The 56257-nt window shown below is 53.2% G+C and carries 55 protein-coding genes and 4 pseudogenes; 43 read left to right on the top strand and 16 right to left on the bottom strand.

The annotated features are described in order from the left end of the window. The first annotated feature begins 12 nt into the window (after nt 1–12). The 4 genes from ACRZ95_RS22045 to ACRZ95_RS22030 all read left to right on the top strand — a co-directional run bounded on the left by ACRZ95_RS22045 (nt 13) and on the right by ACRZ95_RS22030 (nt 3335). The gene (locus ACRZ95_RS22045; RefSeq protein WP_170355752.1) at nt 13–186 is read left to right on the top strand and encodes a hypothetical protein; all 174 of its coding nucleotides are present in this window, start codon (nt 13–15) and stop codon (nt 184–186) included. Nucleotides 187–306: 120 nt separating this feature from the next. Beyond that, nucleotides 307–951 (top strand): protein-tyrosine phosphatase family protein, encoded by a 645-nt coding sequence (locus ACRZ95_RS22040; protein ID WP_170681742.1) that lies wholly within the window; start codon nt 307–309, stop codon nt 949–951. A 19-nt stretch (nt 952–970) separates the two neighbouring features. Beyond that, nucleotides 971–2404 (top strand): hypothetical protein, encoded by a 1434-nt coding sequence (locus ACRZ95_RS22035; protein ID WP_170681744.1) that lies wholly within the window; start codon nt 971–973, stop codon nt 2402–2404. Continuing rightward, nucleotides 2394–3335, top strand: a complete 942-nt coding sequence (locus tag ACRZ95_RS22030; protein ID WP_170681746.1) for a metallophosphoesterase — start codon at nt 2394–2396, stop codon at nt 3333–3335. The genes ACRZ95_RS22035 and ACRZ95_RS22030 overlap by 11 nt, the downstream gene beginning before the upstream one ends. Here the strand turns inward: ACRZ95_RS22030 and ACRZ95_RS22025 are convergent, their stop codons facing one another. Next, nucleotides 3336–4094: a DUF4956 domain-containing protein gene (locus tag ACRZ95_RS22025; protein WP_170465773.1), complete on the bottom strand. Its 759-nt coding sequence runs from the start codon at nt 4092–4094 to the stop codon at nt 3336–3338. Between the two features lie 354 nt (nt 4095–4448). Here ACRZ95_RS22025 and ACRZ95_RS22020 point away from each other — a divergent pair, with 354 nt between their 5' ends. The 3 genes from ACRZ95_RS22020 (at nt 4449) to ACRZ95_RS22010 (ending at nt 6287) form a co-directional block, all read left to right on the top strand. Further along, on the top strand, nt 4449–5243 hold the full coding sequence (locus ACRZ95_RS22020; protein WP_170556650.1) for an SdiA-regulated domain-containing protein: 795 nt from the start codon (nt 4449–4451) through the stop codon (nt 5241–5243). Between the two features lie 252 nt (nt 5244–5495). Further along, nucleotides 5496–5789 carry an antibiotic biosynthesis monooxygenase gene (locus tag ACRZ95_RS22015; RefSeq protein WP_170681748.1) on the top strand — a complete coding sequence of 98 codons (294 nt, stop codon included), beginning with the start codon at nt 5496–5498 and terminating at the stop codon, nt 5787–5789. A gap of 39 nt (nt 5790–5828) precedes the next feature. Then, nucleotides 5829–6287, top strand: a complete 459-nt coding sequence (locus tag ACRZ95_RS22010; RefSeq protein WP_039522548.1) for a GFA family protein — start codon at nt 5829–5831, stop codon at nt 6285–6287. Between the two features lie 193 nt (nt 6288–6480). On the opposite strand, the gene ACRZ95_RS22005 is transcribed toward ACRZ95_RS22010, so the two are convergent. Then, entirely contained in the window at nt 6481–8358 is a 1878-nt protein-coding gene (locus ACRZ95_RS22005) for an adenylate/guanylate cyclase domain-containing protein (RefSeq protein ID WP_170681749.1), read from the bottom strand. Between the two features lie 1238 nt (nt 8359–9596). Here ACRZ95_RS22005 and ACRZ95_RS22000 point away from each other — a divergent pair. Together ACRZ95_RS22000 and ACRZ95_RS21995 are read left to right on the top strand one after the other, a co-directional pair. Further along, nucleotides 9597–9875, top strand: coding sequence for a hypothetical protein (locus ACRZ95_RS22000; protein WP_170474689.1), 279 nt, complete (start codon nt 9597–9599; stop codon nt 9873–9875). A gap of 57 nt (nt 9876–9932) precedes the next feature. Then, nucleotides 9933–10640: pseudogene (locus tag ACRZ95_RS21995) on the top strand (IS6 family transposase). Between the two features lie 125 nt (nt 10641–10765). Here the strand turns inward: ACRZ95_RS21995 and ACRZ95_RS21990 are convergent. Beyond that, nucleotides 10766–11512, bottom strand: coding sequence for an IclR family transcriptional regulator (locus tag ACRZ95_RS21990; protein WP_170681662.1), 747 nt, complete (start codon nt 11510–11512; stop codon nt 10766–10768). Nucleotides 11513–11728: 216 nt separating this feature from the next. On the opposite strand from ACRZ95_RS21990, the gene ACRZ95_RS21985 reads away from it, so the two are divergent. From ACRZ95_RS21985 to ACRZ95_RS21930, 12 genes and pseudogenes are all read left to right on the top strand, one after another. Continuing rightward, nucleotides 11729–12565 (top strand): cyclase family protein, encoded by an 837-nt coding sequence (locus tag ACRZ95_RS21985; protein WP_425083499.1) that lies wholly within the window; start codon nt 11729–11731, stop codon nt 12563–12565. A 61-nt stretch (nt 12566–12626) separates the two neighbouring features. Beyond that, nucleotides 12627–12971: a cupin domain-containing protein gene (locus ACRZ95_RS21980; RefSeq protein ID WP_170681660.1), complete on the top strand. Its 345-nt coding sequence runs from the start codon at nt 12627–12629 to the stop codon at nt 12969–12971. Nucleotides 12972–12982: 11 nt separating this feature from the next. Beyond that, nucleotides 12983–13768: an SDR family oxidoreductase gene (locus tag ACRZ95_RS21975; RefSeq protein WP_170681658.1), complete on the top strand. Its 786-nt coding sequence runs from the start codon at nt 12983–12985 to the stop codon at nt 13766–13768. 3 nt (nt 13769–13771) lie between these two features. Beyond that, nucleotides 13772–14695, top strand: a complete 924-nt coding sequence (locus ACRZ95_RS21970; RefSeq protein WP_170681656.1) for a 3-hydroxyacyl-CoA dehydrogenase family protein — start codon at nt 13772–13774, stop codon at nt 14693–14695. A gap of 43 nt (nt 14696–14738) precedes the next feature. Next, complete coding sequence (locus ACRZ95_RS21965; protein WP_170681654.1) at nt 14739–16019, top strand: ABC transporter substrate-binding protein; 1281 nt, start codon at nt 14739–14741, stop codon at nt 16017–16019. 50 nt (nt 16020–16069) lie between these two features. Next, nucleotides 16070–16798, top strand: a complete 729-nt coding sequence (locus ACRZ95_RS21960) for an ABC transporter ATP-binding protein (RefSeq protein WP_170681652.1) — start codon at nt 16070–16072, stop codon at nt 16796–16798. Next, nucleotides 16791–17498, top strand: coding sequence for a branched-chain amino acid ABC transporter ATP-binding protein (locus ACRZ95_RS21955; RefSeq protein WP_170681650.1), 708 nt, complete (start codon nt 16791–16793; stop codon nt 17496–17498). Before ACRZ95_RS21960 ends, ACRZ95_RS21955 begins: the two co-directional genes overlap by 8 nt. Nucleotide 17499: 1 nt before the next feature. Further along, nucleotides 17500–18363 (top strand): branched-chain amino acid ABC transporter permease, encoded by an 864-nt coding sequence (locus tag ACRZ95_RS21950; RefSeq protein WP_170681648.1) that lies wholly within the window; start codon nt 17500–17502, stop codon nt 18361–18363. Then, a complete protein-coding gene (locus ACRZ95_RS21945) occupies nt 18360–19388 on the top strand; it encodes a branched-chain amino acid ABC transporter permease (protein WP_170681645.1) in 1029 nt (342 codons plus the stop codon). The genes ACRZ95_RS21950 and ACRZ95_RS21945 overlap by 4 nt, the downstream gene beginning before the upstream one ends. A 4-nt stretch (nt 19389–19392) precedes the next feature. Next, nucleotides 19393–20331: a 3,5-dioxohexanoate:acetyl-CoA acetone transferase gene (kce, locus tag ACRZ95_RS21940; RefSeq protein WP_170681643.1), complete on the top strand. Its 939-nt coding sequence runs from the start codon at nt 19393–19395 to the stop codon at nt 20329–20331. A 73-nt stretch (nt 20332–20404) separates the two neighbouring features. After that, the gene (locus tag ACRZ95_RS21935) at nt 20405–21349 is read left to right on the top strand and encodes a YHYH protein (RefSeq protein WP_170681641.1); all 945 of its coding nucleotides are present in this window, start codon (nt 20405–20407) and stop codon (nt 21347–21349) included. 100 nt (nt 21350–21449) lie between these two features. Then, nucleotides 21450–22156, top strand: a pseudogene (locus ACRZ95_RS21930) (IS6 family transposase). 204 nt (nt 22157–22360) lie between these two features. On the opposite strand, the gene ACRZ95_RS21925 reads toward ACRZ95_RS21930, so the two are convergent. Further along, a complete protein-coding gene (locus tag ACRZ95_RS21925) occupies nt 22361–23044 on the bottom strand; it encodes a GntR family transcriptional regulator (protein ID WP_170642894.1) in 684 nt (227 codons plus the stop codon). 274 nt (nt 23045–23318) lie between these two features. On the opposite strand from ACRZ95_RS21925, the gene ACRZ95_RS21920 reads away from it, so the two are divergent. The 8 genes from ACRZ95_RS21920 (at nt 23319) to ACRZ95_RS21885 (ending at nt 29613) form a co-directional block, all read left to right on the top strand. Next, complete coding sequence (locus tag ACRZ95_RS21920; protein WP_480542938.1) at nt 23319–24320, top strand: TRAP transporter substrate-binding protein; 1002 nt, start codon at nt 23319–23321, stop codon at nt 24318–24320. Between the two features lie 80 nt (nt 24321–24400). Further along, nucleotides 24401–24934 carry a TRAP transporter small permease gene (locus tag ACRZ95_RS21915; RefSeq protein WP_170474681.1) on the top strand — a complete coding sequence of 178 codons (534 nt, stop codon included), beginning with the start codon at nt 24401–24403 and terminating at the stop codon, nt 24932–24934. Nucleotides 24935–24936: 2 nt separating this feature from the next. Beyond that, the gene (locus ACRZ95_RS21910) at nt 24937–26223 is read left to right on the top strand and encodes a TRAP transporter large permease (RefSeq protein ID WP_170375920.1); all 1287 of its coding nucleotides are present in this window, start codon (nt 24937–24939) and stop codon (nt 26221–26223) included. Between the two features lie 18 nt (nt 26224–26241). Beyond that, nucleotides 26242–26676, top strand: coding sequence for a heme-binding protein (locus ACRZ95_RS21905; RefSeq protein WP_170474677.1), 435 nt, complete (start codon nt 26242–26244; stop codon nt 26674–26676). A 9-nt stretch (nt 26677–26685) separates the two neighbouring features. After that, nucleotides 26686–27567 carry an NAD(P)-dependent oxidoreductase gene (locus tag ACRZ95_RS21900; protein ID WP_170474675.1) on the top strand — a complete coding sequence of 294 codons (882 nt, stop codon included), beginning with the start codon at nt 26686–26688 and terminating at the stop codon, nt 27565–27567. 56 nt (nt 27568–27623) lie between these two features. Beyond that, a complete protein-coding gene (locus ACRZ95_RS21895) occupies nt 27624–28367 on the top strand; it encodes a glucose 1-dehydrogenase (RefSeq protein WP_170474672.1) in 744 nt (247 codons plus the stop codon). 17 nt (nt 28368–28384) lie between these two features. Continuing rightward, the gene (locus ACRZ95_RS21890) at nt 28385–28696 is read left to right on the top strand and encodes a cupin domain-containing protein (protein ID WP_170474669.1); all 312 of its coding nucleotides are present in this window, start codon (nt 28385–28387) and stop codon (nt 28694–28696) included. Between the two features lie 5 nt (nt 28697–28701). Then, entirely contained in the window at nt 28702–29613 is a 912-nt protein-coding gene (locus tag ACRZ95_RS21885) for a sugar kinase (protein ID WP_170474666.1), read from the top strand. Between the two features lie 123 nt (nt 29614–29736). Here the strand turns inward: ACRZ95_RS21885 and ACRZ95_RS21880 are convergent, their stop codons facing one another. The 3 genes from ACRZ95_RS21880 to ACRZ95_RS21870 all read right to left on the bottom strand — a co-directional run bounded on the left by ACRZ95_RS21880 (nt 29737) and on the right by ACRZ95_RS21870 (nt 30946). Then, nucleotides 29737–30102, bottom strand: coding sequence for a GNAT family N-acetyltransferase (locus ACRZ95_RS21880; protein ID WP_170474663.1), 366 nt, complete (start codon nt 30100–30102; stop codon nt 29737–29739). A 402-nt stretch (nt 30103–30504) separates the two neighbouring features. Further along, complete coding sequence (locus tag ACRZ95_RS21875) at nt 30505–30732, bottom strand: DUF1127 domain-containing protein (protein WP_170642888.1); 228 nt, start codon at nt 30730–30732, stop codon at nt 30505–30507. After that, nucleotides 30722–30946, bottom strand: coding sequence for a DUF1127 domain-containing protein (locus ACRZ95_RS21870; protein WP_170375908.1), 225 nt, complete (start codon nt 30944–30946; stop codon nt 30722–30724). The genes ACRZ95_RS21875 and ACRZ95_RS21870 overlap by 11 nt, the downstream gene beginning before the upstream one ends. Nucleotides 30947–31076: 130 nt before the next feature. Here ACRZ95_RS21870 and ACRZ95_RS21865 point away from each other — a divergent pair, with 130 nt between their 5' ends. Next, nucleotides 31077–31970 carry a LysR family transcriptional regulator gene (locus tag ACRZ95_RS21865; RefSeq protein ID WP_170662727.1) on the top strand — a complete coding sequence of 298 codons (894 nt, stop codon included), beginning with the start codon at nt 31077–31079 and terminating at the stop codon, nt 31968–31970. Between the two features lie 286 nt (nt 31971–32256). On the opposite strand, the gene yghX is transcribed toward ACRZ95_RS21865, so the two are convergent. Both yghX and ACRZ95_RS21855 read right to left on the bottom strand, forming a co-directional pair. Then, nucleotides 32257–33144, bottom strand: a complete 888-nt coding sequence (yghX, locus tag ACRZ95_RS21860; RefSeq protein WP_170681639.1) for a YghX family hydrolase — start codon at nt 33142–33144, stop codon at nt 32257–32259. A 90-nt stretch (nt 33145–33234) separates the two neighbouring features. Then, the gene (locus tag ACRZ95_RS21855; protein WP_170681637.1) at nt 33235–34398 is read right to left on the bottom strand and encodes an aminotransferase class V-fold PLP-dependent enzyme; all 1164 of its coding nucleotides are present in this window, start codon (nt 34396–34398) and stop codon (nt 33235–33237) included. Nucleotides 34399–34530: 132 nt separating this feature from the next. Between ACRZ95_RS21855 and ACRZ95_RS21850 the strand changes: the two genes are divergently transcribed. Together ACRZ95_RS21850 and ACRZ95_RS21845 are read left to right on the top strand one after the other, a co-directional pair. Continuing rightward, entirely contained in the window at nt 34531–37407 is a 2877-nt protein-coding gene (locus ACRZ95_RS21850) for an FAD-binding and (Fe-S)-binding domain-containing protein (RefSeq protein ID WP_170681635.1), read from the top strand. 9 nt (nt 37408–37416) lie between these two features. Beyond that, entirely contained in the window at nt 37417–38094 is a 678-nt protein-coding gene (locus tag ACRZ95_RS21845) for a GntR family transcriptional regulator (RefSeq protein WP_170681633.1), read from the top strand. 42 nt (nt 38095–38136) lie between these two features. On the opposite strand, the gene ACRZ95_RS21840 is transcribed toward ACRZ95_RS21845, so the two are convergent. The 5 genes from ACRZ95_RS21840 to ACRZ95_RS21820 form a co-directional block, all read right to left on the bottom strand. Beyond that, nucleotides 38137–39213, bottom strand: a complete 1077-nt coding sequence (locus ACRZ95_RS21840; RefSeq protein ID WP_170681631.1) for an Ldh family oxidoreductase — start codon at nt 39211–39213, stop codon at nt 38137–38139. Next, nucleotides 39203–40075: an ABC transporter permease gene (locus ACRZ95_RS21835; protein ID WP_170681629.1), complete on the bottom strand. Its 873-nt coding sequence runs from the start codon at nt 40073–40075 to the stop codon at nt 39203–39205. The genes ACRZ95_RS21840 and ACRZ95_RS21835 overlap by 11 nt, the downstream gene beginning before the upstream one ends. Then, a complete protein-coding gene (locus tag ACRZ95_RS21830) occupies nt 40072–40881 on the bottom strand; it encodes an ABC transporter ATP-binding protein (RefSeq protein ID WP_170467807.1) in 810 nt (269 codons plus the stop codon). Before ACRZ95_RS21830 ends, ACRZ95_RS21835 begins: the two co-directional genes overlap by 4 nt. Further along, complete coding sequence (locus ACRZ95_RS21825) at nt 40878–41819, bottom strand: ABC transporter substrate-binding protein (protein ID WP_480555586.1); 942 nt, start codon at nt 41817–41819, stop codon at nt 40878–40880. Before ACRZ95_RS21825 ends, ACRZ95_RS21830 begins: the two co-directional genes overlap by 4 nt. Nucleotides 41820–41964: 145 nt before the next feature. Further along, on the bottom strand, nt 41965–42879 hold the full coding sequence (locus tag ACRZ95_RS21820) for a fumarylacetoacetate hydrolase family protein (RefSeq protein ID WP_170681625.1): 915 nt from the start codon (nt 42877–42879) through the stop codon (nt 41965–41967). Between the two features lie 141 nt (nt 42880–43020). Here ACRZ95_RS21820 and ACRZ95_RS21815 point away from each other — a divergent pair, with 141 nt between their 5' ends. The 4 genes from ACRZ95_RS21815 to ACRZ95_RS21800 all read left to right on the top strand — a co-directional run bounded on the left by ACRZ95_RS21815 (nt 43021) and on the right by ACRZ95_RS21800 (nt 47157). Continuing rightward, nucleotides 43021–43701: a FadR/GntR family transcriptional regulator gene (locus tag ACRZ95_RS21815; protein ID WP_170467803.1), complete on the top strand. Its 681-nt coding sequence runs from the start codon at nt 43021–43023 to the stop codon at nt 43699–43701. A gap of 194 nt (nt 43702–43895) precedes the next feature. Then, nucleotides 43896–44579 (top strand): fumarylacetoacetate hydrolase family protein, encoded by a 684-nt coding sequence (locus ACRZ95_RS21810; protein WP_170681623.1) that lies wholly within the window; start codon nt 43896–43898, stop codon nt 44577–44579. A gap of 60 nt (nt 44580–44639) precedes the next feature. Next, entirely contained in the window at nt 44640–46175 is a 1536-nt protein-coding gene (locus tag ACRZ95_RS21805; protein WP_170681621.1) for an acyl--CoA ligase, read from the top strand. A 4-nt stretch (nt 46176–46179) separates the two neighbouring features. After that, a complete protein-coding gene (locus ACRZ95_RS21800) occupies nt 46180–47157 on the top strand; it encodes a 2-dehydropantoate 2-reductase (protein WP_170681620.1) in 978 nt (325 codons plus the stop codon). 132 nt (nt 47158–47289) lie between these two features. Here ACRZ95_RS21800 and ACRZ95_RS21795 read toward each other — a convergent pair. Continuing rightward, a pseudogene (locus ACRZ95_RS21795) lies at nt 47290–47511 on the bottom strand (IS3 family transposase); the annotation flags it as partial. Nucleotides 47512–47569: 58 nt separating this feature from the next. Between ACRZ95_RS21795 and ACRZ95_RS21790 the strand changes: the two are divergent. From ACRZ95_RS21790 to ACRZ95_RS21765, 6 genes and pseudogenes are all read left to right on the top strand, one after another. Continuing rightward, nucleotides 47570–48277, top strand: coding sequence for an IS6 family transposase (locus tag ACRZ95_RS21790; RefSeq protein ID WP_170681618.1), 708 nt, complete (start codon nt 47570–47572; stop codon nt 48275–48277). Between the two features lie 74 nt (nt 48278–48351). After that, nucleotides 48352–48771, top strand: a pseudogene (gene terL / locus ACRZ95_RS21785) (phage terminase large subunit); the annotation flags it as partial. A 585-nt stretch (nt 48772–49356) separates the two neighbouring features. Further along, complete coding sequence (locus tag ACRZ95_RS21780) at nt 49357–50382, top strand: ABC transporter substrate-binding protein (protein ID WP_117872863.1); 1026 nt, start codon at nt 49357–49359, stop codon at nt 50380–50382. 90 nt (nt 50383–50472) lie between these two features. Then, a complete protein-coding gene (locus tag ACRZ95_RS21775) occupies nt 50473–52599 on the top strand; it encodes an ABC transporter permease (protein ID WP_480555598.1) in 2127 nt (708 codons plus the stop codon). Beyond that, nucleotides 52596–53669 (top strand): ABC transporter ATP-binding protein, encoded by a 1074-nt coding sequence (locus tag ACRZ95_RS21770; protein ID WP_170681612.1) that lies wholly within the window; start codon nt 52596–52598, stop codon nt 53667–53669. The genes ACRZ95_RS21775 and ACRZ95_RS21770 overlap by 4 nt, the downstream gene beginning before the upstream one ends. Before the next feature lie 2 nt (nt 53670–53671). Continuing rightward, on the top strand, nt 53672–54238 hold the full coding sequence (locus ACRZ95_RS21765; RefSeq protein ID WP_170660750.1) for a histidine phosphatase family protein: 567 nt from the start codon (nt 53672–53674) through the stop codon (nt 54236–54238). Between the two features lie 6 nt (nt 54239–54244). On the opposite strand, the gene ACRZ95_RS21760 is transcribed toward ACRZ95_RS21765, so the two are convergent. Beyond that, on the bottom strand, nt 54245–55012 hold the full coding sequence (locus tag ACRZ95_RS21760; protein WP_170681610.1) for an inositol monophosphatase family protein: 768 nt from the start codon (nt 55010–55012) through the stop codon (nt 54245–54247). Between the two features lie 395 nt (nt 55013–55407). On the opposite strand from ACRZ95_RS21760, the gene ACRZ95_RS21755 reads away from it, so the two are divergent. Continuing rightward, nucleotides 55408–56115, top strand: a complete 708-nt coding sequence (locus tag ACRZ95_RS21755) for an IS6 family transposase (RefSeq protein WP_170681608.1) — start codon at nt 55408–55410, stop codon at nt 56113–56115. The last annotated feature ends 142 nt before the right edge of the window (nt 56116–56257 follow it).

Genomic DNA, 56257 nt, shown 5'->3' with positions numbered 1-56257 from the left:
AGGAGCTCAAACTTGCATTTCGACCTGGCACACGCGGCGGTCATCGTAGTCGCCTTGATCATCACTAACCTGGCATTGAAATCGGCTGGCGTGATCAACGAAGAAAACAAGCACCAATGGAATTGGAAAGTTTTTCTAGCCTACTTCGTGGTCGTCGTTATCATCAATCTGGTGTGGCCTATTTAAAGTTCCACAGCGGAAAGCTAACTGCCCACTTGATATGGTCGTCGTGAATTAGCCTTTCCGAGAGACTATCAGGTCGCAAAGGTTTGGGCATCAGAGGTTCAAGAATAGAAAGGAGTTGGCATGCGGTTTTTTGCGTCCCTCATATTCATTGGTTTTCTCGCAACCGCTGCGAACTCTGACGTGACCAGTCGAAATGGCGGTCCAACCAACAGTCAAATGCTTTCAAAGGGGGGTGACGGAGGCGTTGATGGTGTCGCTTTCTTTCGCCCAGTCTTAAGCGGAGTGTTGTATCGATCCGGTTTCAAGGGCGGCGACAAGGATCGAACTGGCCTGAGTGAAGGTCAACGCGAAACTCTGTGCAATGAAGGGTTTTCAACCGGTTTTTATGCCGACTTTGGCAAAAACACCGAATACGGTCGCACCAGTTGTGGAAACGGGTCCCTTGACTATCAAAGCGCCAGATCCTCCCGACCCGGTGCTGTCATGGCGTCCATACACGAGGTGATTGAAAACCCTGGAAAGGGCCCTGTTCTGGTGCACTGTATGTGGGGGGTTCATTCCTCAGGTGCATTGTCGGCGATGGCGCTCGTTCAGTTTTGCGGTTGGACAGAAGAAAGGGCCAAGGAATATTGGAATGATGCCCGAAATGGGGCCCCATGTTCAGGCGGGTGCGACCAGTGGATCGACTCAAAATTCTCCAACTTTAGTGTTGACCCCAAGTTGAAAATCTCCACCGAACAACAGGCAGCGATTTGCCCTAAATGATACCGGGAGGACTATCCAAATGAAGTTCAATCTTCTGGGGTCACTTGCTCTCATTGCACCCACTGTCTTGTGGGCGAACGACGATGTTCTAGGTGAAGCCACGACATTTGATAGTCCCAATGGTGTTATGGAACGCTGTATTCGGATCGAAAAAGTTCCAACGGGCGAGTACAAGAACAGCGATCTTGAAGAAGAAACTGCCTATTGCGAGATCGATTTCTATGCCTCCGAAATTGCCATTTGCCCGAAAACCTGGAGCACCAGCCCAGGAATGGCCGTCTACAATATTTCGGAAGGACCTTACATGGGGAACCGTTCTGAATTCGAGAGAAACGCTTGCAAAGAGGGGAAGGCAGCAAAAGATCTGGCCATGGACAGGGTGGCTAAATTCAAGTCCACCATGAACCAAAAAGGCACCAGTGGAACGTTTTCCACGTCTTCACTGCTTTACTATCATTTCTCCAGATATTTCGACGCGACTGTCAAAGTTCCAGTCGCCGTTTGGCGTAGCATGGACGCCCAGGCGCATTTCTCCGAGGTCGCCGAGCCTGGCCTTGCGATTTCTGGTGGCTCTCATGGCGGGCGCATGAACCACGAAGGCTGGCGGGTCTTCGCAGCTGCGGATGCTGACCCGAACTCATACCAGCCAACCGACGATCTGTTCACCGCAGATCGAACGCAAATATATGGTGTGCTGCTTGATAGCCCTGGGCATCGATACGGCTCGGAAATCAACGGCACCCGTAAATCTGGTTGGGGGAAAGGTCAGAACCGCGATTTTCAGGAAACCCCCGCTTTCTTGGCTTTGCGGTCTTCAAAACCATTGTCAGAGGCAATCGCAGAGGGCGTCGGAGAAGGCAGAAAAGACCGGATGATCAACAAGGATCTCGGTCCCGATGTCAGCGACCAACAGATGGCATTTTGGATGCAAGAACTCTCCGAAATTGTTCTCCTCGACTTCATCTTTAGCCAGCAGGACCGCGTAGGAAACATAGACTTCTCACCCTATTGGTATTGGGTCGAAGACGGAATGCTGAAGCATAAGAAAGCGAAGCACCATCAGCCAAAGGATGGAGATGTTCCTGCCCACGCGCTTTTGATCCGTCGAAGCAATCTAAACGACAACGATGCTGGGGGGCGGGTCGAGTATGCCAACTTCTCGAAATCTACTCAAATGCTGGAGAAAATGCGGCACTTCTCTCCAAGCACCTACCGGCGCTTGGTTGCTTTGAATAATGATCTTCAATCTCAAGGTCCCGTCTACGGCTGGTTGTCGCAAAGCTTTGGGTTGTCAGACAGTCAGATTGCCCAAGTTGTGAAAAACACCGAGCTGGCAACGTCCATTCTCCAGGACAATTGTTCTAATGGTGATTTAATGTTCGACTTGGATCCTGTCGCATTCTTTTTGAGAAACGACACCGAGGTAGAGGCAGTGGACTGCAATGCCCCGTGAGCTTTCCACCCTTTTTACGGCGTTCATTTGGACCGCTCTGATCGCCTGCAAAGCGGTGGCATTGGATGTTATCGTCATATCGGATCTGAACGGAAGCTATGGTTCGGTAAGATACGATGCCCGCGTCGACAAAGCGATTGAGCGGATAGTCGAGATTGATCCCGATTTGGTTATTTCGACCGGAGATATGGTTGCGGGGCAGCGCATCCCCAACTTATCCGACAAACAGGTCAGGGAGATGTGGAAGGCGTTTCACGAGGCCGTATCAGACCCTTTAGAGGCTGCCGGCATTCCATTTGCGGTCACGCCTGGGAACCATGATGCCTCTGCGTACCGTGGGTTCGAGCGTGAAAGAAAAATATACGCAGAAGAATGGGAACCAAGAAAACCAGACGTCGACTTCCTGGTTTCGGATGACTACCCGTTCTTCTACGCGTTTGAGATGCAGGGCGTAACGTTTGCATCTTTGGATGCTACGACCTTAGGGCCGCTATCCGGTGATCAACAGGACCGACTTGTGGAACTGGGTGCAAATGGAGACCCGATTGTGACTTTCAGTCATCTTCCGCTTTGGCCCTTCGCGATCCAGCGCGAACGCGAAATCATCGGTGACTCAACACTTGAGAAAATCTACCTGGAAAGCGGTGTCGTTCTGCACCTGTCAGGCCACCATCATGCCTTCTATCCCGGTTGGAAAGACGGTGTGGCCTACGTCTCTCAAGCTTGTTTGGGAGGTGGTCCGCGTCGGCTTATTGGCGATAGCGCCAGATCACCTCACAGCTTCACTCATGTTAAGTTCCAGCCGAACGGAGAGTTTGGGATAGCAGTATATCGAGGGCCTGATTTCGAAAGGTCGGTAAACTTCAAGTCGCTCCCGAAAGAGATCAGATCTCCGAATGCTGTTTTGAAACGATTAGACCTTGTGAAATGACTAGAGGTTGAGTTTCAGTTCGACTTTTTCTGGGACCAGATCGTTTACCATCTCTTCTATCCGGGCTTCTGAAAGTCCTCCCGAGGTGATGAAAAGCAACGAAACGCGAGATTTTCCTGGGACGTGGTGTTTTCTGACAAGCTTCCAGCCAGCGTCTGCGGCCATGGCTTCAATGTCTCGGCTGACTTTCAATGAGTGTTCTTCATCCGAAGCCTTGAGCGAAACTTCCACGCCCTTGTTTCGCCCTCCGAGCCAAATGAAGCACCAACACACAATCGCCACCAGAGTGGCCATCAGCGGTAAGCCCAAACCGACGGCAAGACCAAGAACCGTTACGATTATCATTTCGACTGTATCGACCGGATCATCCAGATTGGAGCGGAACCTGAGCAACGCGCCGATGCCAAAAATAACGAACCCAATCATTGACCCGTGCTGGACTACCAGGAATCCCACAGCCATTCCAATTAGCGCGTAAAGGAAGAACAGTCTGGGCATAACCAGATCGCTGACACTTCGGCGTGCTTTACGTCGAACGGGATGATAAACAATCAAAGCGGTCAAAATGATCGTTACAATGACGTCTAGCGTGAAAAAGTAGAGTTCCTGCTTGCCGCGGAACTGAGTCCAGCCTCTTTCAATCACTATCTCTGATTCGGACGTTCCTGCGAGCAAGGAAGCAGGATCAATTTGAGAATAGCCAATACTAGGCAAAAGCACGGCCGAAAGGACCGATGCTATTGAAAACAGCTTACTCAAAAGTCTTTCCCTCCCGCTGTACCGTCGAATAGTCGCTCCAAAGTGCGTAACTTGAAGCAATCACTCCACACCTCTCGACCAAGTCGCACGCCCATAAACTAATTCAACCCTATGAATTTACATTCGGTAAAGCCTTGCGGGATCAAACATCATACTTCCGCAAAATACTGTGTTAGGTTGGACAACATCGATTTTTGATCGAATATGAACCAGATCCACACAAGCGCAGATTTATCTCGAATGAACCAGTCAAATGACCGGCACAAACGAAGAGTAGCGAAGGTAATTTGCGCGAGCCTTGCTGTGGTCGCCAACACTTTGGCGTTAACCAGCCCAGTGAGAGCGCAGACTGATATGTTGGAACTTATTGAGTCTTACAAAGTGGCAGACAAATCAGAGGGCTTTTCTGAGCCATCCGGATTGTCGCTTTCCAGTGTTCATGGATTCTTGTGGGCAGTAAGCGATGAAGCATCGAAGCTGCACCTTCTGGGAGTAGATGGAGAGCTAAAGAATTCGTTCAAACTTCCAGAACATCTAGGTGCAGACTTGGAAGGTGTCGCTGGAAGAAATGATGGGTCTGTATTGCTGTTACAAGAAACTGACCGATCTATTGTAACGGTCCAACCTACGGACCCAATCAAAGTCAATTCTACTCCACTTTCTTCACTCAGGGGCTACGGCAAAGTTGCGGAAATGCTTGCTGAGAACCCTTTGAACAAGGGACCGGAAGGGATCACTGTAGATCAAGACTCTGGGCAAGTATTCGTAGTCATTGAGGGCCAGCCAAGGCTTCTGCTCGTCATTTCCTCGGAAATTGATGAAATTATTGGAGTAGTTCCATTAACGGCTGAAGCTGGTTTTGTTTCATCTCGTGCCGACGATGACGAATTAGACATCAGCGGGATCGCCTGGTCCGGCGAGACCAAGTCTTTATGGATACTCAGCGATGAAGGGCGCCGAATATTCGTTTTTGATCCTGAAGTTCTGACGGTCAAAACTATCGACTTAATTTACTCCAAAAAGGATGAAGTAAAGGAAGTGAAGAACCCTGAGGGGATAGCTTTGGATGAAAGTGGTGGCGTTCTATACATCTTGACCGATGATGGAAAAAAGTCACGCCTCTACGCATTTGTCTTACCGCAAGTTTGATTCCCGAAACAAACTCGCATTGGCTTGTCGCATTCAATTGTACAAAAAGGAAATGGCCACCTCTTCCCGCATCTCGGGAGTTGCGAATCCCAGTTTCGAATGTCCGGTTTGGGCTGCGACCAGCTATTCATGCAGGCCGCGGAGAATGGCCACGTCGGAGCCCAAAGCAGACACACCCGTAGCAAAATGATATGGTCATAGAACCAGAGGCGCTCATACATTCAGGAACCGTACTTTACGGAGGTAGGACGAATGATAATGCGCATCTTTCAGGTCGTGACTCGGCCAGGCAAAGAGGAAGAGTTCTGCAAGTTCTTCCATGAAACAGCTATACCCTTGATGAGAGGTACTAAGGGCATCGTTCAAGTGTTTCCTGGTACCGCACGTGCTGACACACCACGAGAATTCAGCTTTGTCATGGTGTGGGAAAACCTAGAGGCTCTAAAGGCTTTTGTCGGCGAAAACTACCAGAGCCCGCATATCGATCCGGCGAAGGCGGAATTGGTCGAGTCGCGTTCTATCAAGCATTATGAGCTGGTCCAATAAGGGCCATGGCTGAACACAAGGAAACAACTCGGGGGAAAAATGATCAAAGGGAAATGCGGCTGCGGAGCCGTAACGTATCAGATGACATCACAACCCATGTTCGTGCATTGCTGCCACTGTAGCGAATGTCAGCGACAAACCGGAGCAGCCTACGTCTTGAACGCCATCATTGAGGCTGATCGCGTGACGTGCAAAGGGCCAATCACCGAAAATGAGCTCTCCACTCCAAGCGGGAAAGGTCAGATTATTACGCGCTGTGGGGATTGCGGCGTCGCCGTTTTTAGCAGCTACATGATCCGCCTTGGAAAGCTAAGGTACGTGCGCGTCGGAACACTGGACAACCCGGATCAATGTCCTCCGGATGCACAGATTTTCACGAGCAGCAAACAGGCCTGGGTGCCACTCAGCGAGGACATTCCTATCTTCGAGGAATTTTACAAATTCGATGAGGTGTGGCCGCAGAATTCGTTGGAACGTTTGGAGACTGCTTTATCCTGACGGATCAGTCGCTGAGGCTGAATGGCGGCGTTTGTCCGCAAATAGGCGTTTGCAAAGCCCGACGAGCAAGGCCCGTTTTGGGCTGAAAACACTACAAAGCCACAGCCGCAAATCGCAGGATTAAAGTTTGTCGCGATAGTTGTGGGTGTCTGAGTCTGGTAGCGACATCCGCAAAGCAAACTCGAAAAATCGTTCATTCTTTGGTATCAGGCACACCCAATTTTTGCAGATCCTCTACCCACCGATTGAGATACGCCTCACTCTCGAATGGCGCATTCATCGCCTCTTGGATAGTGAATTCGGGATTGGCCGCTAGAAACTCATCGATAATAGTCTGCGCATCACTGGGAAGACCAAGGCGTAAAAGAATTGGCGCGTAGGTGCGTTTCAAGCCGTCGGGTATTTCGTTCATTTGTTCAACGGAAGCCTTTGCATCTTCATACTCCTCGGTGAAGTACTGAGCCCAACCCAGATTCCAAAGATACCAGTCTTGGTGATGTGGGTTCAGCCGGATCGCCAGTTTCATGCGCTCAACGGCTTCAGGCGCCTTGCCGCCATAGACGAGAGGGTCGATGGAATCTGCCAGAACGGATGCCGAATTTGGATTCAGAGCAATTGCTTTGTCGTAAAGCGAAGCAGCCCGCTCAAGGTTACCGCTTTGAGTGGTTGCATTGGCTAAGACCCAATGACCTTTGAAATTGAAGGGTTCCAGTTCAATGGCTTTCCGCGCCATCTCAAACGCGCGCTCCAGTGATTCCTCGCGCGTTAAAGAGTTCGTCCACCCCCAACGATACCCGTTAATATGTGCCCAAGCGTTTTCGACATACGCCCCGGCATAGTTCGGATCGAGAGCAATGGCTTTTGCGCTAAGCTCTTCCGCCCTTATGTTTCCTTCTTTTGTGAAGGTAAACCACTCCTCCTGCGCGCGTTTGCGCAATTCGTAAGCGCCAAGACTATCAGTAGGCTGATGCTTAAGACGGCTGTACTCTGCCAAATCGATATTCGTGGAGAGAAGCGAAGCTATGGTTCGCGTTATCTCATCCTGTACTGAAAATATGTCCTGTAGGTCTCGGTCATAGCTGTCTGCCCAGATATTCTGGCCCGTCGTCGCATCAATGAGTTGGGACGTCACGCGCAAACGCTCACCGGCAATTTGAACGCTCCCCTCAACAATATAGCGAACACCCAATTCTTCTGACACTTTCTGTATATCTGCCGGAGTGTCCTTATATGAAAATGTCGAATTTCGGGCGACTACGAAGAAGTCTGAAAAACGGGACAAGGCGGTCAAGATGTTCTCACTCAGTCCGTCGCTGAGGTAATCTTGGCTTGGGTCGTTGTTGAGATTGTCGAACGCCATGACCGCGATGGAGGGTTTGCCAGACAGGGCTGCGGCTTGTTCATCCGTGTCCGGGGATTGCACCACGGACCAAGGTTGAAGCCATGCCGCGACTACTAACGCCAGTACAATTGCGGTGCAACTAACCGTGGTTAGGCGATTTTTCCAAGGCTTGTTCGTAAGTGGCACGATAGGAGAAACGATGGCTTTCGCCTTTTTATCCATTGCAAGGCAGTAGATGTGAACGGGTTCGGAGATATTCTTGACCTCTCGCATCCCCAAATCTTCGATGGTGAGATCGAGCTTGGTATGGACCTGTTCGAAAACGCTAGCCGACATGTAAATGCCATCCGGGACAGCCAGGCTTTCAATGCGTGCGGCGACATTTACACCATCCCCGTGAATGTCATCCTGATCGACGACAATGTCGCCAACATTGAGACCGATCCGGTATCGCACCTGCGAATCTTGCGGCAGGTCCGCATTAGCGACGCTTACATAGTGTTGCATGTCCAACGCACACCGAACGGCCTCAACTGCACTTGCAAACTCAAGAAGCAAGCCGTCGCCCATCAATTTGACGATGCGCCCATGTCGCGAAGCGACAATTGGTTCAAAAAACTGCTCGCGATGGGATTTGACCCTTGCAAGCGTGCCGGCTTCGTCATTTCGAATAAGACGGCTATAGCCAACCACATCGGCGGCAAGTATCGCTGCTAGACGTCTTTCCAAAGACTGAACTCCCACAGTGGGCACCACGCTAAACGCAAAATTGCTTCTAGGCCAGATGCGCTAACCGAACACACATTTCCAAAAAGAGCGATTGTTAAGTCTAGATAAGGCATCAGCCTTGAAGCTGTGCCTGACTGCGAAGTGCAGTAGCTCATAAAATGTCCGCTTGGGGCTGCGACCCGCCAACCATGCAAACCGCAGAGAACGGCAATACTGAGCCCAAACCGGCAGATTTCTGCACCTATTTCGACTGTCCGCTTCCGGACTGCCGCCCAGGATAAAGAAACAGACTATCTCGATAATGCGGATAACGGCATCAAAGTTGGCCTGACAAAGTGGCAACGCTATTGGAGTGCTTTAGTCAATGCAGAGACCAGCGCGTTCGGATCTTCCTCCATGCGGGGGAGTAGTACTGTTCTCACGACGTCGTTCAATGCCCTATCCGCTCGGGCAGCGGCTGGGTCATCGTGATCGACGAAGACTTCGAATGCTTCAGTGGCGGCTAAGACTGCGCCCGGCACATGCGCCACGCCCTGTAGCAATGCGCTAATGCCCAAATGTTCCACTTGGTTGCTATTAGTAGGGGGGCCGACGAACGCGGGATTGAACCCGTCAACTCCCCAAACCTGGCTCGCGGTTAGGCCTTCGCCCGTTGCATATTGATGGATGTGCGGCACACTAAAGTGGCCGATGTAGCCGTGGCTCCACAGGGGGCGGTGCGTTAAGGGATTGTACCTGCTTGTGCCTGATAACAGAGCTTGCCAGATCAACAGAGTGGCCTGTCCCTCTGTCTTGGCATGGCGTTCACGCTCTGCTCGCGCACTCTCTGGCAGCGTTTCGACATAGTTACGGGAAAGCGGCAGCAGCGCCAAGCGACCCGGATTAGGCGCAGTGCAACCAAGATGGCACAGAACTATTCAGAGGGTTGGTACTTTGCCGATTGCGACGATCTTTTACTCGAGTGAAAACGAGTGGACGCGAAGTACTACAAGGAAGTGTTGTTGCAAGATCTCAGCGTGTAAATGCAAACGTGTTTGTTTCCAATGCGGCAAGGAAAGTTATTGAATGCATCGCAAAACGCTGTTTCGAGAACCGCAGACGAAACGAGCCAATAGTTGTTCCATCGCAAAGTGCCTACTGATTAAGAATAAATAATGTTCGCGTAATCGTTACCAAAGCTTCGAGCACCAAGTCCATTGTACTTCATATCACTGGGTTAAAAGGGTGTTTTAGTAACAATGGTTTATGAAATCGGTGTAGACATGGCGCTCTCGGCCATGAAGGTATCTTCGGTTGTAAGTGAAAGAGATGACCAACTCTACGCAATGGGAGTCTGTGAGGCGATGGGACTTACACCTCGTGAGGCCGCCTTAGTAATTTTGGCTAAAGAGAGTGAATTTGTTAAGCCCAGAGAAACGGAAATATGCATCAAAAAATGGGCACGCGAAGGAAGTCTGAATCCGACAGAACCCGCGGTCGCCAGTGCCCTTTCGAGGCTCGGCTATAACGAGATTTAGGTTCTTGTCAGAAGGGCTTTGCTTGAGCGGGGTGGGGGTGTTGCCTAGCGTCTGGGAATGACCAAACCTGCCTCTTTCAAGTACTTCAAAACCAGTCCCGAGATCATCCGCCTTGCGGTGATGCTGTACATCCGTTTCCCGCTCTCGCTTCGGAATGTCGAAGACTTGTTGCACGAGCGAGGCATCGATGTGAGTCACGAAACTGTTCGGTATTGGTGAAATAGGTTTGGCCCAGTGTTTGCTGCTGAATTCCGAAGAAAGCGTGTTCAGCAGCTGAGCGCATTCTCCAAATGGAAGTGGTACGTGGACTAGCTTTTCGTGAAGTTGAGTGGCAAGAGACACTACCTCTCGCGGGCTGTTTATCACGAAGGCGATGTATTGGAAGCCGTTGTTACCAAACGCCGAAACAATGCTGCAGTACTGAAATTCCTCAAGAAGTAGATGAAATGACACGGTAAAGCGAAAACCGTCGTCACGGATCGCCTCGCATCGTACAAGGCCGCTCTCAGAGAGCTTTGCGCTACCAAAAAACAAAGGACGGGTAGGTGGCTCAACAACGGAGTCGAGAATTCACACCTTCCTTTCCGACGACTCGGACGCGCGATGCAACGTTTCAAACAGATGCGAAGTTTGCAGAAGTTTGCCGCCGTCCATTCCTCAGTATACAACCACTTCAAACAGGAAAAATCGCTGACCCGCAGAGATACATTCAAGCTAACACGCACCGCCGCTCTTGCCGAGTGGCGTCAACTTTGTTCCGAATAGGTACGCAATTTACGCGGCAAACAAAGACTGGTTCGAATTCATCTGACAGCACCTTCGCGTCTATTGCAGACACAAAAGCTTGACCCGTCCCGAGCCTAAATCGAGCCACAGTCGTTTTCATGTATTCAATGGAAGGTTTGATGAATACTTGAGGATGTTTCCAGCAGAGCTCTTTCGATGCTTTCTTTTTGTCGCGCAAATCGCGTCGTTGGCACTGGAATTGAGATCGCGTGCAGGTCTCCGACCCAGTCGACGAAAGAAAACCCGATCGCCGACACGCCGGCGGAATGCTCGTCCAAATCATAGGCAAGGCCCTGTTCGCGGACCGTATTCAGTTCGGAAAGGAACTCATCCAAATTCCTTTGTATACCATTCCGTTCCCATTCGTTTTGAATGAGCTTTGTCGCATCTTCTTCATCGAGTTGAGCGAGACAAGCTTTCCCATTTGCAGTGGTGGTCAGTGGAAAAACCTCGCCCACTTGCGAAACGGTCGTCAACCGATAGACACCTGGGACCTGATCTAAGAAAACCATGCCGATACCGCGCATGACGGCGAGGTCTGTGGTTTCCCCGGTCTTTTGGGTCAGTTCTGTCAAAAGCAGCCGGCAGTGTTCGACGATGCTGTACTGCGCGGCACCCGCGAGAGCGCTTAGTTCGGGGCCGAGCCTCAAGCCACCTCCATTTGCATCTGCTATGACAAGTTTTTCTTCAGCAAGTGCACTTGTGATTCTCTGTACCGTAGAGCGGGGCAGGTCAACACGCTCGGCGATTTTCCCCAAGCTCATTCCGGATTGGCTTTCTTTTAGAACACGCAAAATAGAGGCTGCTCTGGAAATGACCTGAATGCCACCTTTATCCGGTTTTTCAGACATTTAACCTACCCCATTCTGTCTTGGCATCGTAGCTTTGGATGCCTGGCGATTTTTTAGTGTTGTATCACAATGCGGTGCAAGTCAACCGTATAGTGAGTTTTAAGTTGACCGTAATGCGGTGCGCGTGCATCATCATACGGGACAGGTGGGGAGGCCACCCAGACAACTGAAAAGCGAACACCGCCGCGTTGCCGGCGAACAAAGGAGATATGCCCAATGGTCGAAATCCGCGGCATTGAGTTTCAGTCAAACACCGACAATGACATGGGGCTCGAGTTTTACAACCTTAGCCACAGATACGGGTTCCAGTGCCCGAACTGGCCCTATTTCAAAGACGTCCAAATCGACCGAAAGCACTATATGGCCAAGTCCGGCGTGTTGTCTCAGACGATTACCACAACGATGCATGTGACAACGCACATCGATGCTCCAGCGCATGTCGTTCAGGGAACGCCGTTCATCGACGAAGTTCCGCTGCCGCATTTCTTTGGTTCGGGATTGGTCGTCTCGGTTCCCAAGAAGAAGTGGGAGCAAATCACAGGAGATGATCTGGAGAAGGCTTGCGGGCACGCAATCCGCACGGGCGACGTTCTGATCATCAACACTGGTTGGCATAAGCAGTACGAAGACGGTGACTACTTTGCTTATTGCCCGGGGCTTGTTCCTTCCGCTGCCGAGTGGATGATCGAAAAAGGTGTGAAAGTCGTTGGCCACGACACCCAGGCAAACGATCACCCTCTGGCAACGGCCATTGGCCCGCAGCGTAACGGTCCAATTTTGCCACACCTTGAAAAAGAATATCTTGAATGGTCAGGGGGGACACCGTGGGAGGTTGATTTCCCCGAGTGGGAACCAGTGCACAACATGCTGTTCTCCAAAGGTATTCTCGGTATTGAAAATGTCGGTGGGGATCTGGATGCGGTGACAGGCAAGCGCTGCACATTCGCCTTCTTCCCATGGAATTGGGACCGAGGCGACGGCTGCATCATCCGACTGGTTGCGATGATCGACAAGAACCAGTCCTACCGCATCGAAGCTGGCGAAGAATTCTGAACACTCACGGACCGGTCGCCGGTTCGCCGGCGGCCGCCAATAACCTTGAGCGGAGACGGACATGCATCTGAAGCGCTTTCAAGACGCCCAACCCTACGAAGCACCGAACCATTTTGGGTGTCATGGGCTTCGCTTGCAAGGGTTTGAGGAAGGCGGGCCGACAAATCAGTGGATTGGCTTCAGCCAGTTCCTACCGGGTGGTGGTGCCGGGCCGGACTCCACACCTTTTGAGAAAGTCTACGTCGTCTTGGAGGGTGAGATGACCGTCATCGTTGACGGCACAGAAACCATTCTTGGGCCGATGGATAGTTGCACGATCGTACCGGGCGAAGTGCGCAAAATTGAAAACCGCGCCAACCACACCTGCAAAATGCTGGTGGTCATTCCGTATCCGCCAGAAAGCTGAGGACGAAAAGAATGTCTGATCCACTCAAGATGTTTGACGTAAAAGACAACGTCGCACTGATCACCGGAGCATCCGGCGCGTTTGGCACGGTCGCAGCGCGCGTCTTGGCCGGAGCTGGGTGCAATCTGGTTCTGGCTGCGGGCAATCAGGACGCGCTCAACGAGATCGCCAAAGAGTGCAAGTCGCTTGGTGCGATCGTCGTTGCGGTGAATACGCGCCCGTCCGACGAGGCATCCTGCAGTGCGCTGGTAGAAGAAGCAGTCAATAATTTTGGTAGGCTCGATATTCTCGTTGTCGCGTCCGGTATGAACAAAGTTGCGCCGATCAACGAAATGGCGCCAGAGACCTTCGACGCAGTGATGGACGCCAATGTGAACCAAAGCTGGCTGTTGGCACGCGCGGCGGCGGCGCACATGAAGCAAAGCGAATACGGCAAGATCATTTTCGTCAGTTCCGCGCGCAGCATCCTGGGTCACCCAGCTGGCTACACGGCGTATTGCGCGTCAAAGGCTGCTGTGAATGGGATAACCAAAGCCTTAGGATGTGAGCTAGGTCCAACAGGGATCACCGTCAACGCGATCGCGCCAACGGTATTCCGTTCGCCTTTGACGGCTTGGATGTTCGAAGACACCGACGAAGCGAAGGCAGTGCGTGACGGTTTCCTGACCCGTGTTCCCAAAGGACGACTTGGTGAGCCTGAAGACCTTGCGGGTCCTCTTTTGTTTCTCGCGTCGCGGGCATCTGATTTTTACACCGGGCATATCCTTCATGCCGACGGCGGATACACGGCGGGTTAAAGAATGGCGCGCAAAAAGCAGCAGATAGCGGTAATCGGCGCGGGTCTTATGGGGCACGGTATCGCCCTGACCTTAGCAAAAGCAGGTCAATATGTGGCCATCACAGATCCCGTTGAAGAGGCGCGCGCTACCGTGCCTGACCGCATTCGTGCCAGCATGGCTGCGATGGGGGATGACGAGGTCACAATCACGAAAACCCTCAAGATGATTGAGATTTTTGCGACGACGGAAGGTTCGGTTCGAAACGCCGACGCTGTGTTCGAAGCGGCACCGGAAAAGCTGGAGCTCAAGCAAGCGATTTTTGCTGAGATCGAGGCGCACGCACCAGAGACCTGCATCCTCGCTTCAAATACGTCGGTCATGCCCATCACTCAGATCATGTCTGGATTGCGGCTGAAAAGACGCGCGTTGGGGACGCATTGGTGGAACCCGCCGCATATGATCCCGCTAGTTGAAGTTATCAAGACGGAATGGACAGATCCCAAGATCGCGCAAACCATGTTCGATCTGCTGAAGGACGCAGGAAAAACTCCGGTGATGGTCGAGAAGGACGTGCCCGGTTTTATCGGCAATCGCCTTCAGCATGCGCTGTGGCGCGAAGCGGTCAGTCTGGTGGAAAACGGTATTTGCGATGCGGAAGCCGTTGATACCGTGATCAAGTCCAGCTTTGGGCGGCGATTGGCAGTCCTTGGCCCGTTGGAAAACGCAGATCTGGTTGGTACTGACCTAACACTCGATATCCACGAAAACGTACTACACGATCTTGAGGCGCATAAAGGCCCTTCATCCTACCTCAAGTCGCTTGTCGATGCGGGCAAGCTGGGCATGAAATCAGGCGAAGGTTTCAGGAAATGGGCCGAGGGCGAAGCAGATCAGATTCGCCAACGTGTCGCGAAACATCTGAAAAATCTCGAGAAGACTTTGTAAGATCAATCAAACACTGGCGGGAGGCCGGTGAAGGGAGGACGCAATGACAAAGACTTTTAAGACGGCCACAAGGCGCGGTTTTATTGCCGGGGCTACGGCGGCAATCGCTGCTCCGGCCATCCTCCGGGCAACGCGTGCTTATGCGGCAAACCCGACGCTAAGGATTGGCAATGTCAGCCCGCGTACCGGTCCACTGGCTGGTTTCGCCGAGGCTGATGAATATGTGCTTCAAGCCATTCAGCAGGTCTTTTCGGCCGGGTTGGACAATAACGGAAAGACTTGGAACGTCGAGATCATCTCAAAAGACAGCCAGTCCAACCCCAACCGCGCAGCCGAGGTCGCCGCTGACCTGATCTTGGGCGATGAGGTCGATATCATCGTAGCGGCTTCAACGCCGGACACGGTGAACCCTGTTGCGGATCAGGCAGAGATCAACGAAGTTCCCTGCATCACGACTGATTGCCCTTGGCAGCCCTATTTCTTTGGCCGCAATGGTGTTCCGGGTGAGGGTTTTGAAACGACCTATCACTTCTTCTGGGGTTTGGAAGACGTGATCGCGGCGTTCCTTGATATGTGGGATAAAACGGGTGTCACAAAAACCGTCGGCGGTCTATTCCCCAACGATGCCGACGGTAATGCTTGGGGCGATGCGGAACTGGGCCTGCCTAAACCGCTCGCCGCAGCTGGCTACACGTTGACCGATCCCGGTCGCTATCAGCCTTTGTCCGACGACTTCTCAAACCAGATCGCAGCGTTCAAGGCTGCCGACTGCGAAATCGTCACGGGTAACATGATCCCACCTGATTTCGCTACGTTCTGGAGCCAGGCCGCCCAGCAAGGGTTCAACCCAAAGGTCGTGACCATTGGCAAGGCGCTTCTGTTCCCATCCGTCATTGAATCGCTGGGAGACCGCGGTGACGGGTTGTCGACCGAGGTCTGGTGGTCCCCGCATCATCCGTTCTCGTCCTCACTCACCGGCATTTCCTCGAAAGACCTAGCCGAAGGTTATACCGCAGAGTCCGGTCGCCCCTGGACTCAACCCCTTGGCTTTAAACACGCTCTGTTCGAGGTCGTCGCTGATGTCATCAAACGGGCGGATGATCTGGAAGACCCGTCTTCGATCATTTCGGCAATCACCTCAACCAACCTGAACACAATTGTCGGGCCGGTGAACTGGGGTGATGGGCCGATGAACAACGTCACCAAAACTCCGCTGGTCGGAGGCCAGTGGCAGAAGTCCGGAGACGCCTATGAGCTGCAGATTGTTGCGAACAGCACCGCGCCCGAAGTTCCGATCACGGCCGATATGAAACTGCTGGGCTGACCAGACATTCGGCGCCGATCTTGGTGCCGAACCCTCCATCCGAGAGAAGCATGACGACAATCTTGAGACTCCAAGACCTGAGCAAGGCATTTGGCGCGGTAACTGTCGCCGATGCCATGAGCTATGAGGTCCACAAAGGCGAGGCTCTCGGGGTAATAGGCCCCAACGGCGCTGGCAAAACCTCGATGTTCAATCTGATCACTGGGACGCTCAAATCCAATTCCGGGGTGATAGAATTCAGTGGGCAAAACGTCACCAAATGGAGCGCGGCAAAGCGCAGCCATGCAGGCATCGCGCGTTCTTTTCAGGTCCCGCAGCCGTTTTCGGGCATGACTGTTTTCGAAAATGCGATGATCGCCGCCACGCAATCAGCTGGCATGCACGGACATCAGGCCGAAGACTTTTGTCTGGAGGTTCTGGACCAAACAGAACTGCTGCCCAAGGCAAACGTTCTTGCTGGTAGCCTGACTTTGCTGGAGCGCAAACGCCTGGAACTAACACGTGCGCTTTGCGCCAAGCCCAAACTGCTGTTGCTGGATGAGATTGCAGGTGGTTTGACCGAAGCCGAGTGCAAGTCACTGGTCCAGACCATCAAAGACGTCCACGCCGCTGGCGTCACCATCATCTGGATCGAACATGTTGTGCATGCGCTGCTGGCCGTCGTGGATCGTCTGATCGTCATCGACTTTGGCAAAAAAATCGCGGAAGGCGAGCCACAGGCAATCATGGAAAGCGCTGAAGTAAAGGAAATCTATCTGGGGATCGAAGCCGATGCCTGACTCAATTCTTCAGACACGCGGTTTGAACTCCTACTACGGCGATTTCCAAGCGCTCTATGATGTCGAATTGGACGTCGGCGAGGGAGAAGTTCTGGCCATCATTGGTGCGAACGGCGCAGGCAAGACGACCCTGATGCGGTCAATCACCGGGTTGCTGACGAACGGGCGGGATCAGATTCACTACCGTGGTCAGGATATCAGCCGCCTTCGCGCAGACCAAGTTGCAGTACTTGGCCTCGCCATGGTTCCAGAAGGTCGCCAGTTGTTCCCATCGTTGTCAGTCAAGGAAAACCTGATGATCGGGGCTCAAGTTGGTCGCTCAGGCCCTTGGGATCTGAAAGCTGTCTATGATCTGTTCCCGATCCTTGAGGAGCGCAAAGATCAGGCTTCTACATCGCTTTCGGGCGGTCAGCAACAGATGGTCGCCATTGGGCGTGCCCTGATGTCCAATCCAGATCTCATCCTGTTCGACGAAATCAGCCTTGGGCTGGCGCCGATCATCATTAAAGATATCTACGACGCTCTGCCCGGCATCATCGGTGAGGGCATGAGTGCGATCATCGTCGAACAAGACATCACCAAGGCACTGTCGGTCTCTAGCCGGCTCTACTGCCTGCAGGAGGGGCGCGTTTCGCTGGAAAGCGCGTCTGACACCGTTTCGCGCGAAGACATTTCGCGCGCGTATTTCGGGATCGAATAATATGGAATGGCTTAACGCTATCGTGCAGGGAGCTTTGCTGGGCGGGCTATACGCGCTGTTTGCCGCAGGTCTTTCGTTGATCTTTGGGGTTATGCGGCTAGTCAATATTGCCCATGGCGATCTAATTGTGTTGGCTGCATATCTTGGGCTGACCGTGACGACCGCGACCGGAATGCACCCGATGGCCGCATTAGTGATTGTCGTTCCCGCTATGGCTCTGATTGGGTATGCCCTTCAACGCGGCCTACTGAACCAAACCCTGGGCGACGATATCCTTCCACCGCTGCTTGTGACCTTCGGGCTGAGTGTAATCATCCAGAACGGGTTGCTGGAGGTCTACACAGCCGACCCGCAAACATTGAATGCTGGTGCTCTGGAAACAGCCAGCGTTGCGGTAGGCGGTGTGACCCTCGGGATCTTGCCGCTGCTGACTTTCGGGATTGCAATCGCCGTGATCTGGGGGCTCCAATGGACCTTTTATCACACTGCTATCGGTCGCGCATTTCGAGCGGTGTCCGACAATCAAGACATTGCCCAGCTGATGGGCCTCAATCGCCGACACATCTTTGGCTTGGCCATGGCGCTGGCCCTCGGCGTGACGGCAATCGCCGGTATTCTGCTTGGCATTCGGACAAGCTTTGATCCCTCGATTGGCGGGGGCCGCCTGATCTTTGGCTTTGAGGCTGTCATTATCGGCGGGCTTGGCAACCTTTGGGGCACTCTCATTGGCGGCGTTATTCTTGGCGTCGCGCAAACCATCGGAGCTAAGATTGATCCGGGCTGGCAAGTACTAGCTGGCCATATTGCCTTCCTTGTTATTCTTGCCGTTCGTCCGAACGGCCTCTTCCCGAGGGTTTCCGGATGAACTTGCAGGACTACAGTGTATCTCGGTCATCAAAAGCAGCGCGCGTTGCAGCGATCGTGGCCGCAATCGGTTTGCTTGTTCTGATTGCAGCGCCCTGGTGGGCAGGCCGCGCGGACATGCGCTTGATGGGAGAGCTGTTTCTCTACCTGTCCCTCGCCACTCTTTGGAACCTCATGGCGGGTTACGCCGGTCTCGTCTCGGTTGGTCAGCAGGCTTATGTTGGCTTCGGCGGCTATATGCTCTTTGCGCTCACGATGCTGGGTGGTTTGCACCCACTGGTTGCTATCGCAGCCGCAGGTGCGCTGGGCGCTTTGATCTCGATCCCGGTTGCTGTTCTGATCTTCAGGCTTCGAGGCGCATATTTTGCCATTGGCACCTGGGTCATCGCAGAGGTCTTTCGGCTGAGCTTCGCGCAAATCTCGGCGCTTGGCGGAGGGTCAGGGTCTTCGCTGCCCGTTGCCATCGTGAAATCACTGGCGTCCGGGCGTGCGATGCGAGAAGCGCTCAGTTATTGGCTGGCGCTTGGAGCCGCTGTGCTGGTGGTGACAGCCGTGTATCTCTTTCTTCGTTCGCGCCAAGGGTTGGCGCTGACGGCAATTCGGGACAACGAACTGGCCGCCGGTAGCCTTGGCATCGATATCTGGCGCACGAAGTTCATTGTATACGTCGTCACGTCGGCGTTCACGGCGATGATCGGCGCGCTGATCTTCTTGCAAAAGCTGCGCATATCGCCGGATGCGGCGTTCAGCGTCAATGATTGGACTGCCTTCGTCATCTTCATCGTAGTGATCGGCGGCATCGGTACCATCGAAGGACCGATCATCGGCACACTCGTCTTCTTTGCGCTGCGCGAAACGCTGGCCGACCTAGGAACAACTTACCTGATCGTTCTCGGCGTGGTCGCAATTGTCGTCATGCTCAAGGCGCCAAAAGGCATTTGGGGCGTGATCCGTAGCCGCTATGATCTGCAACTTTTCCCGCTGGGCTATCGCGTAAAGCACACCGGACAATCCAAGGAAAACTGAACCTATGGCCCGTCAGAAAAAGACCATCATTACATGTGCTGTAACAGGAGCGATCCACACACCAACCATGTCGGATGCGCTCCCGTACACTTACGACGACATCGCACGGCAGGCGATCGAGGCCGCCGAGGCCGGAGCGTCGATCCTACACCTCCATGCCCGCAACCCTGAGAACGGGTCGCCATCGGTCGATCCGGACGACTTCGCGCCATTCCTGCCCCGTATAAAACAGGCAACGGACGCTGTTGTGAACCTATCGACCGGCGGATCGCTGACATTGTCCATTCAGGACCGGATCAATCCGGCCAAGACTTTCAGCCCCGAGATGTGCTCGATGAATATGGGTTCGATGAACTTCTCGTTTCACCCATTGGCCAACCGGTATGGCGATGATGATTGGAAATTTGATTGGGAGAAAGATTATGTCGCGAACTCCGATCAGAATATCTTTCGCAACACATTCCGGGATATTCGCGAGGCGGCAGAAACGCTCGCGCCGCATGACATCAAGTTCGAACACGAATGCTACGATGTCGGCCACTTGTATAACCTGAAATTCTGCGTGGATATCGGGTTGTTCAAAGCACCTATTTTCATTCAGTTCATCTTTGGAATCCTCGGTGGTATCGGGCCTGAGGTTGACAACCTGATCTTCATGAAACGCACAGCAGATCGCCTGTTTGGTGATGACTACCGCTGGTCCGTTCTCGGAGCCGGCGGTGCGCAGATGTCGCTTGCTACCACTGCAAGTCAGATGGGCGGCAATCTTCGCGTTGGCCTAGAAGACAGCTTGTTCATCTCACGTGGAAAGTTGGCCGAAAGCAACGCTCAGCAAGTCGCTAAAATTCGACGTATTGTAGAAGATCTGGGCACTCAGGTCGCGACCCCAGATGAAGCAAGGGAAATCCTAGACTTAAAGGGAGGAGACCGCGTCGCCTTCTGAAGGTAGGATGACCAAAAACAACTCTCATCATTAACATTTTTTGGAATTTCCGAAAGCCCAAGGAGATTGAGCAATGCGATTGAAAGTATTGATAATCAGTGCGCTTCTGACAGGATTTATGGCCCTGCAGGCTCATGCGCAAAACGTAACCCAAGACATCACCAATCTTTTGTTCAGCAACCGGTCCGGAGACTGCGCGGATTATGCAGGAGTGTATTCCGCTTCGGTGGAAGACGTCACGCGCCAACAACGGTTTAACTCCGAAATCGAAATCTCGGCAGAAAGCCAGCACTGTACCCTCAAGACCAATGGCATTCCTAACCATGATTTCAATGGGCCTACAGCCAACTTCGCTAACAATGTACGCGAATTGCCTGGCACTTTTCGGATTCCCAGAAATCCGGAGAAGGCCAGCAACCAAACCGCGCTGTCGCAACGGAGTTATGATGCCATTTTGTTGAATGGCGTGCCGGTCGATTTGCTTTCGGCTGGGTGTTATCGCCCGAGCGGCCCGCGAGCAGACAAGAACGGCAATGTATTGGCGGGGTGTCGAGACACTGATCCATGGCTGCTTGATCCGCCGTCCTACGATCAGTATTTTGGTGTAGATCTGCACAATGCCCATGCCCAGCCCGATGGCAGGTATCACTACCATTCCAATCCAAATGCACTGTTTTTGGATCACGACCTTGATAAGCCGTCTCCAGTTATTGGTTTTGCAGCTGACGGCTTTCCGATCTACGGGACGATATTCAAAGACAGCAATGGTGCGATAAGACCTGCGATTTCCGGCTACCAACTCAAAACTACGCCTCGGCCTGCGCCGCCTAACGGGCCGGGCGGTACTCCGGACGGCACATATATAAACGACTACGAGTTCACTGGGGCTGGCGATCTAGATAAGTGCAATGGCATGACTGTGGATGGCCAGTACGGATACTATGTCACGACAAGCTACCCGTGGGTACTGAACTGTCTGGTAGGAGAACCTGATCGCTCATTCGAAAAAAGGCGGTAGATTAGTTCGGGTCTTAGGTTTGTCCAACTGCGGTTTGTCCAACGGTCTTGTCAGAAAAACATTGCTCGAGCGGGGCAAGGTGGTTGAGTAGCTTTTTCCGATGACCAGATCTGCCTTTTTCAAATACTTTAAAATAGTCCCGAAATCATTCGCCTTGCTGTGATGCTGTACATCCGTTTCCCGCTCTCGCTTCGGAATGTCGAAGATCTGCTGCATGAGCGAGGCATCGATGTGAGCTCGAAACTGTCCGAAATTGGTGGAACAGGTTTGACCCGAAGTTTGCTGCTGAGATCAGACGGAAGCGGGTGCAAAAACTGCGCGCATTCTCGAAATGGAAGTGGCACCCGGATGAGGTTTTCTTGAAGGTGAATGGCAAGCGGCATTATCTTTCGCGGGCTGTTGGCCATGAAGGCAAGGTGCTGCAAGCCGTTGTGACCAAACGCCGAAACAAGCAGGCGGTATTGAAATTCTTCAAGAAATTGATGAAACAGCCATGGCTGTTCAGAAGAGATCGTAACGGATCGCTTCGCGTCGTGTCGGGCTGCTCTCAGAGAACTAGGCGCTACCGAAAAACAGCAGACGGGCAGGTGGTTCAACAACCGCGTCGAGAACTCGCACCTTCTTTTCCGACGACGCGGACGCGCGATGCAGCGTTTCAGGCGCATGCGAAGTCTACAGAAATTCGCCTCTGTCCATTCCTCCTTGTGCAACCAATTCAACCAGGAAAGATCGCTAGCCAGCCGAGACACCTTCAAGCTGACCCGCTCCGCCACTCTTAGCTTGTGGCGTCAACTTTGTTCCAGATAGGTTCGCTGTTTCCTAGGCACACTGAAACTGGTTCGAATTCGTCTGACGGCACCCAGATCTGTATATTTTCGGAGATTTATGCTGCAAATTCCCTGATCCCCAACAACGAAAAAAAACGCTAAGAATAACGAGCATCCGGCCGGCACGATAGGCACTTTGTCGGCGCCGGATATTGAATGAAGTTAGCGGTACGAGTTTCCGAACTTATTCAAAGTACTCGGGATGGCGTTCATGAATAAACGCGATAGTGTCGTCGAGGCGGGATAAGTGTTTTCTGACTGCGTTTTGCGCTTTTGACAGATCCCGCGAGGCAAGCCCATTTGCGATCTCATAGTGGTCTTCCAAAATGGAATTCGCCTCGCGATCTTTCTCAAGACCAAGCATACAGAGACGATCTACTTTTTGTTTGCATTCCAGCATAACTTCGAACGCTAACGGGTTGCCGCCAAGGACGTAGATTAGTTTGTGAAAATCGTAATCGAGCGCGTGAAAGGCAGATAGATCCCCTTGCGTCAGAGCATTCTCCTGAAGGGCTAAGTTTTCGCTTAGCTTCGCATCCCGATCTGAATCCCAAGTCTCAACCGCCATGTAAACTATTTCAAGTTCGACGGCCCTTCGCACCAAACGAGCAAGCTCTAGGCGATCCATTGAAAAGCCGCGCACCTCGGTTGCTTTTTGAGGTCGGATAAGTAGCAAATCCTCATTTCCAAGCCTGGTGAAGGCGTTGCGAACAGGTTGGCGAGATACGCCGAATCGACGTGCGACTTCCGTCTCGGACAATTTTGTACCGGGAAGAATTTCGAGCGAAACGATCTGATCGTGCAGTGTTTCGTAGACGGCATCAGTGGTTGTTCGGGTTCTAATTCCGTCCACGATTTTTTCTTTCATCCTCTGATTCATAATCCTGCCACCACGATCTGATGGGTGGTTAAGGCACTGTTTTATATATCAAAAAGCCATACTTCGTACGTATTTCAGCAAGGCTTTTTCGGTTAATATCAAAGAGCCTGTAACCATTGAAGTCAAGGCCGTCACATGTTTCAAACGAGTTGTTGACACAACTTGGATACTAGTGTCCTTATGAGTGCAGCAGTGATTCCGGCTCTGGGAGGAAGCAGGAAGTTTTGCGACTTTCATCCTCCAGACGACACCTTTTGGCCTGTTGCTGCTCAGAAAAAACGGGAGGAGACCCATGACTTCTACGAAATCGCTTTTTGCAGCAGTAACCGTTGCACTGATCGCCTCTTCAGCATCGGCTGAAAGCTGGCGCGCTTGGAACATTCACAATGACGGCCACCCCAATACGGCGGCGATGGACAAATTTGCTGAGCTTGTTGACACAGCCACAGATGGTGAAGTCACGGTAGATGTTTTCCACGGCGGCGTTCTTGGCTCGCAGCCCGATGCGCTGGAGCAAGTGCGAATTGGAGCCATCGAGGTTGGCAACTTCAACCTTGGCCCGATTGGTCCGATGGTCAAAGAGGCAAACCTTGTATCGCTTCCATTCATCTTCAAAAGTGTGCCGCACATGTTCCGCGTGATGGAAGGTGAAGCTGGTGCGGTCGTTGCCGAAGCGATGGGTGAGGCTGGAGTTCTTCCCCTTGCATATTTTGATGCTGGAGCCAGGTCATTCTACAGCCAGAAACCAATCAACTCTCCAGCCGATGTGGAAGGCCTGAAGATCCGAGTTATGAACAACGATCTCTACACTTCGATGATTTCGGCTATGGGTGGAAATCCGTCTCCAATGGCTTTTTCGGAAGTACAACAGGCACTGAAAACAGGCGTTGTTGATGGGGCGGAGAACAACTTCCCGTCGTTCAAAAACGTCGGCCATTACGAAGTGACGTCGCACTATTCGCTGTCTGAGCATTTGATCATCCCCGAGTGCATCTGTGTGAATACAGCCAAGTTCAACGCGCTTAGCCCCGAACTACAAGAAGCTGTACGTAGTGCGGCACAAGAAGCGGCTCTGTATCAGCGCGAACTGTGGGCTGTTGGATCTGAGCAAGCGCGCTCTGACGTTGAAGCGGCTGGCATCACAGTCAACGAAATCGCAGACAAGGGTCCCTTCCAGTCCGCGATGGACGTAGTCTATGCCGACTACCTAGCTGCCAACCCAGATATGAAAGCGTTGGTCGAGATGGCTCAGGCCACTGAGTGATTTGCCAAAGCGAATACAGTTAAGCGCGTCCGGTTTCCTTCAAAGAAGCCGGACTCGTAAAACCAAAAAAAGGGGGCGGCATGCAAGTTTCAGGCAAGACATCAGAGTTTCTACGGAGGATGGATTTCTTCCTCGACCTGCTCGCCCGCCTTTGTACCGTGTTGGCCGGCGTCGCCATCGTGACTATGACCGCCATCTTCGCGTGGCTGGTCTTTGGCCGGTACGTCCTCAATGACACGCCCACCTGGGTTGAACAGGTATCACTTTTACTTGTCATGGTTATTGCCTTCCTCGGCGCAGCAGCCGGAGTGCACAACCATACCCACCTCTCTGTTGTTCTTTTTCGGGGCATGATGTCGCCGAAAGTACGAACAGTCTTTGTCTGCATCACAGATATGCTGCTAGCCGGATTTGGCGCGATGATGTTCTGGTATGGGCTTGAATTGACCGAATTCAAATGGGGCACGTTGATCCCGCTTATTCAATGGCCCGAGGGCCTGAGATCCCTGCCTATGACAATTAGCGGAGCATTGGTCCTTCTGTTTTCCATCGGTCATCTGATCCGCCTGTTTCTGGGCGAGGATGCGCGTCAAGACAGTATAGATCAGGGTTAATCATGGGACTTGCAGTTCTTCTCGGGGTCTTTGCCCTTTCCGTCATCATCGGCACTCCGGTCGCCTACGCACTCGGGATTTCTGCCTTGGCTGCGTTTTGGTATGAAGGCTTGCCCTTGTTCGTCGGCTTTCAACGAATAGTCGCAGGAATCAACGTTTTTTCGCTTATGGCGATCCCGTTTTTCATTTTCGCTGGAGAGCTGATGTTTCATGGCGGGATAGCCGTTAGATTGGTCAGGTTCGCGCAAGCTGCTGTGGGTGCCGTGCGCGGCGGGCTTGGCATTGTAAACGTGTTTTCCTCCATGCTTTTTGGCGGGATTTCAGGTTCGGCGATCGCGGACATCTCCGCGCTGGGCTCAATTCTCATCCCCGTTATGAAAGACAAGGGATACGATGCTGACTATGCGGTGAATGTGACAGTGACGTCTTCTATCGCCGGGATCATCATTCCACCCAGTCACAATATGATCATCTTTGCTCTTGCAACGGGTGGTGTGGTGTCAATTTCCAAGCTGTTCTTGGCGGGCGTGGTCCCCGGCATCCTGATGTGCTGTTGCTTGGCAATTGCCGCATATGTGGTCGCAGTAAAGCGCGGCTATCAGGCTGAACGGTTTCCAGGATGGACGGCGCTGGCGTACGCGTTTATTGGCTCCATCCCCGGCTTGCTGACTGCCGTCATTATCGTCGGAGGTGTCCTATCAGGCATCTTTACTGTAACAGAGTCCGGTGCATTCGGGGCTATGTATGCCTTTGTTGTCACGCTGATCGTCTACCGCAGCCTGTCATGGGATGCCTTTAAGACGGCTGTAATTTCCTCAGTGCGCACAACGTCGATGGTCATGATCCTGATCGCCTGTGCCGGGGCCTTCGCGTACATGCTGACCTACAACCGCGTACCAACCAAAACGGTCGAGTTCCTTTTGGGTATAACCGAGAACCCGATCCTGATTTTGCTGATGATCAATGCCGTTCTTTTGCTGCTTGGCATGATTATGGATATGGCAGCTTTGATCCTCATCTGCACGCCGATCTTCTTACCGGTGATGAATATGCTGGGGATTGATCCGCTGCAATTTGGCATGATCCTTCTGGTGAACCTTGGTCTGGGGCTTTGCACGCCTCCGGTCGGGACCTGCCTGTTTGTAGGCTGTGCGGTTGGCCAGTTGCCGATGGAAAAAGCCATTAGAACGATCTGGCCTTTCTACCTTGCGATCTTCGCAGCGCTGATGCTGATCACCTTCGTTCCTGCCATCTCGCTCACACTTCCCACTCTCCTAATCGGCCCATAAAGCCCAAAGGATGCCGCTATGCTGAATATCAAACGATTGGACATTGAAGAGGCGCGACGGCTGATCGCGGTCGCTAGGCTCAAAGCCGAAGATATCGGGGTGCCTATGTGCATCGCTGTTACCGATGAGAGTGGTATACTCATCGCATTTGAGCGAATGGATGGCGCCAAGATTACCAGCGTCAATCTGGCGATCGACAAGGCTTATACCGCATGCGGCATCAAAAAGAGCACGCAAGCCTTGGGTGCAGTCAGTCAACCGGGAATGCCAGCGCATGGCATCTCCTCGGCCTTAGGCGGACGTATGGTGACCGTTGCCGGCGGTCTTCCTGTGCTTGCTGGTTCTGATGTCGTCGGCGGCATTGGTGTTAGCTCAGGCTCGCCTGCGCAAGATCATGACGTCGCCCAAGCTGGGGCCGATGTCTTTTCCAAAATGAAAAACCCAAACGCTTAGGAGGCGCATATGTCGAATCCAAAAATCGGTTTCATTGGCCTAGGCCAAATGGGCAGCAAGATGGTTGAATGCCTCCAAAAAAATGGTTTTGATCTTGTGGTCATGGGCCGCAACAAAGCGGCGGTTGCCCAAACCGTTGCGCGCGGAGCGGTCGAGGTGAGCACCCCTAGGGAACTCGCCGCGGCCAGTGATATCGTCATGCTCTGCGTGACAACATCCGACGTGGTCGAAAGCCTGATCTACGGCGAGAATGGTATTCTCGCCGGGATCAAAGAAGGCGCGGTGGTCATAGATTTCGGCACGTCCATTCCAGCGTCAACAAAGAAAATTGGCGCGGACCTTGCGACAAAAGGGGCTGGGATGCTCGACGCGCCGTTGGGGCGTTCACCTTTGCACGCTAAGGACGGTTTGCTGAACATCATGGCAGCGGGCGATATCGAAACGTTTGAAAAGGTCAAACCTGTGCTCGATGTGCAGGGCGAGAACGTGTTCCATCTCGGTGCGCTCGGCGCGGGACATACGACCAAGCTGATCAACAATTTCATGGGTATGACAACAGCGTGTACCATGAGCCAGGCATTTGCAGTTGCAAAACAAGCGGGCATCGATGGCCAGCAGCTTTTTGAGATCATGTCTGCGGGCCCGTCCAATTCTCCATTTATGCAATTTTGCAAGAATTACGCCGTCGATGGCGTAAGTGATCTTGGGTTTTCGATCAGCAATGCCAACAAGGACATCGCCTACTTCGTTCAGATGATTACTGACATTGGAACGCGCTCCGAAATCGCTGAAGGCACTTCCGCAAATCTTCAAACGGCGCTTGATGCAGGGATGGGCGAAGGCAATGTACCCGAAATCTACGACATGTTCGTCAAACGCGGTGCAGCTTAGGCGACCCACAATGGCACACGACAACTTTCAAAGCTGAGCAAAGATGAGGGATGCCCATGAAACTCGCTGGAAAATCGGCAATTGTAACTGGAGCCGGCCGCGATATCGGTGCAGCAGTCGCTCTCAAGCTTGCCTCCGAGGGCGCAAACGTCGCAATAAACTATTTTGCCAGCAGCGCAGGCGCTGAGGACGTTGTGGCCAAAATCAAAGCAAATGGCGGGACCGCAATCGCGCTTCAAGGAGACCTAACGCAGAAAAGCGACGTTGACGCATTGGTGGCGCGATCTCTCGCGGAATTCGGCAGTATTGACGTTTTGGTCAATAACGCGGGCGGTTTGGTTGCCCGCAAAACAGTTGCAGAGTCCTCACTTGAACATTGGAAGTATGTGATGGACTTGAATCTGACCAGCAACTTCATGATGACGAACGCCTGTTTGGCTCATATGAAAAGCGGTGCGATTGTCAACTTGGCAAGCCAAGCTGCTCGCGATGGCGGCGGCCCCGGCTCAGTTCCCTATGCGACCTCAAAGGGCGCGATCATGACGCTGACGCGGGGTTTGGCCAAAGAACTGGGCCCTGATATTAGGGTCAATGGGCTGTGCCCTGGGATGATTGATACCGATTTTCATAATATCCACACACCGGACGCAGGACGTCGCGGCTTTGAAGCCGCTGCGCCAATGAAACGTCAGGGCACCATTGAGGATGTCGCAAACCTTGTCCTATTCCTAGCCTGCGACGACAGTGCTTTCATTACAGGAGCTAATGTCGATCTGAATGGTGGAATGCTTTTCTCATAGTGTAGCGGAGGTACACCTTGCCTAAATTTCCAGTTGTCTCGACAGGAGAGAATGTCACACGGCAAGTTCTCTCTGATCATCCCAATCTCATGGTTGTTGCCTTTCGGTTCAGCAAAGCAGGTGCGATAGGCGCGTTGCACAGCCATCCGCATGTCCAGTCAACATATGTCGAAAGTGGCCGGTTCCGATTCACTTTGGGCGAAAGTGATCAAGAGTTCGGGCCAGGAGACAGTTTTGTCATTCCGTCAGATCAAACCCACGGATGTGTTTGCCTGGAACCAGGAAAGCTCGTGGATAGCTTCACTCCGCGGCGCGACGATTTTTTGTAGAACCCATGCGTATATTAGCAATCGGCGAGTGCATGGCGGAACTTGCTCCCCTGGGTGGTCCAGGGGAGTTCAAGATCGGGTATGCTGGTGATACGTTCAACACGGCTTGGTATTTGGCGAAAATATCACCGAATACAGAGGTCGCTTATTTCACGACAGTTGGTGATGACAAACTGTCTCGCGAAATGCGAGCTTTTATTGACAGAACAGGTATCGATACCTCTCACATTTGCGAAATTTCGGATGGAACCGTGGGTCTCTATATGATCCACCTTACCAACGGCGAACGCAGTTTTTCCTATTGGCGCAACAGCTCTGCAGCCAAACGGCTTGCTGACGACCCAGATGCGCTTGGCCGTGCTATCGAAAAAGCGGATTTGATCTATTACTCAGGAATTACGCTGGGAATTCTTGGTCGTCAATCGCGTGAAATTCTACTTGGTGCTCTCCAAAGGGGTCGCGATGTAGGGAAAACCGTAGCTTTCGATACGAACATCAGACCCAAACTTTGGTCAAGTACCGAAGAAATGAAGCGTTCAATCATGCGCGCTGCTGAGCTCTCGGATATCGTGTTGCCGTCTTTTGACGATGAAAGCGCGTGGTTTAATGACGACTGTCCGACCGCGACTCTTGAACGATATGCAAGACTTGGTGTGGAGCGGGTCGTCGTAAAGAACGGCGAGCATTCTGTGGTTTATCAAGATGGGAATTTTAGAGGGGAGGTGCCTACTAAGCCGGAAACTTCCGCTATTGATACAACAGCCGCTGGTGACAGCTTCAACGCTGGCGTTTTGCTCAGCGTATTGGAGAAAAGTGATTTCCGCGCGGGAATATCGTTGGGCTGCCAATTGGCCAGCTACGTGATCCAAGCCAAAGGAGCGCTAGTTCCTGTCGATGCACTGCGTGTTACAGCTTGAGGCGGTAAATCCCGACTTGTGTTTAAGGTGGAATATGCGCGTCGCACGGCCACTATCTGAAGAAAGGCAACTTTAACACTGAAACAATAAAGGCACTAGAAAAGGTCATTCGCTAAAGTCCAATCAAACGACCGCAATACGCAGTGTGCCATTGGTCGTCATAGTAAAAAGCAGATGTGAGTGTGCCCTAGCTTCAGCGATAATCTCAATGGCAATTGACGCGGGCGTCGGCCAGTTGAGGTGCAAGATTGCTTCAACAATATCCGCGTAGGCTACAAACTGCGCGTTATGTTTCGCCGCAAGATAGCGCATGTGGCGGTTTTCCTTCAGGCACATCATTTGGATAGTCCGGACGCCTCTGTTCTGCGCCATCGCGTACATCTGTTGAATCAAAGCGTCGCCAATCCCAAGGCCTCGGCACTCGGCTTCGACAGAGAATGCAGCCTCTGGCTTTGATGGCCATGAATGAAAGAGGCCGCGCAGTTCCACAAGGCCCCTCAATTGTCCTCAGACAAACGCCCCACAAGCGATACTGTCATACCGAAGGATGTTCTGTGCGTAGCTCAAGACGTAATTGGCGTTGACGACTCCACAAATCCGTGCTCGCCGCGTTTCGATATCTAACTACAGAAAATGATTGCAGATGTCACTTTGATCGCCAGAACGGAGACGACGAACGATCGGGTCTTGTAGTGCTCTCATGACTTTCAGTTTTCGCGTTTCCTGTTTGGCAGGTTGGTATGGGCCAGCATTTTCGGGAGGAGGTGAAAATGCTGGCCCTTTGCGATGGCGCTCCCCGTTGGCTTTTTCGCCGCCGCTTATGCTGGCTTACTCTGGGAGGAGCGAGGACCAGCAAACTTGTGTAATCTTCTGACCTGAAGGCCCACTTCTCTATTCGTCAGCCATTAGTTTTTCGGCATATTCCGGGATCTCAGATCGCGAAATTCCGATCTGAGCGAGTTGGTAGTCACTCATATTCGAAAGCGCAGAGAGCATCCGGGCCATTTTCAGTGCTTTCAAAGCAGCTTTAGTCGTGGATCTGATCCACACCAAGAATGCGATTGATTGGGCGATCGCGTGATCGCGATACGTAGCAGGGGCTTGGGTGTTAACAGCCATAGGCGGCCTCCAACGCAAGATTTTTGATGCTGCTTCTCGAGATACCCAAATCTATTAAGTCACGGTCAGATAACACCGAGAGTTCATAGTAAGTTTCGCGATAAACCCTGCGTTTGGCCTGTGCCTTGCGTATCGTGTCCAGCTTTTGATGAAAGAACGTGCGGCCAGCTTCGAAAACGACATCCAGCGCGCTGTTTGATCGTGTAATTGCCATGATATTGCCTCGTCCGTTGCTGCAATGCAGTATTTATGCTGCAATGCAGAGATAAGGGCATTTGGTAGCGCTCACAACTCGCCATTTTGGCAAAGGCCCCATGCCATATTGGAACAGCAAAGGTCATGACATGGACATTTCTGCGCAAATGCTAATCTTTGCGACGGTTGTCGAGCAGGGCAGTATTTCTGCGGCTGCAAGATCAATGGGGCAAACCCCATCAGCAGTAAGTAAGCAGATCGGGTTACTTGAAGATCAGGTGCACTACCGACTTCTGAATCGTACCAGAACGGGTGTCTCTCCAACGCGGGAAGGCCAAGATTTCTATGAAAAATGCAAAGCGATGGCTGACAAATTCAATGAAGCCAAAGCGATGATCCACAGCTTTGACGGTGTCCCACGCGGAGAACTCAGGATCGCATCCACTGTTGCATTCGGTAAGTCCCAACTAATTCCTGCTCTGCCAGAGTTCATGAAAGAGAACCCTCAGGTTCAAATGTCTTTGGATTTGACCGACCGAGAAATTGATCTTCGGAGTGAAGGCTTCGATGCGGCGATCTGCTTTGCGGAACAACGCAAGAATCCAGATATGGTCATCAGGCGCGTTATGCAGAGTCGAAGGGTACTATGTGCCTCACCTGAATACCTTGCGCGTTGTGGAACACCGTCGAATTTTGCCGAATTGGCTGAGCACAATTGCTTGAGAGTTGCTGGGAGAAGCCAGCGGAACGCTTGGAACAGCATCGAACCGAACGCAGGCGAAAAATTTGAAGCAACGGGCAGCTTTGAGGGGAACAGCACCGATGTCGTCTTTAGAGCCGCTCTGGCTGGTATCGGGATCGCACGGCTGCCCTGCTATATGGCAAACAGGAAGTTTCTCTCCGGCGAACTTGTCCATGTCATGCCGGAGTATGCACCTCCCAGCACGGATATCGTCGTAATGTTTGCCGAAAGGCGGAATCTGGCACCAAAAACGCGCGCGTTTGTGGATTATCTCGCGCGGCGGTTTCGGGATACCGAATAGAACCAAAGGAACGGCTAACCACGCATAAAAGTGATAATACTTTTGACCCGCAGATGAGCTGAACACTTAACGATGGATCGCTTCACCTAAAACCGTTGCGACAGTATCCTTCCATCGTTTCGACACGTTAAAAAAGTTAATAGTAGGCATAGCGGGCCGACACCTTGTCGCAGAATTTCTAACTCCAAAGTTCAAGTTTCCGGGGCTTCCAAGGGCTTGGCCAAGATGGGCCGAGGATTTCAACGAAAGGATATCAACGCATGACTGGCTTGGTAGCTTGTACCAATTAATTCAGATAGGTTTTGAACCAATCAATTGTGCGGTCCCAGGCTAGGTTTGCCATTTCCTCATCATAGCGTGGCGTACTGTCGTTATGAAAACCGTGGTTGGCGTTTTCGTATATATATGCCTCGTATACTTTGTCGTTGGCCTGAAGAGCAGCTTCAAAATCCGGCCACCCTGCGTTGATGCGCTCATCAAGCTCTCCCATTTGAATCAGTAGTGGCGCCTGAATTTTAGCCACATCCTCAGCTGCCGGCTGGCGACCATAGAACGGCACGCCCGCTGCCAATTCCGGATAGGCCACAGCAATTGCGCTGACTACGCCGCCACCGTAGCAGAAACCCACTGCGCCGACCTTTCCAGTACTGTCATCTCGGTTCAGTAGGTATTCAAATCCATTGAAGAAATCGTTCATCAACTCGACCCGGTCCACTGTCTTTTGCAGTTCGCGCCCATCTGCGTCGTTGCCGGGGTATCCTCCCACCGATGTCAGGCCGTCTGGAGCCAGAGCCATAAACCCGGCTTTCGCCAATCTGCGCGCGACATCTTCGATGTACGGGTTAAGGCCGCGGTTTTCGTGGACTACCAGCACCGCGGGCAGGGGCTCTTCAACGCCTGCGGGCCGGACCAGGTAGCCCCGCACGTCACCGGTTCCATTTGGTGAGGGATAGGTGATGTAGTCTGCATGGATATCGGGATCGTTAAATGACACCTGCTGTGCTAGGGCATAGTTCGGACTAAGCATTTTCAGCAACGCGACCGCTGACAAACCGCCAACCGCAAATTTGCTGGCGCGGTCCAGAAATTGGCGTTTAGTGATTTTGCCGTGCGCATAAAAGTCATACAGATCAAGAAGTTCCTGGTCGAAGTCTTTTGCCGTCATACGGGTCATGGTGAAGCTCCTAAAGAGTTTGGTGATCCGGAGGTTTGGTAATTTCCAGTCAATGGGACTCGGTTGCGCTATTGGAGGCTCAGATTGGATTTACGCGGCCTTGAGATGCTCCAAGGCAGCCTGCGTGCCACCTGCTGTATGAGGCACGCCGCTCTTGGCGAGACCCATTTCTACGCCTGACAGTGTGGCCATCAACATCAGGTCGTTGAAATCGCCCAAGTGACCTATGCGGAAAACCTTGTCGGCTACTTTGGACAGGCCATTTCCAAGTGAGATATCATAGTGCTCTAGCGTAGTTGCGCGAAATACATCAGCAGAATGTCCTTCAGGTACTTTAACAGCGGTCAGTACGCCCGACTCCTGACCTTGGCGAGCACACAATACCTCAAGCCCCCATGCTTGCACCGCAGCCCGCGTCGCGGCGCCATGGCGGGAATGCCGTGCGAACACGTTCTCCAGCCCCTCTTCGTGCAACATATCGATGGCCTCATTTAGTCCATAGAGGAGATTGGTACCGGGCGTATAAGGGAAGAACCCTTTCTGGTTGGGTTCGATCATATCATGCCAATCCCAATAACTTCGTGGCATACTCACGGATTTTGAATGTTCCAGTGCACGGTCGCTTACAGCGTTAAAGCTCAGTCCAGGCGGTAGCATCAGTCCTTTTTGCGAACCAGAGACACAGACATCAACGCCCCAGTCGTCGAACCTAAAATCGATCGACCCTAGGCCAGAAATGGAATCAACAATGAGGAGCGCAGGGTGCTTTGCCGCATCTATAGCTCTGCGCACTTCCTCAATCGACGAGACTGACCCAGTAGAAGTTTCATTGTGGACGACGCATACCGCCTTGATCGCGTGCTGACTATCTTCGCGCAGGCGGTCTTCGATCTGATTAGGATCCGCACCGCCACGCCAATCTCCTTCAATCAGTTCTGGCTGCAATCCCAGTTTTCCTGCCAAGTTGCACCACATGAAGGCGAAATGTCCTGTTTCGAACATGAGAACTTTTTCGCCTGGCGACACACTGTTCACAAGTGCTGCTTCCCATGCACCGGTGCCGGATGAGGGGTAAATAAAGACGTTCTTCTTTGTCTTGAAAATGGTTTTTATCCCACTGAGGGCCTTGTTCCCTACTTCAGCAAAATCGGGCCCACGGTGATCAATGGTTTGTGTGCTGATGGCCTTTAGGATGCGCTCTGGCACAGCACTTGGCCCTGGAATCTGTAAAAAGTGCCTGCCCGCCTGACGCATTTGAAACGATCCTTATGCTGGTGCCAAAAGAGTGGTGCTATTAATAATTGCAAAAGTTAATTATGAATTCATTATTCAGTCAATGGGCAAGTAGAGCCTGAATGGGCTTACTGGGAATGGAAGGCGAACCTGATGGTAAAGAATGGATCGTTGTACCGCCGACTGTTGTCTGATGTGCGGGGAGAGGTGATGTCAGATCCGGCGTCGCTTGCTCGGTACTCGACCGATGCCTCAATCTATCAGATGATACCTGACGCTGTTGTGATCCCCCTATCCAAAGAAGATGTGAAAGCCGTGATGTCTGTCGCGCGGGGCGAGGGATTTTCGGTCCTTCCTCGCGGTGGCGGCACGTCGCAATGCGGGCAAACGGTCAATCAGGGTGTTGTGCTGGACAACACAAAATACTTGAATCGTATTCTAGACATAGACGTTGAGAAACGTATTGCGCGCGTTCAGCCAGGTGTTGTGTTGGATCAATTGAACGACGCGTTGAAGAAGCATGGCCTTTGGTTTCCCGTGGATCCCTCAACAGCGTCTCGTTGCACTCTTGGGGGGATGGCAGCAAACAATTCTTCAGGCGGGAAGTCTCTGCGGTACGGGATCATGCGAGATAACGTCCGTGCAATAAACGCAATTCTTGTTGACGGAAGCGAAGCGCGGTTCAGCGCTGAAACGCCCGCGTCTAGCGATTATGCGGATCTTGTTGGCGACATGCGCGCACTTGGGCGTCGTGAGGCGTCTGAAATTGACGCCCGTTTTCCCAAGGTCCAGCGCCGTGTGGGCGGGTACAATATCGACGCGCTCGTCGGTAGCGACATCAACATGTCCCATTTGTTGGTGGGGTCAGAAGGCACGCTGGCTTATTTCACTGAATTGGAATTGAACTTGGCACAGTTACCAGGTGAGAAAGTTACCGGCGTGTGCCATTTCTCGACATTTCGTGCTGCAATGGAGGCCACCCAGCACATCGTGACGCTCAATCCTCAGGCGGTAGAATTGATCGACGAGACAATGATCGCGTTGGGGCGCGATATTCCATTGTTTCGCGACACTATAGAGGCCTTTGTAACAGGCAAACCCGAAGCCCTGCTACTAGTAGAATTCGCCGAGGGCAACGCTGAGGACAATGCCGCAAAACTGGTTAAGCTTTCCCAACTAATCGGAGATCTCGGCTTGTCTTTTACCGGAACGAAAAACCGGTGGGGTGGAGTTGTTTCAATTACAGACGCCAAGCTACAGAATTCTATCGCCGAGTACCGGAAATCCGGCTTGAATGTCATGATGTCGATGAAGGAGGCAGGCAAGCCGATATCCTTCGTTGAAGATTGCGCTGTTCCGTTGACCGACCTCGCCGATTACACCGCGGGCCTAAACGAAATATTCGCCCGGCATGGCACCAAGGGGACATGGTACGCGCACGCCTCCGTCGGGTGCCTACATGTTCGTCCTGTCCTAAATATGCGGCAGGACAAAGACGTCAGCACAATGCGGGCGATTGCCGAAGAAACATTTGATCTGGTTAAGCGATACAAGGGCTCTCATTCAGGTGAACACGGTGACGGGATCGTACGTTCTGAATTTCATGAAAAAATGTTCGGTCAGCGTATTATTTCCGCCTTTGAAGAGGTTAAGAACCGGTTTGACCCAATCGGGATGCTCAATCCTGGAAAGATTGTGCATGCGCCCTCAATGGATGATCGCCGTCTATTCCGCTACAGCCAAAATTATTCAGTCCCGGATTTCGAAGCAGCGCTGGATTGGTCAGCTTGGCCGGGTACCGGAGGAGGATTTCAGGGTGCCGTTGAGATGTGCAATAACAACGGTGCGTGCCGCAAGCTAAAGGGCGGAGCTATGTGCCCTTCGTTCCGTGCCACCCGAAACGAGCGTGATTCCACGCGTGGGCGTGCAAACACTTTGCGTTTCGTGATCAGCGGGCAGTTGCCGGGCGGTTTGGAATCCGACGCAATGCTGGACGCGATGAAGTACTGCGTATCCTGTAAGGCGTGCGCTCGGGAGTGCCCGACTGGCGTCGACATGGCGCAAATGAAGATCGAAGTACTGTCAGCGAAACGTAAAAAAGATGGGCTGACACTGGCAGATAAATTGATAGCTTACCTGCCCAGATATGCACCAAAAGCTGCAAAAGTCGCGTGGCTTATGAATATTCGAAACAAAATTGGACCCTTGCGCAAGCTTTTGGAAATCCCGACCGGTATTGCCGCGCGACGTGATCTTCCAGAATGGTCTTCCGTTCCGTTCCGAGATGACGAGGCCCAAGATAGTGATCCGCAGGTTCTTCTGTTTGCAGATGTATTCAACCGTTATTTCGAGCCTGACAATCTGCGCGCCGCAGTCCGGGTCCTGCGTGTGCTAGGGCTGCGTGTCGCCGTAGCACGGGATAACCACACTAAAAGAGTGTTGGATTGCGGGCGTACCTTGTTGGCTGTGGGTTGTGTGGAAGAAGCGCGACACGAGGCTCAGCGCGTGATTGACGCGACACGAGATATGGTTGCCAAAGGCATACCTGTCGTCGGACTTGAACCTTCCTCTATCCTCACTTTTCGGGACGAGTATTTGGCTCTTTGCCCGGGACCGCAAACGGAGATGTTGGCGAAGGCCACACATACAATTGAGGAATTTCTGGCTGAACAGCCGAGATTGCCTTTGAAACCGATAGATCGACCGATCTACGTCCATGGACATTGTCATCAGAAGGCACATGACGTCGTCACGCCTATGCTCAATCTCCTGAAGCGTATTCCAGAGGCGCAGATTAACATGATCGAAAGCAGTTGTTGTGGTATGGCTGGCGCGTTTGGATATGCCCCGGAAACTGTCGATGTCTCGATCGAGATGGCAAAGCTAGAGCTATTTCCAGCTTTGGACGCGGCACCAGTGAATGCAATTGTTGTGGCAGATGGGACATCATGTCGGCACCAAATCACCGAGGGTACCCGACGGCAGCCCATGCATGTCGCTCGCTTGTTGGAAATGGTACTTGATGATTAGGACGTGGTTATGAATCTAACGGATGGCATCAAGCGCACAACACTACATGAAGAACTGGTCGAACGTCTGCGCAACCTGATTGTCGAAGATGTTCTGAAGCCGGGAGAGAAAGTGCCTGAGAGACAGCTCTGCGACTCGTTGGGGGTCTCAAGGACACCATTGCGGGAAGCCCTAAAGGTGCTTGCATCAGAAGGCTTTGTGGTACTCCAAGCCAACCGAGGTGCGCGCGTTGCCAGTGTCACGCGAGAAGAATTGGAGAATACGTTTCCAGTTCTTGCGACGCTTGAGCAACTGGCAGGAGAGTTGTCGTGTCAGAGCATGAACTCCACGGAAATTAAACAGATTGAATGTCGCCACGCCGATATGTTGAAAGCCTATAGGTCACGTGATCGACAGGCGTATTTCAAAGCCAATCAGGACATCCATCAGGCACTGATACGTGGCGCGCGAAACGACATTCTTGAAACCCACCACAAGCTGTTGGCGGCGCGGGTCCGCCGTGCACGTTTTGTGGCCAATCTGTCAGACGAACGCTGGGCGCAGGCAATTCGCGAACATGAAGCTATGATGGAGTTGCTTAAGGCTCGCGATGCAGATGGGCTTGGCAAAACCATGAAGGTACACATGATGAACAAGCTTTCGGCTCTTGTGAAGGCGCTTGAGGCCGAGAATGAGGCGTTTCGCTGACTTCTGTTCCAAAGCGCTTACAAACTTTTCACGGATCGACCGCTAGTCAGTGCTGAGATTTGGAAATGGGGGAGTCAGCCCACAGTCCATGGCTAGTTTGTTGAGATCACGACAAAGAGCGGGGTTAAGCCTTACACCGTCTTTACGACGGGCTTCAGCTGCGGCCGTTTTGCCGTCTCCGGGCAAGCGCACCGGGTCATGACCGGGCAGTGGGGCTGATGCGCGCATTTCGGAAAAGACGCGGGCGGCGTTGGAAGCAAAGTCTTTTTCCATCCCAAACGCTGCCGGATTAAGCGCCATTACGAATTGCCCTGTGTTTGTGGATGAGGTCGTGTCTGAGGTAAAGTTGACCACGTCTGAGCCGAAGGCCGCGCCGTTCAAGACCCCGGCCATTAATCCGATAGCTACAGAAAGACCGAATCCTTTTGGACCGCCGATCGGCAAAAGAAATCCTTCTGACTTGCGGGCAGGGTCCGTCAATGGGTTTCCATCGCGCCCGACCATCCAACCCTCAGGCATAGGCTTACCTTGCTGCAACAGTGTCTTGATCTTGCCCATAGCGGCAACAGTCGTCGCCATATCAAAAACGAATGGATCAGGGCCATCGGCAGGCGCAGAGAAAGCGATAGGATTGGTGCCAAGAAGCAGGTCGCTTCCGCCATAGGGCGGAACGTGGTTCGCACTGCCAACCGCTGCGGCCATGCCAAGCATCCCGGCCTCGGCTTGTGGACGCACGTATAGTGCGAGTGGTCCTGCATGGTTGCCACGTCGAACACCGACCCATCCGATGCCGACCTCTCTCGCCTTTTCTATTGCAAGATCCCGAGCCGCCGACATAGCTAAATGACCAAGTCCGTCATCTCCGTCGATCAAAGCGGTTGCAACAGTCTCATGTTCTACCGTGATTTTTGCCGTAGGATTAGAACCGCCGCCCGCCAACCGGGCAAGGTACTGGCGCAGGCGAAATACACCGTGTGTCCCGTAACCATAGATGTCGGCCTCCACCATCGTCGAGGCCACCTGAACAGCGTCCGCTTTTGGCACACCTCGCGTTTCGAGTGCGCTCGCCACAAACTCACGCAGGGCCTTGCAGTGTATTTTCACAGGTTCAGAAGTCATCTCTGCCGACCTGCTCTTTATGCCAGAACACGAGTTTACGCTGTGTCCAAACCACCGTTGCAAAAACGGCCAGGCCGACGAGGCTGAGATACAGGATCAACGAGAACACCCGAGGTGTATTGAGCTGCGAGGCTGCAACACGTATCAGCTCACCAAATCCCTTTCCGCCGCCCAGGAACTCTCCTGTAATTGCACCTGCCATCACGCCAACTGCACCGATCTTGAGACCGGTGAATATCTGCGGCAGGCCAGTTGGCAGCTTCATCTTGATCAATGTCTGCATCCGGCTCGCGCCCATCGTCTTGAACAACATGCGCGCGTTTTCGTCGGCGGCGTGAAGCCCAGCGGCTGTTCCAACCACAATTGGGAATGTCGCAATAAATGCAGCAAGTGCCACCTTGGATTCAATGCCGAACCCCAGCCACGCCACAAACAGCGGGGCGAACGCGACTTTTGGCATGGTGTCGATGGCCACGAGGTAAGGCATCACTGCTTTTTCGCCAAATGCGGTTTCCCCGACTAGCACGCCCAGCGAAAAACCGATCGCGATCGCCAAGGCAAAGCCATAGATGACCTCTTTGAAAGTGATCCAAAGCGCACCCAGCATGTAACCTCCGGTCAAAAGGTTTTGTCCGACGAAAATCATGTCACTAAGGGTCTCCATCGGGGTGGGCAGGATGATCGGCGATACAAGCCCCAAGCTCGTCACAATCTGCCAAGTGCCTACGAAAACGACGAAAACAAACGTCATCGCAATCCAACGGGGAACCGAGTCGATAAAGTGAACTTTCTGCTCCCATACAGTGTCTTCTGCGGGGTCAGCGTCCTTTACGGAAGGCGAGTAGTCCTGAACTTGGCTCACATTTCTTCTCCCTTATCCAGGAGGCTGCGAATGTAGTCTACAATAGCGCCGAACTTAGGTGTCGTCATCATATCGAGCGTGCGCGGGCGAGGCAGGTCGACTTCAACAATTTCGGCAATCCTGCCTGGACGTGGCTTCAACACGACGATTTCATCGGACAAAATCACCGCCTCTTGAATGGAGTGTGTCACAAGAAACGCGGTCGCTTCCTGTTCCCGGCAAATCCGCTGCAACTCCATATTCATCATGTCGCGCGACAACTCGTCGAGAGCGCTGAACGGTTCGTCCAACAAAAGCACGGCTGGTTCGGTTATCAGCATTCGACAGATCGACGCGCGTTGTGCCATCCCGCCCGACAATTCGTTCGGATATACGTTTTCAAAACCTTTCAAGCCTACGACATCCAAAAGTTCGTGAGCCTTTGCCATGGCTTGCTTGGCTGCTGCCTTTCCATCTCGGATCTCGATTGGCAGGACGATGTTTTCCACAGCTGTTTTCCATGGGAAAAGTGTCGCTTGCTGAAACATCATACCAATATCACGTCGGGTCCCAGTGACCGGCAACCCCTGAAGGATCACACGTCCTTTAGTCGGCGGGATCAGACCCGCCATGATCTTGAGCAGAGTTGACTTGCCGCACCCGCTGGACCCGATGACAGATGTGAAGCTTCCTTTCCGAAGCGTCAGATTAATGTCTTCGAGAGCGACCACCAGATTGCGCGCATAGGTCTTGCTTACGTGTGTCAACTCGTAGACCGGCGTGCCCAAGGGCGCGCCGGAAAACTCATGGGTGACTTCAGCGTTCATTTACTGACAGCCTCGTTGCCAATGGCAGCAAACTCATTGGTCCACGCAGCGCTCAGGTCATCAAGTGGTCCCGGAATTTCGCCGCCTGCGACCAGCGCGTCTTGCCATTCTTGCCAGACTTCGGCGGGATACCATCCCAGACCATTGCTTGGATCCGCCGCTATGGTTTTTGAACGCACGGCATCGAACAGTGCCGACTGGAACTCCTTGTCTTCGCCTTCCTGCGGATTGCCGTCGGCCAAGTGCTTCAAAACGGCTTCGCGGTTGGCATCATCAAGTGCAAAGGCATGGCCACGAGCGAATGCGCGGCTCCAAGCCTCGACCAGTTCCCGATCATTGGCGATTGTGTCGGCCATAGTAGCGATGCCGTTCCCGAAGAAACGCCCAAATTCTGCCGGCGTAATGTCGCGCACTGCCATTCCGCGCTGGTTCAGAATTGCCGTGTCAGCTGTCGATGCGGAATAGGCGTCGATTTCACCGTTCAGGAAAGCCGCTGTTGCCGGGCCACCGTCGCCGACAGTCAGGAAAGTGAAGTCTTCACCCTCTTTCATGCCTGCTCCGGTCATCACATTACGTGCAAAGCCGACTTCCGCGCCATCAGCCGTACCCGTTCCGATAACTTTACCTCGAAGCTCTTCGACACTTTGGATGTCAGAGTCTTCTGGCACGGCGATGCCGAAGTTGCTGCGTGCCGCAACGTTGTAGATATGTACTGCGTCCACATCCCGCGATCGCGCTGCAATTAGGGGACCAGGTCCGGGGCGACCGAAATGCGCTTGCCCTGCAGACAAAGCCTGAAGCACGGCTCCTGAACCGTTGATCGCCTCGACGGTCACGTCCAAACCTTCGTCTGCGAAGTAACCTTCTCCAATGGCGACAAAAACAGGAAATGAGTTGATCGCCGATGGGCTCGGTTGCACAAAAGTGATTTTACGCAAGTCCTGCGCAAAACCTTTCGTTCCTATTGCTCCCGCTACCGGAACTGCCGAAAGCAAGGACGCTGTGAAAGTCCTTCTGTTCATCATTTTAGTCTTCCTCCCTTGCATGGTTGGCTTCCAGCAGCTTCAGAGATGCAGGAGCCACTTACACGGCGCGCACGGTATTCCTGAGCGTGCCAATTTCTGAAATTTCACAAACCACCGTGTCCCCGTCTTTCAGGAACTGAGGCGGGTCCATTGCGTATCCGACGCCTGACGGCGTGCCGGTCGCGAGTACGTCCCCCGGTTCTAGGGTCAGGCCTTCTGACAGGGATGCGATCAGCGTCGGAATGTCGAAAATCATGTCCGACGTAGTTCCGTTTTGGCGCTGTTCGCCATTGACGGTTATTCCAATTGACAAAGACTGCGGATCGCTGACCGCATCAGCAGTCACTATCCAGGGACCCAATGGGCAAGACCCATCTAAACCTTTGCCTTTGAAATACTGCCCACCATGTCGGCGTTGGATGTCACGTGCGGTGATGTCGTTGAGGATCGTATAGCCGTATACGTGGTCATATGCGTCAGACTTGGCTATGTTTCGCCCCGGTTTTCCAATCACAACTGCCAGTTCCACTTCGTAGTCGATGGCTTGTGAGACCGATGGGAAAATCAGAATGTTTGCCTCTGGTGCCACAATCGAGGTTGGCGGTTTTGTAAAGAAAACTGGATGCTCTGTTACACCAATTTTTTGATTTTGTGCCCGTTCGCCCTCGGCGATGTGTTCAGCGTAATTTCGCCCTACACAAAACACGTTCTTACTCGGACTGGGAATTGGCGCTAGAAACGGCGCGCCATCCCTAACCAGTGCGTCCTTTAGACTACCTGATTCAGCCGATGAAACGAGGGATCTCAAAACTCCAAGCGTATCTTCTCCACCCGCGATCAATTGCTGCATTGAACCGGCGTTCAGCGTTTTGCCAATCATCTGCGCTGCGCGCAAAATGTCCAACTTGCTGCCATCTTCAAGTATTGCCACGCAAACGGCTTGGCCCTCTACGGAAACAGTTGCTAACCGCACTCGGCACTCCTCCCTCGTGCTTATTTCAAGCCGTAGTCACGGACCCTGTCCTGCGACTCGTTTCTTGCTTTCCTCTTGCCCTTGAGTTTTTTCCGACTTGGCGTTTCAATCAATCAACCAATCACTAAATTGGGTGGAGATATGAGCGCACCAACCGAACTCGCGCACCGTGTACGCGACCTAATTAACAATGCGGGATACAGGCATAACGACAGGCTCCCACCTGAACGTGAGTTGTGTTCAAAACTTGGGACAACTCGCAATCAGTTGCGAAGAGCGTTGGCAGAGCTCGAGGCCCAGGGACTGATCTGGCGTCATGTCGGGCGGGGAACATTTGTTGGTTCCAGGCCGGTTCTCAACCTCACCGACGTAACTTACTTGGGCAATCAAATTAAACCTGAACAGGTTGTGTCGGTACGATTTACGATCGAACCGCAGCTTAGCCGGCTGGCGGCACTCCATTCCACTCGTTCCGACCGTGAGCAAATGAGGCTTTGCGCTGACAAATGTCGCACGGCGGAAGACTGGCGCACCTACGAAGCGTGGGACAACAATTTGCACTACGCCATAGCCCGCTCTACTCGAAACCAACTTTTTCTATACTTTTTCGAAACTTTGAATTCGGTCCGTAGGTCGATTGTTTGGGGGCAACCACGCGAAACCCTTAAGCCCGCTGAAAATTACTCCAGTTTTCGGGAGCATGATGCGATCGTATCCGCCATTGCAAAGGGCGACGCTGAACTTGCTGCCAGTGCCATGGTGGATCACCTGAAATCCGTTTATTCGCGCGTACTACCCAAAAGCATGCAATCTGACGGCTGATGTAGAATACGCGCCCAACCAATTCTACAAATGGTCGGGCTGCAACGAGGTTGGGGCTCTTGCATACTCACCCCAATTTTGGCGATGACTTCATAAGAAGCCGCGTTTGATCGTATCTGGCGTGGCATCGATCGGAAGGTCTCTGGCCGTTTGGAAATCCGATCATTGGCAATTATACGCTGAGGAGGAAAGCGATGTCCGGTCATGTCATTCCCGCGCCGCAGGTGCATACTATACCCGTAGCGGGGGGCGGCACATTCCCAGTGCGTCGCGTTTATTGCATCGGCCGAAACTACGCCGCACATGCAATTGAAATGGGTCATGACCCTAACCGGGAACCTCCGTTTTTCTTTCAGAAGAATCCTAACAATCTGGATTCCTCGGGTGAATTCCCGTACCCACCGCACAGTTCCGACGTGCACCACGAAGCAGAAATGCTCATTGCGCTCAAGTCCGGCGGTACGAATATCTCGGTGGACGATGCATTGGATCATGTCTTTGGATATGGTCTCTCGCTTGATATGACCCGACGCGACCTGCAGGGGCAGATGAAAAAAATGGGCCGTCCTTGGGAAATTGGTAAAGCGTTTGAACGCTCTGCGCCATGCGGGCCTATTCACAAGGCATCAGAAGTTGGGCATCTCGACCATGGTCCAATTACTTTGACGGTGAATGGTGACGTTCGGCAAGAGGGTGATTTGAACCAGATGATCTGGAAGGTCCCAGAGATGATCTCCTACCTGAGCGACTACTTTGAGCTCGCTGCCGGAGACGTCATCCTTTCTGGAACACCTTCTGGCGTTGGCCCTGTGAACCGTGGCGATGTTATGGTTCTGGCCGTCGACAAACTGGGTAGCATAACGGTCAACGTAACTTAGCAAGTACTACAACAAACCCTCTCCGCGAATTAGGCCAATGCTTTTGTGAACGGATCCCGGATGCCCCATCTAGTCGCTGAATTGATTGCTCCCCATTCCGGCACTGCAAATGCTATCGGTGCTCCCGGCCGATCTTGGTTGAACTACCGTGGGCTCCGCGAGCTTTGCGCAAAGGTCAAAGCGGATCTCTACCAGATCGGAGTAGGTCGTGGAGATCGAGTTGCGATCGTTTTGCCCAACGGCCCAGAGATGGCGACGGCTTTCATATCCGTTGCCCAAGTGGCTACGACGGCACCTCTGAACCCTGCCTACACTTATGAAGAGTACGTATTTTACCTAAAGGACCTGCGGGCTAAGGCACTTCTTGTAAGTGAAAACGAAGACGGACCTGCGGTAAAAGCGGCAACGGACCTCGGCATCGCTATATTGCGGGCGTCTTCCGATAGCTTCCAAAAGGCCGGGCAGTTTTCGATTTTGTCCCGCGACCCAATTGGAGTCGCTGATACCTCTGCGCCGCGTGAAGATGATGTTGCCCTGATACTCCACACTTCGGGAACAACGTCGCGCCCAAAGATCGTCCCTCTGACGCAGGCAAATATCTACGCATCTGCGAGAAATGTGGCTTCGTCTTTGAAACTGACAATCGATGATCGTTGTCTAAGCATCATGCCGCTGTTCCATATCCATGGGCTGATCGCAGCAGTCGCGGCTTCTTTAGGCGCCGGATCGCAAATTAGCTGCGCCCCTGGGTTCAACGCTCTAAGCTTTTTTTCGCAGGTCGCTGAAGTTGATCCGACTTGGTATACGGCAGTTCCGACGATGCACCAAGCTATTCTGACCCGAGCTGCACGAAACCAATCAATCATTGATCAATCGCAGTTACGCTTTCTTCGATCTTCCTCTGCTTCGTTGCCCGCACCAGTTATGGAAGAGTTGGTTGCAACATTTAGTGCGCCCGTCATCGAAGCCTACGGCATGACAGAGGCCGCGCACCAAATGTGTTGCAACCCGCTTCCTCCGCAAAAGCAAAAGCCCGGATCTGTTGGAATAGCTGCAGGACCCGAAGTCAGGATTGCACACGAAACGGAAGATGTGTTGATCGCTTCGCGGGATGTCGGAGAAATCGTTATCAGCGGTCCAAACGTGACACCGGGATACGAAAGCAACCCGCAGGCAAATGCAGACAATTTCTTTGAAGCGGATGGAAAGCTTTGGTTTCGTACCGGTGATCAAGGGTCGTTCGACGAAGAGAATTACCTGCGGCTGACCGGACGCCTTAAAGAGCTGATAAATCGCGGTGGAGAAAAAATCAGCCCGCTCGAAGTCGATGCCGTGCTTCTGAGCCACCCGGACGTTGCTCAGGCAGTTTGTTTTGCCGTCCCACACGAAAAACTGGGCGAGGATATCGCGGCGGCGGTGGTACTGTCCGAGGGCGCGGCGATCGCGGGTACAGAGGTCCGGGATTTTGTCGGCGAACGGCTCGCAAAATTCAAGGTGCCGACATCAGTGGTCATTCTCGAAGAGATTCCAAAAGGCGCGACTGGTAAGATACAACGGATTGGGCTGGCCGCTAAACTGGGGCTGACAAGGGCTTAGACACATGAAAGTTTGCATCTTTGGTGCCGGAGCTATCGGAGGTTACGTTGCCGCGAAGCTTGCGCAGACTGACGTCGACGTCAGTGTCATTGCGCGTGGCGCCCATCTGACTGCAATGCAGGAAAATGGGCTGACTCTCCTTGAGGGTGGGCGGGACCCGATCAACGTGCGGGTACGCGCCTCCGGCGATGCCGCCGATCTTGGCCCACAAGATTATGTCTTCATCACGCTAAAAGCGCACTCTGTTCCAGCGGTTGTAGATACAATGCAGCCCCTGATTGGATCCGCGACAACACTAGTAAGTGGTGTGAACGGGGTGCCTTGGTGGTACTTCCACAAACTGGAAGGTCCCTACGAAGGGAAGAGGTTGCGGTCTGTGGACCCGGGTAACGTGCAATGGAATGGTTTCGGGCCAGATCGGGTTCTAGGATGTGTCGTCTACCCAGCCGCAGAAGTCGCTACTCCGGGAACTATCGATCATGTCGAAGGCAATCGTTTTTCTTTGGGCGAGCCTGATGGTTCCAAATCAGACCGCGCTGCCAAGTTTTCGGCGGCACTATCCGCTGCTGGGTTACGTGCGCCCGTGAGACCAAGAATTAGGGACGAAATTTGGCTAAAGCTATGGGGCAATCTGTCGTTCAACCCGATTTCCGCTCTTACCCACTCAACACTTGATGTATTGTGTACTGATCCAGGTACACGGTCTGTGGCGCGCGGAATGATGCTTGAGGCTCAGGAAATCGCCGAGAAACTTGGGATCAGGTTTCCGGTAGATGTTGAAAAACGTATTGACGGCGGGGCGGCAGTTGGCGCCCACAAGACCTCTATGTGGCAGGACTTGGAGTTGAGCCGACCAATGGAAATTGATGCACTGGTCACTTCGGTGCAGGAATTGGGACAACTGATCGGGATCGCAACACCTACAATCGACACTGTTGCATCACTGATAAAACTGCGGGCAAAAGTCGAGGGTCTTTATTAAGCTTCTGCCAGCGATCATCTGGCCTTGTCAGAAGAACTTTGGTTGAGCAGGGCAGGGGGTGTCCGTCATCGAATGATTTGGAACACGAGCGTTTGATTGGTTTTGGTGGATCAGGCTCGCTGTAGTTTCTATCTACGCCGCGTTCTGATGATGCAGCAAGCGGCGTTTCTGGATTGTCTGGTGTTTGATTTCCTTTCTTCGTCTGAGGATTGTTTCGGCTCGACCGAAATAGACATCGGCGGGTGTCAGATTGCTGATGCTCTCGTGGTATCGGTTGTGGTTGTAGTGATCGATGAAGTTGCCGATGGCCTGTTCGAGCGCTCCTGGCGGATAGTAGTTTTCCAGCAGGACACGGGGTCTTGTCAGAAGAACTTTGCTTGAGGCGGGCAGGGTGGTTGCGTAGCTTTTGCCCATGACCAGACCCACGTCTTTCAAATACTTTAAAACCAGTCCCGAGATCATCCGCTTGGCGGTTATGCTGTACATCCGTTTCCCTCTCTCGCTTCGGAATGTCGAAGATCTGTTGCACGAGCGAGGCATCGACGTGAGCCACGAAACTGTCCGATATTGGTGGAACAGGTTCGGGCCGGTGTTTGCTGCGGAGATCCGAAGAAAGCGTGTGCAGCAACTGCGCGCCTTCTCCAAATGGAAGTGGCACGTTGACGAGGTTTTCGTGAAGGTGAATGGCAAGCGGCATTATCTTTGGCGGGCTGTTGATCACGAAGGTGAGGTGCTGGAAGCCGTTGTCACCAAACTCCGAAACAAAGCTGCAGCACTGAAATTCCTTAAGAAATTGATGAAGCGACACGGTTGCGCCGAAGAGATTGTCACAGATCGCTTCGCTTCCTACAAGGCTGCGCTCAGAGAAATGGGCGCGCTTGAAAAACAAAGGACGGGCAGGTGGCTCAACAACCGCGTCGAGAATTCGCACCTGCCGTTTCGACGACGCGAACGCGCGATGCAACGATTCAGGCGCATGCGAAGTTTGCAGAAATTCGCCTCCGTCCATTCCTCGGTCCACAACCACTTCAACCAGGAAAGATCGCTCACCAGCCGGGACACCTTCAAGCTGACACGCGCCGCCGCTCTTAGCGAGTGGCGTCAGCTTTGTTCCGGATAGGTTCGCGGTTTCCGCAGCAAACTGAGACTGGTTCGAATTAGTCTGACAGCACCTTTCGGGCTCGAACGAACTATACTGAGGTGCGCAACGCTGTTCTTCGATTGCGCAAACAGTGGCGCGCGGACCGGGTCTTGATCGAGTCCTCGGCGATGGGTATCCACCTTTTGGATGAATTGAAACGCACCGCTGCAGGTGTTTACATGCCCGTCAACGTGGTCACCGACAAACTGGACCGTTTCATCCCACAGACCGACTGGATAAAATCTGGTAAGTTAGTCATCCCTACGGACAAGCCCTGGTTTGATGAGTTCCGTAGGGAACTGCTGGCGTTTCCGGATGCTGTCAAAGATGATCAGGTAGATGCCCTGACCCAGTTCGCTGAATACATGCGTCGAAGGCAAGGGACGTATCTCGATACAGATCCTTACACCGGCCGCCGCCAAGGCAACTATCGACCCGAACGACCAAGAAGGGAAGATCGCATGCGGTTCTGACGCCAGCGAGGGCGTTTTCCAGCGACCTTGGGCTGGATATCAAGTCTTCGACCTCGAACGTCTGCGATGGAGCGCAAAGCTGCCGTTAGGGCCAACTGCAGCGAAGGTCCGCTCGAGCCCATTGTTGACGTTCGGAGGGTAAATTTCCTCGGTCAAGTAGCGCGATGAGAACGCACTCACTGCGTGAACCCACACATCACAAGTGGGGTCAAAATCGGAAGCTAGCTTTCAACATTCGCGGCAAAATCTGTATGATCGCTAGACCATCTGATTGCCCAGAACACATTCGCCAATTGGCGCAAGTATCAAGCTCCGCGCATTCGAAGGCTATGGGTGAGCTTGCGATCTTCCTTTGAATAATGCTTGCAATGGTGCTTCGTTTGGATCGCACTGATTTTGTCGCTCTGCAAAAATCCTTGCGAAACAAGTGTTAGAGTGGTCAGACTTACATAGTCACAAAGAGGAAAAGCCGTACCGAGACCGGTGAAATAAGAAGATGCCACAATTAAGCGTGGCCGCCCTCACAGGTGACATGACAGTTCCCGGCTCAAAGCTGGAAGCTGGATAGTTATGGGAGGAAAGACTTTGAAAAAATTGACAAACACACTTGCTGGCTCACTGATCGCATTCGCCGCTTCCATGGGTGCTGCGCAAGCCGACAAGCTGACATTCTACTGTTCGGCGCAGGAAGACTGGTGCCAGCTGATGGCGCGCAGTTTCGAGGACGCCACCGGCATTGACGTGAACATGACTCGCAAATCCTCTGGCGAGACTTTTGCGCAAATCCGTGCGGAAAGCTCAAACCCAAAAGGAGATGTCTGGTGGGGCGGCACTGGTGACCCGCACCTTCAAGCCGCCGAAGAAGGTTTAACTATGGAATATGTCTCGCCCATGCGTGACCAGTTGCATGACTGGGCAATTTCACAGGCCGAAAGTGCTGGCAACAAGACCATCGGTATCTATTCGGGTGCGTTGGGCTATGGCTACAACTCTGACCTCCTGGCGGCCAACAACCTGCCTGAACCCGCCTGCTGGAAGGACCTGCTCAAGCCTGAGTATAAAGGGCACGTTCAGATGGCGAACCCGAATTCGTCCGGAACTGCCTACACGACGCTGGCGTCGATGGTGCAGATCTTTGGCGAGGACGAGGGCTTTGAGTTCATGAAAGGCCTTCACGCCAACATAAATCAGTACACCAAATCCGGTTCGGCGCCCATCAAGGCCGCGGGTCGTGGCGAGAACACGATAGGCATTGTCTTCATGCATGACGCTGTCAAGCAGGCGGTATCGGGCTTCCCTGTAAAGGTTGTCGCCCCGTGCGAAGGCACTGGTTACGAGATCGGTTCGATGTCGATCATTGAAGGCGCTCGCAACGAAGAAGAAGCCAAAAAGTTCTACGACTGGGCGTTGAGCGCCGAAGCGCAAAACCTCGCGCTTGAAGTCAATGCCTTCCAGGTTCCGTCCAACAAGGGTGCGCAAACATCTGAAAGCGCCCCGGATATGAGCCAGATCAAGCTGATTGACTACGACTTCAAAAAGTACGGCTCCTCTGATGAACGTAAGCGTCTGCTGCAAAAGTGGGACGAAGACGTTTCGGTTCTGCCGCAGTAAGTGACTGACACTGCGAAAACCAGGACCCACCCGGTATTGATCTTCTGGATCATTGTCGGGTGGGTCGGCTACGTCCTGCTGCCATGGTACATGGTTGAGGATGGCCTTTGGTCATTTGAATGGCTCTTTAACGGCTATCCGTATGACGAAGATTTTGCGCCCGCTCTATTTCTGATCGGGCAGGGTGAAAAGCTCTGGCTTGCACCCTTGCTGATACCGCTGGCATTGCCAATTCTGGTGCTTGGGAAACCTAAATCTGATCCGATCTACGCTAAGATCCTGATACTTGCGGGTGCACTGGGCTTCGGCTGGCTGATTGCGCAAGGCTTCGGGATCGGCATTCGCGGCTTCAACTTCGACTGGCTCAAGGCCCTGTTTGGCGCGCCAAAAATCCGACAGTTCGGCATGGGGTATGGCGCGATGTTCTGTGCGTCGGCCTTCCTGTTCCTGCTCACGCAGGGCATCGCGGCGCGCGGTGCAGTCAACGGCGATGTGTTTGTCGTCAGCGCCATCGGCGGTGTCATTACAATTGTCACCGCCTTCGTGTTCTTTCCAATTGCCAACATGCTGTTTTCGGCCTTTGTGACCGAAGACGGCGCCTATTCGGTATCTGTTTTTGCCTCGAAGTTCTTTGATGATCGTCTCTGGGGATTGGGGTGTTTTTGGGGTGCGAAATGCGGCGCCGCGTGGAACTCCCTCTTTTTGGCCATTCTCGTCGGCCTGATCACCACGGTTCTGGGACTTTGTTTTGCGCTTGTGGTCACCAGGTCAGGGTTTCGGTTCAAGCGTGGGATGCGCGCGCTGACTGTTTTGCCAATAATCACGCCTCCCTTCGTAATCGGGCTGGCCTTGATCCTACTCTTCGGTTTGTCCGGGTCGGTCACAGTCTTTTTCGCTGATCTTTTTGGCGTGCAACCGTCGCGGTGGCTCTATGGAATGCCGGGCGTCCTGATCGCCCAGACGCTGGCCTTCACTCCCATCGCATTTCTGGTGCTGATTGGTGTTGTCGAAGGCGTGTCGCCGTCGATGGAGGAAGCCGCCCAAACGCTGCGCGCCAATAGGTGGCAAACCTTCCGAACGGTGTCGCTGCCCCTGATGAGACCCGGTCTGGCGAATGCATTTCTGCTCGGCTTCATCGAAAGCATGGCCGACTTCGGCAACCCGCTTGTTCTAGGCGGTAATTTTGACGTTCTGTCGACCGAGATATTCTTTGCCATCGTCGGCGCGCAATATGATCAGGGTCGGGCCGCCGTGCTGGCCATGGTACTGCTCTTCTTCACGCTGTCTGCTTTTTACGCACAGCGCGCCTGGCTCGGTACGAAAAGCTACACCACCGTTTCCGGCAAGGGGGACGCCGGGGTGCATCCGCTGATGCCCAATGGGCTGGCAATACCCGTGCTGGCCATCGCGACCATCTGGGCGCTGTTTACAGCGGTTGTGTACGGCATGATCATTTACGGCAGCGTCGTTGAGCTTTGGGGTGTCAACAACACGCTCACCTTCAAACACTATTTCACCGCCTTCTCAGTTCGCTTTGAAGAGGAAGGTATCCGCTGGACGGGTGCCGCATGGGACAGTTTCTGGACCACCATCAGCATTGCGGCCATAGCGGCTCCGCTGACGGCAGCTGTAGGACTGGTGACCGCCTACTTGCTCACGCGCCAAAATTTCTCCGGAAAAAACGCCTTCGAATTCGGAACGATGCTGTCCTTCGCCATTCCCGGTACCGTCATCGGGGTCAGCTACATCCTGGCTTTCAACGTTCCCCCGATTGAAATCACAGGCACTGGTGTGATCCTCGTGATCAGCTTCATTTTCCGCAACATGCCCGTCGGCGTGCGTGCGGGCATTGCATCCATGTCGCAACTGGACAGGTCGCTTGATGAATCCTCGCTGACTCTGGGTGCAAACTCGTGGCAGACGTTCCGACGCGTGATCCTGCCCCTGCTCAAGCCCGCCATCCTAGCGGCACTCGTCTACAGTTTTGTCCGCGCGATGACCGCGATCTCGGCAGTCATTTTTCTGGTATCGGCCGAATACGACATGGCGACCAGCTACATCATCGGGCGCGTCGAGAACAATGACTACGGCCTTGCCATCGCCTATTCCACCACGCTGATCTTCGTGATGCTGGCATCTGTAGGGCTTTTGCAATTCCTCGTGGGCCGCGTGCAGATCGGACGGCGCACCCAGATCGGAGCGGAAAGAACGACATGACGGATACCAACATTGCTAGTAAAGCCGCGCCGGTTCGGTTCGAAGGAGTGTCAAAAGTATTTGGCAAAGATGTCGTGGCCGTCGACAACATCGACCTGCATGTGGAAGCAGGTAAACTGGTGACGCTGCTGGGACCATCGGGCTGCGGCAAAACAACGACGCTGCGCATGATTGCCGGTCTGGAGATGGCCAGCTCGGGCAGGATCGTGATTGGCGATCGCGACGTGACCAAGCTGCCCGCGACCGATCGCGATGTGTCTATGGTGTTTCAGTCTTACGCCCTGTTCCCACATATGAGCGTGCTGGAAAACGTGATGTACGGTTTGACATTCTCCGGCTTTGCTAAGAGCGAGGCCAGATCGCGCGCGCTCAAAGGGTTGGAACTGGTGGGCCTCAAGGGCTTCGACAACCGTTTGCCTAGCGAGCTGTCAGGAGGCCAGCAACAACGTGTCGCAGTCGCCCGCGCGCTGGTGCTGGAACCGCAGGTGCTGCTCTTTGACGAACCCCTTTCGAACCTCGATGCCAAACTGCGCCGACAGGTGCGCGAAGACATTCGCTCCATTCAGCGGGACCTCGGACTGACGGTTGTCTATGTAACCCATGATCAGGAGGAAGCGCTTGCCGTGTCCGACGAGATCGTCGTCATGCGTAACGCCGTCATCGCCCAGATCGGCACACCACGGCAACTCTATGACGCACCAATCGACCGCTTCGTGGCTGACTTCATCGGTGAAGCGAACCTGATCGAGTGCAAAGTCGTCGAATTCGATGGCGATCAGGCGACAATCGACATCGAAGGTCACCGCCACAGCTTGCCCTCTCGCGATTTGCCCGTGGGTCCGGCAACGCTGGCGGTGCGTCCGTCCCGCATCCTGATCGGATACGAAACCGGCATCCCGGCAAAAGTCTCCAAAGCTACCTATGTCGGCGTGCGCATGGAATATACGCTGACCGGCGCATTCGGACAGGTGTTTGCCGTGCAGGACGACGTGGATGATCCGTTGCAACCGGGCGCTGACGTCAAAATGGCCTTTGCAGACCGGGGACCGGTTTTGCTGCCTAAGGGCTGACATTGCCGAAACTCGTTATCATTTCGCACCCGGAAGTGGTCGTGAACCCAGAGATCGCAATCACCAACTGGGAACTGAGTGAGGTGGGCCGCACCCGGGCCGAAGCATTTGCAAATGCGCCGATCATGGCCTCGGTCAGCGCCATCTGGTCCAGCACCGAACGCAAGGCAGAACAGACAGCTGCGATCCTGGCCAAACCGCACGGCCTTGAGGTGAAGGTAAACCCGGCGCTGGGCGAAAATGACCGCAGTGCCACCGGTTTCTTGCCACCGCACCAGTTCGAAGCCGCCGCCGATGCATTCTTCGCTGCACCCGACGTGAGCTTTCGCGGCTGGGAAACCGCGACAGATGCTCAGGCCCGGATTGTCGGGGCAGTCACGTCAATCATGGACGCGCACGATGGTGGTGATCTTGCCATCGTAACCCACGGCGCGGTTGGGACGCTGCTGTGGTGTCATCTCTCCGGGGTGCGGATTGATCGCCAGCACGACCAGCCTGGGCAGGGGCATTTCTGGAGCGCTGATTTGGACACGCTGTGCTGCAACCCCGGCTGGCGGGCTATCGCCTGACGCAAATCAGACGTGCCACGCCTTCTCGCAAATTGCTTTGAGATCATCAAAGATCTTTGGCGTACCGGCAATGACACGGCCACCATCGCGGATCATTTCATTCGCGTCCTGTTCTTCGACGACGCCGCCCGCCTCTGTGATCAACAGCTGACCGGCAAGACAGTCCCACGCGTTCATATGCTCTTCGACGTACCCCAACAGCCGGCCTGCTGCGACATAGGCAAGCGACAGCGCGCCGCTTGCATTGCGATGATACATGGCCCCGCGTTCGATGATGGCTGAAATGATTGGTATCACCTTTGCCGCTTCGATGCGGTTCGAATATCCGACCGAGACGGTCCCGCTTGCCATATCGACGCCTGATGCGACCTGCATTGGCTGCCCGTTGAGCGTTGCTCCCGCCCCCCGCATGGCGACATAGGTCTCAGCCACGTTCGGCTCGTGAATGACACCGATTTGTGTTTGTCCCTCTGAAACAACCGCCAGGACGATCGTCCACGCCGGAATGCCGTTTACGAAGTTCGTGGTGCCGTCAATTGGGTCTATTACCCAGTCAAACCCGCTGGACCCTGATTTCGCAGCGTGCTCCTCTCCGAAGATTGCGTCATCGGGATAGGCCTCGGCTATTTTTTCGCGAACATACGTCTCGACATTCCGGTCGGCTTCGCTGACCCAATCCTGAGCACCCTTTGCATCCACCACCAGAGTGTCTCTATTGCAAAAATATTTTATAGCCAATGCACCTGCTTCTTCAGCCAATTTGGTGGCGAACATACTTCGATCAGAGATGCTATGCACTCGACCCTCCTGCCGTTAAATTCTGTTTCTGATTATGAACAATAGGCGGTGCCGGGGGTCAGCACCACTAAGCAACATTGAAACCCGTTTCGTCGGTTTCTTCAGATACATATTACGACAACGAAATGAAGCCCCAAACTAATCGTGGACAGCGGACCTATGCATTTGATGTCTCTTACGTGAAGGCCCGCTTTGAGCGCGTTGTAGCCCAAAGCCGATTAATTTCCGACGGTACAGCTTAAGCCCATAAAACCTTTGACCGACCATAAATCTAGCGACGGTCTTGTCAGAAGAACTTTGCTTGAGCGGGGCAGGATCTTGTCAGAAGAACTTGGGTTGAGCGGGGCAGTGGTGTTGCATAGCTTTTGTCCATGACCAGACCTGCCTCTTTCAAGTACTTCAAAACCAGCCCAGAGATCATCCGCCTTGCGGTGATGCTGTACATCCGTTTCCCGCTCTCGCTTCGAAATGTCGAAGACTTGTTGCACGAGCGAGGCATCGACGTGAGCCACGAAACTGTACGATATTGGTGGAACAGGTTTGGCCCTATTCTTGCTGCTGAGATTCGAAGAAAGCGTGTCCAGCACCTGCGCGCGTTCTCCAAATGGAAGTGGCACGTGGACGAGGTTTTCGTGAAGGTGAATGGCAAGAGACACTACCTCTGGCGGGCCGTTGATCATGAAGGCGAGGTGCTGGAAGCCATTGTCACCAAACGCCGAAACAAAGCTGCGGCACTGAAATTCCTCACGAAATTGATGAAGCGGCACGGTTGCGCCGAAGAGATCGTCACAGATCGCTTCGCCTCATACAGAGCCGCGCTCAGAGAGCTGGGCGCGCTCGAAAAACAACAGACGGGAAGGTGGCTCAACAACCGCGTTGAGAATTCGCACCTGCCGTTCCGACGAAGAGAACGCGCCATGCAACGGTTCAGGCGTATGCGAAGTCTACAGAAATTCGCCTCCGTCCATTCCTCTGTCTACAACCACTTCAACCAGGAAAGATCGCTAGCCAGTCGAGACACCTTCAAGCTGACCCGCGCCGCCGCTCTTAGCGAGTGGCGTCAACTTTGTTCCGGATAGGTTTGCGGTTTCCGCAGCAAACTGAGACTGGTTCGAATTTGTCTGACAGCACCGGGCGTATAGCCTTAGATTGGAGGCACGGCACGCACGGCGACCAACTGTCTGGCCGCCACCCTTTCACGATGTATCATATACAGCCCCG

This window comes from Ruegeria sp. AI3, assembly GCF_056541245.1.
This window is presented reverse-complemented; position numbering and strand designations above follow the sequence as displayed.

What these genes read in the sequence shown, in the direction of transcription:
- ACRZ95_RS22040 (WP_170681742.1), top strand. Translation starts at nt 307, where the DNA reads ATGCGGTTTTTTGCGTCCCTCATATTCATTGGTTTTCTCGCAACCGCT.
- ACRZ95_RS22035 (WP_170681744.1), top strand. Translation starts at nt 971, where the DNA reads ATGAAGTTCAATCTTCTGGGGTCACTTGCTCTCATTGCACCCACTGTC.
- ACRZ95_RS22030 (WP_170681746.1), top strand. Translation starts at nt 2,394, where the DNA reads ATGCCCCGTGAGCTTTCCACCCTTTTTACGGCGTTCATTTGGACCGCT.
- ACRZ95_RS22020 (WP_170556650.1), top strand. Translation starts at nt 4,449, where the DNA reads ATGTTGGAACTTATTGAGTCTTACAAAGTGGCAGACAAATCAGAGGGC.
- ACRZ95_RS22015 (WP_170681748.1), top strand. Translation starts at nt 5,496, where the DNA reads ATGATAATGCGCATCTTTCAGGTCGTGACTCGGCCAGGCAAAGAGGAA.
- ACRZ95_RS22010 (WP_039522548.1), top strand. Translation starts at nt 5,829, where the DNA reads ATGATCAAAGGGAAATGCGGCTGCGGAGCCGTAACGTATCAGATGACA.
- ACRZ95_RS22000 (WP_170474689.1), top strand. Translation starts at nt 9,597, where the DNA reads ATGGTTTATGAAATCGGTGTAGACATGGCGCTCTCGGCCATGAAGGTA.
- ACRZ95_RS21990 (WP_170681662.1), bottom strand. Translation starts at nt 11,512, where the DNA reads ATGTCTGAAAAACCGGATAAAGGTGGCATTCAGGTCATTTCCAGAGCA.
- ACRZ95_RS21985 (WP_425083499.1), top strand. Translation starts at nt 11,729, where the DNA reads ATGGTCGAAATCCGCGGCATTGAGTTTCAGTCAAACACCGACAATGAC.
- ACRZ95_RS21980 (WP_170681660.1), top strand. Translation starts at nt 12,627, where the DNA reads ATGCATCTGAAGCGCTTTCAAGACGCCCAACCCTACGAAGCACCGAAC.
- ACRZ95_RS21975 (WP_170681658.1), top strand. Translation starts at nt 12,983, where the DNA reads ATGTCTGATCCACTCAAGATGTTTGACGTAAAAGACAACGTCGCACTG.
- ACRZ95_RS21970 (WP_170681656.1), top strand. Translation starts at nt 13,772, where the DNA reads ATGGCGCGCAAAAAGCAGCAGATAGCGGTAATCGGCGCGGGTCTTATG.
- ACRZ95_RS21965 (WP_170681654.1), top strand. Translation starts at nt 14,739, where the DNA reads ATGACAAAGACTTTTAAGACGGCCACAAGGCGCGGTTTTATTGCCGGG.
- ACRZ95_RS21960 (WP_170681652.1), top strand. Translation starts at nt 16,070, where the DNA reads ATGACGACAATCTTGAGACTCCAAGACCTGAGCAAGGCATTTGGCGCG.
- ACRZ95_RS21955 (WP_170681650.1), top strand. Translation starts at nt 16,791, where the DNA reads ATGCCTGACTCAATTCTTCAGACACGCGGTTTGAACTCCTACTACGGC.
- ACRZ95_RS21950 (WP_170681648.1), top strand. Translation starts at nt 17,500, where the DNA reads ATGGAATGGCTTAACGCTATCGTGCAGGGAGCTTTGCTGGGCGGGCTA.
- ACRZ95_RS21945 (WP_170681645.1), top strand. Translation starts at nt 18,360, where the DNA reads ATGAACTTGCAGGACTACAGTGTATCTCGGTCATCAAAAGCAGCGCGC.
- kce (WP_170681643.1), top strand. Translation starts at nt 19,393, where the DNA reads ATGGCCCGTCAGAAAAAGACCATCATTACATGTGCTGTAACAGGAGCG.
- ACRZ95_RS21935 (WP_170681641.1), top strand. Translation starts at nt 20,405, where the DNA reads ATGCGATTGAAAGTATTGATAATCAGTGCGCTTCTGACAGGATTTATG.
- ACRZ95_RS21925 (WP_170642894.1), bottom strand. Translation starts at nt 23,044, where the DNA reads ATGAAAGAAAAAATCGTGGACGGAATTAGAACCCGAACAACCACTGAT.
- ACRZ95_RS21915 (WP_170474681.1), top strand. Translation starts at nt 24,401, where the DNA reads ATGCAAGTTTCAGGCAAGACATCAGAGTTTCTACGGAGGATGGATTTC.
- ACRZ95_RS21910 (WP_170375920.1), top strand. Translation starts at nt 24,937, where the DNA reads ATGGGACTTGCAGTTCTTCTCGGGGTCTTTGCCCTTTCCGTCATCATC.
- ACRZ95_RS21905 (WP_170474677.1), top strand. Translation starts at nt 26,242, where the DNA reads ATGCTGAATATCAAACGATTGGACATTGAAGAGGCGCGACGGCTGATC.
- ACRZ95_RS21900 (WP_170474675.1), top strand. Translation starts at nt 26,686, where the DNA reads ATGTCGAATCCAAAAATCGGTTTCATTGGCCTAGGCCAAATGGGCAGC.
- ACRZ95_RS21895 (WP_170474672.1), top strand. Translation starts at nt 27,624, where the DNA reads ATGAAACTCGCTGGAAAATCGGCAATTGTAACTGGAGCCGGCCGCGAT.
- ACRZ95_RS21885 (WP_170474666.1), top strand. Translation starts at nt 28,702, where the DNA reads ATGCGTATATTAGCAATCGGCGAGTGCATGGCGGAACTTGCTCCCCTG.
- ACRZ95_RS21875 (WP_170642888.1), bottom strand. Translation starts at nt 30,732, where the DNA reads ATGGCTGTTAACACCCAAGCCCCTGCTACGTATCGCGATCACGCGATC.
- ACRZ95_RS21870 (WP_170375908.1), bottom strand. Translation starts at nt 30,946, where the DNA reads ATGGCAATTACACGATCAAACAGCGCGCTGGATGTCGTTTTCGAAGCT.
- ACRZ95_RS21865 (WP_170662727.1), top strand. Translation starts at nt 31,077, where the DNA reads ATGGACATTTCTGCGCAAATGCTAATCTTTGCGACGGTTGTCGAGCAG.
- yghX (WP_170681639.1), bottom strand. Translation starts at nt 33,144, where the DNA reads ATGACCCGTATGACGGCAAAAGACTTCGACCAGGAACTTCTTGATCTG.
- ACRZ95_RS21855 (WP_170681637.1), bottom strand. Translation starts at nt 34,398, where the DNA reads ATGCGTCAGGCGGGCAGGCACTTTTTACAGATTCCAGGGCCAAGTGCT.
- ACRZ95_RS21850 (WP_170681635.1), top strand. Translation starts at nt 34,531, where the DNA reads ATGGTAAAGAATGGATCGTTGTACCGCCGACTGTTGTCTGATGTGCGG.
- ACRZ95_RS21845 (WP_170681633.1), top strand. Translation starts at nt 37,417, where the DNA reads ATGAATCTAACGGATGGCATCAAGCGCACAACACTACATGAAGAACTG.
- ACRZ95_RS21840 (WP_170681631.1), bottom strand. Translation starts at nt 39,213, where the DNA reads ATGACTTCTGAACCTGTGAAAATACACTGCAAGGCCCTGCGTGAGTTT.
- ACRZ95_RS21830 (WP_170467807.1), bottom strand. Translation starts at nt 40,881, where the DNA reads ATGAACGCTGAAGTCACCCATGAGTTTTCCGGCGCGCCCTTGGGCACG.
- ACRZ95_RS21815 (WP_170467803.1), top strand. Translation starts at nt 43,021, where the DNA reads ATGAGCGCACCAACCGAACTCGCGCACCGTGTACGCGACCTAATTAAC.
- ACRZ95_RS21810 (WP_170681623.1), top strand. Translation starts at nt 43,896, where the DNA reads ATGTCCGGTCATGTCATTCCCGCGCCGCAGGTGCATACTATACCCGTA.
- ACRZ95_RS21805 (WP_170681621.1), top strand. Translation starts at nt 44,640, where the DNA reads ATGCCCCATCTAGTCGCTGAATTGATTGCTCCCCATTCCGGCACTGCA.
- ACRZ95_RS21800 (WP_170681620.1), top strand. Translation starts at nt 46,180, where the DNA reads ATGAAAGTTTGCATCTTTGGTGCCGGAGCTATCGGAGGTTACGTTGCC.
- ACRZ95_RS21790 (WP_170681618.1), top strand. Translation starts at nt 47,570, where the DNA reads ATGACCAGACCCACGTCTTTCAAATACTTTAAAACCAGTCCCGAGATC.
- ACRZ95_RS21775 (WP_480555598.1), top strand. Translation starts at nt 50,473, where the DNA reads ATGGTTGAGGATGGCCTTTGGTCATTTGAATGGCTCTTTAACGGCTAT.
- ACRZ95_RS21770 (WP_170681612.1), top strand. Translation starts at nt 52,596, where the DNA reads ATGACGGATACCAACATTGCTAGTAAAGCCGCGCCGGTTCGGTTCGAA.
- ACRZ95_RS21760 (WP_170681610.1), bottom strand. Translation starts at nt 55,012, where the DNA reads ATGTTCGCCACCAAATTGGCTGAAGAAGCAGGTGCATTGGCTATAAAA.
- ACRZ95_RS21755 (WP_170681608.1), top strand. Translation starts at nt 55,408, where the DNA reads ATGACCAGACCTGCCTCTTTCAAGTACTTCAAAACCAGCCCAGAGATC.